Annotated in this window: 49 protein-coding genes and 1 pseudogene; 38 read left to right on the top strand and 12 right to left on the bottom strand. The window is 50.3% G+C overall.

Translation table 11 applies throughout. From position 1 onward, the window contains the following. The first annotated feature begins 4 nt into the window (after window positions 1-4). From PAT3040_RS10495 to PAT3040_RS10485, 3 genes are all read left to right on the top strand, one after another. Window positions 5-1972: a stalk domain-containing protein gene (locus PAT3040_RS10495; protein WP_108992587.1), complete on the top strand. Its 1968-nt coding sequence runs from the start codon at window positions 5-7 to the stop codon at window positions 1970-1972. 166 nt (window positions 1973-2138) lie between these two features. Beyond that, window positions 2139-4535: a polyprenyl synthetase family protein gene (locus tag PAT3040_RS10490; protein WP_108992586.1), complete on the top strand. Its 2397-nt coding sequence runs from the start codon at window positions 2139-2141 to the stop codon at window positions 4533-4535. 174 nt (window positions 4536-4709) lie between these two features. After that, window positions 4710-5234 (top strand): D-glycero-alpha-D-manno-heptose-1,7-bisphosphate 7-phosphatase, encoded by a 525-nt coding sequence (locus tag PAT3040_RS10485; protein WP_108992585.1) that lies wholly within the window; start codon window positions 4710-4712, stop codon window positions 5232-5234. Window positions 5235-5386: 152 nt separating this feature from the next. Here PAT3040_RS10485 and PAT3040_RS10480 read toward each other — a convergent pair whose 3' ends face one another. Beyond that, window positions 5387-5605, bottom strand: a complete 219-nt coding sequence (locus tag PAT3040_RS10480; RefSeq protein ID WP_087568652.1) for an alpha/beta-type small acid-soluble spore protein — start codon at window positions 5603-5605, stop codon at window positions 5387-5389. Window positions 5606-6088: 483 nt separating this feature from the next. Here PAT3040_RS10480 and PAT3040_RS10475 point away from each other — a divergent pair, with 483 nt between their 5' ends. The 5 genes from PAT3040_RS10475 (at window position 6089) to PAT3040_RS10455 (ending at window position 11602) form a co-directional block, all read left to right on the top strand. Further along, window positions 6089-7576, top strand: a complete 1488-nt coding sequence (locus PAT3040_RS10475) for an Lsa family ABC-F type ribosomal protection protein (RefSeq protein ID WP_108992584.1) — start codon at window positions 6089-6091, stop codon at window positions 7574-7576. 63 nt (window positions 7577-7639) lie between these two features. After that, a complete protein-coding gene (locus PAT3040_RS10470; RefSeq protein ID WP_108992583.1) occupies window positions 7640-9127 on the top strand; it encodes an aminoacyl-histidine dipeptidase in 1488 nt (495 codons plus the stop codon). Between the two features lie 48 nt (window positions 9128-9175). After that, window positions 9176-9484: a hypothetical protein gene (locus PAT3040_RS10465; protein ID WP_108992582.1), complete on the top strand. Its 309-nt coding sequence runs from the start codon at window positions 9176-9178 to the stop codon at window positions 9482-9484. A 75-nt stretch (window positions 9485-9559) separates the two neighbouring features. Then, window positions 9560-10546, top strand: a complete 987-nt coding sequence (locus PAT3040_RS10460; RefSeq protein WP_108992581.1) for an aldo/keto reductase — start codon at window positions 9560-9562, stop codon at window positions 10544-10546. 36 nt (window positions 10547-10582) lie between these two features. Then, window positions 10583-11602: an SDR family oxidoreductase gene (locus PAT3040_RS10455; RefSeq protein ID WP_108992580.1), complete on the top strand. Its 1020-nt coding sequence runs from the start codon at window positions 10583-10585 to the stop codon at window positions 11600-11602. Window positions 11603-11673: 71 nt separating this feature from the next. Here PAT3040_RS10455 and PAT3040_RS10450 read toward each other — a convergent pair whose 3' ends face one another. Then, window positions 11674-12510 (bottom strand): helix-turn-helix transcriptional regulator, encoded by an 837-nt coding sequence (locus PAT3040_RS10450; RefSeq protein ID WP_108992579.1) that lies wholly within the window; start codon window positions 12508-12510, stop codon window positions 11674-11676. A gap of 120 nt (window positions 12511-12630) precedes the next feature. On the opposite strand from PAT3040_RS10450, the gene fabF reads away from it, so the two are divergent. The 5 genes from fabF (at window position 12631) to PAT3040_RS10425 (ending at window position 16760) form a co-directional block, all read left to right on the top strand. Further along, a complete protein-coding gene (gene fabF, locus PAT3040_RS10445; RefSeq protein WP_108992578.1) occupies window positions 12631-13869 on the top strand; it encodes a beta-ketoacyl-ACP synthase II in 1239 nt (412 codons plus the stop codon). A 138-nt stretch (window positions 13870-14007) separates the two neighbouring features. Next, window positions 14008-14562 carry a sigma-70 family RNA polymerase sigma factor gene (locus PAT3040_RS10440; RefSeq protein WP_258234923.1) on the top strand — a complete coding sequence of 185 codons (555 nt, stop codon included), beginning with the start codon at window positions 14008-14010 and terminating at the stop codon, window positions 14560-14562. After that, window positions 14559-15260: a DUF4367 domain-containing protein gene (locus PAT3040_RS10435; RefSeq protein WP_108992577.1), complete on the top strand. Its 702-nt coding sequence runs from the start codon at window positions 14559-14561 to the stop codon at window positions 15258-15260. The genes PAT3040_RS10440 and PAT3040_RS10435 overlap by 4 nt, the downstream gene beginning before the upstream one ends. A 123-nt stretch (window positions 15261-15383) precedes the next feature. Beyond that, the gene (locus tag PAT3040_RS10430; protein WP_087568643.1) at window positions 15384-15800 is read left to right on the top strand and encodes an Rrf2 family transcriptional regulator; all 417 of its coding nucleotides are present in this window, start codon (window positions 15384-15386) and stop codon (window positions 15798-15800) included. 102 nt (window positions 15801-15902) lie between these two features. After that, a complete protein-coding gene (locus PAT3040_RS10425; protein WP_108992576.1) occupies window positions 15903-16760 on the top strand; it encodes an SDR family oxidoreductase in 858 nt (285 codons plus the stop codon). A gap of 89 nt (window positions 16761-16849) precedes the next feature. Here the strand turns inward: PAT3040_RS10425 and trxA are convergent, their stop codons facing one another. Beyond that, window positions 16850-17158 (bottom strand): thioredoxin, encoded by a 309-nt coding sequence (gene trxA / locus PAT3040_RS10420; protein WP_087568641.1) that lies wholly within the window; start codon window positions 17156-17158, stop codon window positions 16850-16852. Window positions 17159-17327: 169 nt separating this feature from the next. Between trxA and PAT3040_RS10415 the strand changes: the two genes are divergently transcribed. After that, window positions 17328-17765: a MerR family transcriptional regulator gene (locus PAT3040_RS10415; RefSeq protein ID WP_108992575.1), complete on the top strand. Its 438-nt coding sequence runs from the start codon at window positions 17328-17330 to the stop codon at window positions 17763-17765. Beyond that, entirely contained in the window at window positions 17762-18370 is a 609-nt protein-coding gene (locus PAT3040_RS10410; protein WP_108992574.1) for a TVP38/TMEM64 family protein, read from the top strand. The genes PAT3040_RS10415 and PAT3040_RS10410 overlap by 4 nt, the downstream gene beginning before the upstream one ends. Before the next feature lie 180 nt (window positions 18371-18550). On the opposite strand, the pseudogene PAT3040_RS38550 reads toward PAT3040_RS10410, so the two are convergent. Both PAT3040_RS38550 and PAT3040_RS10395 read right to left on the bottom strand, forming a co-directional pair. Beyond that, window positions 18551-19659, bottom strand: a pseudogene (locus PAT3040_RS38550) (AbrB family transcriptional regulator). 83 nt (window positions 19660-19742) lie between these two features. Then, on the bottom strand, window positions 19743-20600 hold the full coding sequence (locus tag PAT3040_RS10395; protein ID WP_108992571.1) for a helix-turn-helix transcriptional regulator: 858 nt from the start codon (window positions 20598-20600) through the stop codon (window positions 19743-19745). Window positions 20601-20841: 241 nt separating this feature from the next. On the opposite strand from PAT3040_RS10395, the gene PAT3040_RS10390 reads away from it, so the two are divergent. Genes PAT3040_RS10390 through PAT3040_RS10375 form a run of 4 tightly spaced genes read left to right on the top strand, consistent with a single transcriptional unit; the run spans window position 20842 to window position 25234 of the window. Next, complete coding sequence (locus PAT3040_RS10390; protein ID WP_108992570.1) at window positions 20842-21999, top strand: extracellular solute-binding protein; 1158 nt, start codon at window positions 20842-20844, stop codon at window positions 21997-21999. A gap of 7 nt (window positions 22000-22006) precedes the next feature. After that, window positions 22007-22774 (top strand): SDR family NAD(P)-dependent oxidoreductase, encoded by a 768-nt coding sequence (locus tag PAT3040_RS10385; protein WP_108992569.1) that lies wholly within the window; start codon window positions 22007-22009, stop codon window positions 22772-22774. Window positions 22775-22823: 49 nt separating this feature from the next. Continuing rightward, a complete protein-coding gene (locus tag PAT3040_RS10380; RefSeq protein ID WP_108992568.1) occupies window positions 22824-23921 on the top strand; it encodes a mandelate racemase/muconate lactonizing enzyme family protein in 1098 nt (365 codons plus the stop codon). Between the two features lie 5 nt (window positions 23922-23926). After that, window positions 23927-25234, top strand: coding sequence for an alpha-L-fucosidase (locus PAT3040_RS10375; RefSeq protein ID WP_258234922.1), 1308 nt, complete (start codon window positions 23927-23929; stop codon window positions 25232-25234). Between the two features lie 115 nt (window positions 25235-25349). On the opposite strand, the gene PAT3040_RS10370 is transcribed toward PAT3040_RS10375, so the two are convergent. Both PAT3040_RS10370 and PAT3040_RS10365 read right to left on the bottom strand, forming a co-directional pair. Beyond that, window positions 25350-25922: a TetR/AcrR family transcriptional regulator gene (locus PAT3040_RS10370; protein ID WP_108992566.1), complete on the bottom strand. Its 573-nt coding sequence runs from the start codon at window positions 25920-25922 to the stop codon at window positions 25350-25352. 60 nt (window positions 25923-25982) lie between these two features. After that, the gene (locus tag PAT3040_RS10365) at window positions 25983-27464 is read right to left on the bottom strand and encodes a cellulase family glycosylhydrolase (RefSeq protein WP_258234930.1); all 1482 of its coding nucleotides are present in this window, start codon (window positions 27462-27464) and stop codon (window positions 25983-25985) included. Between the two features lie 180 nt (window positions 27465-27644). Here PAT3040_RS10365 and PAT3040_RS10360 point away from each other — a divergent pair, with 180 nt between their 5' ends. Beyond that, entirely contained in the window at window positions 27645-27953 is a 309-nt protein-coding gene (locus tag PAT3040_RS10360; RefSeq protein WP_108992564.1) for a hypothetical protein, read from the top strand. Between the two features lie 74 nt (window positions 27954-28027). Here the strand turns inward: PAT3040_RS10360 and PAT3040_RS10355 are convergent, their stop codons facing one another. Then, window positions 28028-29962: a DUF5696 domain-containing protein gene (locus tag PAT3040_RS10355; RefSeq protein WP_108992563.1), complete on the bottom strand. Its 1935-nt coding sequence runs from the start codon at window positions 29960-29962 to the stop codon at window positions 28028-28030. Window positions 29963-30269: 307 nt separating this feature from the next. Here PAT3040_RS10355 and PAT3040_RS10350 point away from each other — a divergent pair, with 307 nt between their 5' ends. Genes PAT3040_RS10350 through PAT3040_RS10330 form a run of 5 tightly spaced genes read left to right on the top strand, consistent with a single transcriptional unit; the run spans window position 30270 to window position 36192 of the window. Then, window positions 30270-32405, top strand: a complete 2136-nt coding sequence (locus tag PAT3040_RS10350; RefSeq protein WP_108992562.1) for an alpha-amylase family protein — start codon at window positions 30270-30272, stop codon at window positions 32403-32405. A 17-nt stretch (window positions 32406-32422) separates the two neighbouring features. Further along, entirely contained in the window at window positions 32423-33277 is an 855-nt protein-coding gene (locus PAT3040_RS10345) for an EamA family transporter (protein WP_108992561.1), read from the top strand. Between the two features lie 23 nt (window positions 33278-33300). Further along, a complete protein-coding gene (locus tag PAT3040_RS10340; RefSeq protein WP_108992560.1) occupies window positions 33301-34131 on the top strand; it encodes an alkaline phosphatase family protein in 831 nt (276 codons plus the stop codon). Continuing rightward, window positions 34128-35114, top strand: a complete 987-nt coding sequence (locus tag PAT3040_RS10335; protein ID WP_108992559.1) for a metallophosphoesterase family protein — start codon at window positions 34128-34130, stop codon at window positions 35112-35114. The genes PAT3040_RS10340 and PAT3040_RS10335 overlap by 4 nt, the downstream gene beginning before the upstream one ends. A gap of 25 nt (window positions 35115-35139) precedes the next feature. Beyond that, window positions 35140-36192 carry a metallophosphoesterase family protein gene (locus tag PAT3040_RS10330; RefSeq protein ID WP_181376542.1) on the top strand — a complete coding sequence of 351 codons (1053 nt, stop codon included), beginning with the start codon at window positions 35140-35142 and terminating at the stop codon, window positions 36190-36192. Between the two features lie 66 nt (window positions 36193-36258). Here PAT3040_RS10330 and PAT3040_RS10325 read toward each other — a convergent pair whose 3' ends face one another. Continuing rightward, the gene (locus PAT3040_RS10325) at window positions 36259-38430 is read right to left on the bottom strand and encodes a helix-turn-helix transcriptional regulator (protein ID WP_181376541.1); all 2172 of its coding nucleotides are present in this window, start codon (window positions 38428-38430) and stop codon (window positions 36259-36261) included. Between the two features lie 462 nt (window positions 38431-38892). On the opposite strand from PAT3040_RS10325, the gene PAT3040_RS10320 reads away from it, so the two are divergent. The 10 genes from PAT3040_RS10320 to PAT3040_RS10275 all read left to right on the top strand — a co-directional run bounded on the left by PAT3040_RS10320 (window position 38893) and on the right by PAT3040_RS10275 (window position 52825). After that, window positions 38893-39747, top strand: a complete 855-nt coding sequence (locus PAT3040_RS10320) for an ABC transporter permease (RefSeq protein WP_108992654.1) — start codon at window positions 38893-38895, stop codon at window positions 39745-39747. A gap of 20 nt (window positions 39748-39767) precedes the next feature. Further along, a complete protein-coding gene (locus PAT3040_RS10315; RefSeq protein WP_258234928.1) occupies window positions 39768-40649 on the top strand; it encodes a carbohydrate ABC transporter permease in 882 nt (293 codons plus the stop codon). Window positions 40650-40708: 59 nt separating this feature from the next. Next, window positions 40709-42331: an extracellular solute-binding protein gene (locus tag PAT3040_RS10310; protein WP_108992556.1), complete on the top strand. Its 1623-nt coding sequence runs from the start codon at window positions 40709-40711 to the stop codon at window positions 42329-42331. Between the two features lie 72 nt (window positions 42332-42403). Continuing rightward, window positions 42404-43828: an endo-alpha-N-acetylgalactosaminidase family protein gene (locus PAT3040_RS10305; RefSeq protein WP_108992555.1), complete on the top strand. Its 1425-nt coding sequence runs from the start codon at window positions 42404-42406 to the stop codon at window positions 43826-43828. 112 nt (window positions 43829-43940) lie between these two features. Continuing rightward, window positions 43941-45758: a right-handed parallel beta-helix repeat-containing protein gene (locus tag PAT3040_RS10300; RefSeq protein ID WP_108992554.1), complete on the top strand. Its 1818-nt coding sequence runs from the start codon at window positions 43941-43943 to the stop codon at window positions 45756-45758. Next, window positions 45748-46944: a Gfo/Idh/MocA family protein gene (locus PAT3040_RS10295; RefSeq protein WP_108992553.1), complete on the top strand. Its 1197-nt coding sequence runs from the start codon at window positions 45748-45750 to the stop codon at window positions 46942-46944. The genes PAT3040_RS10300 and PAT3040_RS10295 overlap by 11 nt, the downstream gene beginning before the upstream one ends. Before the next feature lie 71 nt (window positions 46945-47015). After that, window positions 47016-47984, top strand: a complete 969-nt coding sequence (locus tag PAT3040_RS10290; RefSeq protein WP_108992552.1) for an aldo/keto reductase family protein — start codon at window positions 47016-47018, stop codon at window positions 47982-47984. A 17-nt stretch (window positions 47985-48001) separates the two neighbouring features. Then, on the top strand, window positions 48002-48925 hold the full coding sequence (locus PAT3040_RS10285) for a metallophosphoesterase family protein (protein WP_108992551.1): 924 nt from the start codon (window positions 48002-48004) through the stop codon (window positions 48923-48925). 51 nt (window positions 48926-48976) lie between these two features. Then, window positions 48977-50452 (top strand): alpha-L-fucosidase, encoded by a 1476-nt coding sequence (locus tag PAT3040_RS10280; RefSeq protein ID WP_108992550.1) that lies wholly within the window; start codon window positions 48977-48979, stop codon window positions 50450-50452. Between the two features lie 24 nt (window positions 50453-50476). Then, entirely contained in the window at window positions 50477-52825 is a 2349-nt protein-coding gene (locus PAT3040_RS10275) for a beta-galactosidase (protein ID WP_108992549.1), read from the top strand. 150 nt (window positions 52826-52975) lie between these two features. Here PAT3040_RS10275 and arsC read toward each other — a convergent pair whose 3' ends face one another. Genes arsC through PAT3040_RS10260 form a run of 3 tightly spaced genes read right to left on the bottom strand, consistent with a single transcriptional unit; the run spans window position 52976 to window position 55046 of the window. Then, window positions 52976-53401, bottom strand: coding sequence for an arsenate reductase (thioredoxin) (gene arsC, locus PAT3040_RS10270; RefSeq protein WP_108992548.1), 426 nt, complete (start codon window positions 53399-53401; stop codon window positions 52976-52978). Between the two features lie 19 nt (window positions 53402-53420). After that, window positions 53421-54719, bottom strand: coding sequence for an arsenic transporter (locus tag PAT3040_RS10265; protein ID WP_108992547.1), 1299 nt, complete (start codon window positions 54717-54719; stop codon window positions 53421-53423). A gap of 12 nt (window positions 54720-54731) precedes the next feature. Next, the gene (locus PAT3040_RS10260; RefSeq protein ID WP_087568612.1) at window positions 54732-55046 is read right to left on the bottom strand and encodes an ArsR/SmtB family transcription factor; all 315 of its coding nucleotides are present in this window, start codon (window positions 55044-55046) and stop codon (window positions 54732-54734) included. A gap of 169 nt (window positions 55047-55215) precedes the next feature. Between PAT3040_RS10260 and PAT3040_RS10255 the strand changes: the two genes are divergently transcribed. The 3 genes from PAT3040_RS10255 to PAT3040_RS10245 all read left to right on the top strand — a co-directional run bounded on the left by PAT3040_RS10255 (window position 55216) and on the right by PAT3040_RS10245 (window position 57649). Continuing rightward, a complete protein-coding gene (locus PAT3040_RS10255; protein WP_258234921.1) occupies window positions 55216-55743 on the top strand; it encodes a redoxin domain-containing protein in 528 nt (175 codons plus the stop codon). Beyond that, the gene (locus PAT3040_RS10250) at window positions 55733-56065 is read left to right on the top strand and encodes a hypothetical protein (protein ID WP_108992545.1); all 333 of its coding nucleotides are present in this window, start codon (window positions 55733-55735) and stop codon (window positions 56063-56065) included. The genes PAT3040_RS10255 and PAT3040_RS10250 overlap by 11 nt, the downstream gene beginning before the upstream one ends. Before the next feature lie 168 nt (window positions 56066-56233). Further along, window positions 56234-57649, top strand: coding sequence for a right-handed parallel beta-helix repeat-containing protein (locus PAT3040_RS10245; protein WP_258234920.1), 1416 nt, complete (start codon window positions 56234-56236; stop codon window positions 57647-57649). Window positions 57650-57671: the final 22 nt, after the last annotated feature.

The raw sequence follows: 57671 nt of genomic DNA, 5'->3' as shown, positions 1-57671 counted from the left end.
TTCATTGTTTCGTAAATTCGGCAAATTAAGCAAGCTCGCGATTGCATGCGCAATCGCCGCGGGAAGCTTCGCATGGAGTTTCTCGGACACAACCCACGCTTTGTCTAAATTAACGATGGACAAGGCTTTGCAGGACGATATTCGTTATGAGCTGGGATTGCCGGAGAAGGAGCCCGTTACGGAGGATGAGATTTCGATCATTCATTCGTTGTCTCTCGATGACACGGAGGAAATCCAGTCTCTCAAAGGATTGGAGCATGCTTTGTATCTGACGCAAATATTCATCATGAACACCCATGACAAGCTCGACATTACTGCGCTTTCGTCGATCGAATCGCTTCAATTTCTTTACATAGACAGCGGCTCTCTCAATGAGGAAGGCCAATACGTCGTGGAACAATTAAAAGAGAAGGGCGTCACCGTCGTCACGAAAATAGATCTGGACGATAACTCCGAAAGCAGCAGCTCGGCTCCCATCAAAATCTATATCGATGGAGAGCTTGCCGAATTCGGGATCGATCCTGTAATCGTCGAAGGATCCACCATGGTGCAATTCCGTCCGCTGTTCGAGCAATTCGGACTTGAAGTAGGCTGGGATGGTGCTACGCGCACGGTAACGGGAACCAAAGAGAAGCTGGAACTGAAGCTGGTCATCGACAGCAAAAACGCTTCCGTAAGCGGACAGCCCGTAGCGCTTCCTTCTGCACCCATCCTCATGTCCGGAAACACGATGGTTCCGCTGCGCTTTATCGGAGAAGCTACCGGGAGGAGCGTGGAGTGGGATGCTGAAACGAGAACGGTATCCATCAACAGCACCGTTACCTCCTACAACTTCGAATATTTGTATTCGAACGACACGAAATACTTCGGCGATCAGAAAGATGGGGTTCCTAACGGTAAGGGACGCTTGTTATACAAAGGGACGTTGTTCTACGAGGGCGACTTCAACAACGGGATCGTCGAGGGCAATGGCATTATGTACGATGTAGAGGATACCACCTCTTATTACGATGGACCGTTCCTAAATAATCGACCTCAAGGCGAAGGCAAAATGGTGTATAGCGGAGGCTCGTATTATGAGGGATCGTTTGTCGACGGCATGCGCGAAGGGATCGGCAAGTGGTTCAATGCGGATGGCTCGCTACGTTATAACGGACAGTTTAAAAGGGATGCGCTGCACGGCCACGGAACTTATTACGAAGCGCCAAGAAATTATTATATCGGCTCCTTCGAGAGAGGTTACTACAATGGCTCAGGCAAATTCTATACCGATGGCAAGCTGGATTATGACGGGGAGTGGCTGAATGACGGACGTTATATTGGCAAGCAATACTACGACGGAAAATTGGGATATGTAGGATATTTTTATCACAACGAGGCTCACGACAGTGGAACCGTTTATTCCGACGGCAGTACCAAATATTATCGGGGCGAATTGACGAACGGCAACATAACAGGGGTAGGCATTTTCTATTTGGAAGACGGCATACGCTATATCGGAGAAGTATATGAAGGCAATATGGACGGATACGGATTTATCCGACATGCCGACAATACCATATCCAATGCGGGTTACTGGGTAGCGGACGAGTATATTGGCGAAGAACCTCCGCCCGTTACCGAAGATACCACTATTAAGCAGCTGCTTCGGAACTCTTTTTACAGCTATATCGACGGTTATTACGTAAATGATTATAATCTGGACAGCACGGAAGCGATGATGTTTATCGAGCTTGAAACAGAAGAAGACGCAGAGTTGTTTAACGGGTTGTCCAAGGAAGCCAAAGCCAAGCTAATGAATCATGTTGCGCAGATGCGTTGGGGCGATGTAGTCGGAGTCGAACAATGTTATGTCTATGTCACTTACGATTATGAGGACATTTATGCACGCGCAGCCATTACCTACGAACAAGCGGATGCCGACGTCGTCGTCGAAGCATTTGCAAAAGGCAACGGGAAATACTATAAATAGCCATATCGCCGACCAAAGAAGAAATCCCCTTCCGAGGTCGGTTTTTTTATAGCGCAATAACTTATACAATATTTAATAGCAACCCGGCTGAGGGTGAGCGCGTATACTCAACTACTTGCCGAAGCGCGAGTATGATTAAGGGCAACAATTAAGGGGCGTTTCCGAGATGAATCAATTAAATACGAAGACAGAACTTGCCGATAGCTGGTATACGAATGCGGAACGCAAAGCCGCCCATTACCTGGCGCTGCTGCAAGAAGAGCTTGGACATAAATCTTACAGGGATACGCTTTTGACGGATTTCCGGTTATGGGAGAAGGAGCTTATCAAACCTTCTGCTTGGCAATCCGCTTTATCACTGGCGGGCCGCAAACCCGATTACAAGGATTACGGAAAATTTCTGCGATGGCAGCGGCTGACAGGCGGGCTTGACGACTATCTGGAACGCAGCGTTACTTATATGTACATGCGCGATCTTGGCAAAGACCTTGCATCGCCCAGCACGCAGAGGCGAATTGAAAAGTTGGTCGCCTTCCTGAAGCAGCATCTGATTCCTTCATCAGATTCATCGAACGACAGCAAAGGGATTCCAGAACATATGAGTCTAGCCGGGATCTACCGTTGGGCGCAGCGGGAGGGTGTCGAGTTGGCCGTCATTTGGGCGATCAACAAACTTAGACGAGTTTCCGATCGCATTCCGCCCGAGATGAATGCAGAGCACGCGGTACGCAAACTGATCAAAATCATGATCGGCGTCGTCCTTCACGTCATGGATGACATGGACGATCATATACCGCCCGCCGAACGTTCTCGCCGACTGGATCAAGGCATTCGATTAGGGTATTCCTATGGATTAACTTATCCGTTCATTGACGATTTAATGGATTCCGGTGTACTTGACGACGCGGAGAAATCGCAATATGCGCGCATGATTCGTCACACACTATTGCACGGCTCCGTGCCGGATGTCAAGAATTGGACGGGGAACAACGCCGGTCTGATCCAATATGTGCATGGCGAGCTCCGCGAAGCGTTTGAGACGATCAGGAAACATCAGAACCCGGAGTCTCTGCCCATTTTCTACGAGCAGTCTTATGTTTTCTTCCAATCCCAGGACATCGATCGGGATAAATCGCCGAAAGTATCGAATTACACGAACGAAGAATTGCTGCTGCCAATCATTATTAAATCAGCATCCTCACGGCTGATCGTCCGTTCGGTTATCGGCGCGCAAGAGGACGAGGCCTTCGATCAGCGAACATTCTATTTCGGCCTATATAACCAATTGGCTGACGATTTCGCGGATATGTACGATGATTTGGCGGCAGGCGCTGTAACGCCATACACCTACTATTGGAGCAACCATCGCGAACGTCCTGATCTGCTTAATCCTTTTGAATTATACTGGGCTGTAGTGGCTCACTTGATCCATCGGGTGTATCGGTCGCAACCCACTGCCCGCAAGGTCATTCTAGAGAGGGCGATCGGCGGGATTAAGCGGTTTAAGCAAAAAGTCGGAGTGGACACCTATCAGTCGTTCATGCGCGTATTCGCCGTAGGCGATGCCTCTTTCGACAATATGCTGGAACGTCTTATACAAAAGGCCGATCGCGTCGATTTTTTCGATAAACTGCTTCGGGAACAGATGGTGTCCACGCTGCGCTCCAATCGCGAACAGAAAGAACGATTTTCCGAAACCGTTAAAGGCTTACGCGAAGAGATCAATGCACTTCTGCCGTTACAAGCGCAGGGAGGATCCGAAATACTCGGCGAATCCTTAACCGATGCGGCCAACTATAGTCTCGAAGGCTCCGGAAAGCGAATACGGCCCATTGTCGCATGGGTGATGTGCGTAGAGGAATACGGCTTATCGCCGTCCTCGATCGCTCCGCTTATCCGTTCGCTCGAATATATGCATACGGCGTCGCTCATCTTCGACGACTTGCCGACGCAAGATAATTCCTCCTCCCGCAGAGGAAAACCGACGCTTCACCTCGTGCACAATAGCGCAACAGCCGAGCTGACCGGTCTGTTCCTGATCCAGAAGGCTATCGAGGAGCAATCTTCGTTGACCGGCTTCTCGCCGAAATCCGTCCTGCAATTGATCCAATATTCCTCTTCGAAGGCGGCCGATATGTGCCGAGGCCAAGAGATGGATCTGCGCACGCGCGGTCAGGCTCTTACGCTCGAAGAGCTTAACATCTTATGTTATTACAAAACAGGTATCGCATTCGAAGCATCGCTCCTTATGCCTGCCATTCTCGCCGGAGCGGATGAGAAGGAAATTCAAGCGTTAAAGAAATACGCTTATCATGCCGGCATCGCGTTCCAAATCAAGGACGACTTGCTTGACGCCGAGGGTAACGTCGCCATGCTTGGCAAGCCGGTTGGACAGGACGAGAGCAATAGCAGCTCGACGTTCGTGACGTTGTTTGGCAAAGACGGTGCAACGAAGACCATGTGGGAGCATTTTTGTCTTGCGTCGGAAGCTCTGAACGAACTTCCTCGTGATTCGGCCTTTTTGGCGCATCTGCTCCATTATTTGATTCAAAGACAATCATAAGTCATTTTGAGGAGCGTCCTGACCGGGCGTTCCTTTCTGAACGATAGGCCGGAAAGAATTGATGGCATCTTTATAGGAGAAACTTATAACAGACAAACGATAGCTGTTTATGAGCGGACTGGCAAACCATTTACTAATTAATCCCCTTAAATAAAAGGAGCGAACACCACAAGCATGAAGGCCTTTATTTTGGATCGCGACGGAGTCATCAATAAAGGTGGGAACATCAACCGAAAATCCGAATTCCAGTTGCTGCCTGGCGTAACGGAGGCGATAAAAGCGTTAAACGACATGGGCTTCGGCGTATTCGTGGCATCGAATCAGGGAGGCGTCGGGTTGGGCTTCATGACCAAATCGGCTCTCAGAAGCATAAATGGCTACATGGTTACTCTTATTCGTGAAGAAGGCGGCGATATTGTGGAAGCTCGTTATTGCACGCATAAGCCGCATGCGGGCTGCTCCTGCCGCAAGCCCAAACCGGGCATGCTGCTTGAGCTGATCAAAAAGTACGATATTGACCGTAAAGCAAGCTTCATGGTCGGTGATCGTGACACCGATATAATGGCGGGACGCAGCGCAGGCGTTCATACGGTATTTATTGGCGACAACCTTCCTTCCGGCATTGATCCGGATTATGTATTCTCCGGCTTGCTGGAAGCTGTTAACGGGCTGCGGGATCGCAGCATTATACACGCATAAGAAAGGCAGCCGGTAATCCGGCTGCCTTCTTGAATTATAGAAAGTATAGGTTTACGCCATACTGGACCTATAATTCCCAGGATGAAAGTTGCTGCGCCGCCAAAGGGCGGCGACAGCCGTTTCACCTTGATTATCCTGCTCGTCGCCGACTTCTAGAAACGTTGGCCGCCGCCGATTTGTTGCTCGGCGATTTGGACCAATTTTTTCGTGATGTAACCGCCGATGGAACCAGCTTCACGAGTTGTCAGGTTGCCGTTGTATCCATCTTGGGAGAGGGATACGCCAAGCGAGGATGCCGCTTCCATTTTCATTTGATTCAGTGCTGCTTTTGCTTGCGGTACTACCAGGTTGTTTGAACTTTGTCTGCTCATTGTTAATCACTCCTTAATGGGATGTGAGGTTATTGTGTGCATGATAGAACAAGATATACATGCCTATTCGAAAGAAATGTCATGTAAAAAATGGTAATTGACTTTTTCCGCATAATGACGCCATTTTCTGACCAAAAAATTTTTTTTGAATGATATCCGATCCAGCCTAATAAAAGAATAAAGGTTGTCATCGGCACATGATTGTGATAACCTACTGTTAATTTCATGAATGGAGCTGAATGCAGGATGTAGGATTTTCTTGATCGTTACGAGTAGACAAATGGGCGAACGCATGATGACATCATCCGTTTGTTTTGTCGCGTGACTTCAAGAAAGTTACTTCATCGGCTTCAGTCTCAACGGCATATCTCTAATGACCGCCCTTTATTCTGGTGCGGATATTAGAGTTATATGGTAATGAGCTGCGAGAGAGTAACTTTCTTGCGGCTTTTTTATTTTTTTTCATGCGGGAGGGAATCCTTAATGTCATTAATTCAAGTTTCGAAATTAACGTTTGCATACGAAGGCAGCTACGATCCCATCTTTGAGAACGTCAGCTTCCAGATCGATACGAATTGGAAGTTAGGCTTCACCGGGCGCAACGGGAGGGGGAAAACCACCTTTCTCAATCTGTTGCTCGGCAAACATGAGTATGAGGGTACGATATCCGCTTCCGTCGAATTTGATTACTTCCCCTTTCAGGTAAAGGACCGTGGTCGGATGGCGATCGAAGTTGTCGAAGACATCGCTCCGGATTATGAGCATTGGAAGCTGATGCGCGAGTTGAACCTGCTGCAGGTGGGCGAAGATGTCCTGTATCGATCCTTCGAGACGCTGTCGAACGGGGAGCAGACGAAGATGCTGCTTGCGGCGCTGTTCCTCAAGGACAATCATTTTTTGTTAATCGACGAGCCGACCAACCATCTCGATATGGAAGCGAGGGAGCTGGTCAGTCAATATTTGCGAGGCAAGGAAGGATATATTTTGGTGTCCCATGACCGTGCCTTCCTCGATAATTGCGTCGATCACATCCTGTCCATCAACCGGACGGATATAACGGTGCAGAGAGGCAACTTCTCTGATTGGTGGGAGAATAAGAAGCGGCAAGACAACTTCGAGCTCGCCGAAAACGATAAGCTGAAGAAGGATATTAAGCGGCTGTCGGAGGCGGCGAAACGTACAAGCAACTGGTCCGATGAAGTGGAGAAATCGAAAAACGGCACATTAAATTCCGGATCGAAGATCGACAAGGGATACGTCGGCCATAAAGCCGCGAAAATGATGCAACGCTCCAAATCGATTGAAAGCAGACAATCGGATGCCATCGAAGAGAAATCCAGGCTGCTCAAAAACGTAGAAAGTGCCGACAGCCTGAAGCTGACGCAGCTGCACTATCACAAAAACAGGCTTGTAGAGCTGGATCGCGTATCGATCTATTATGGAGAAACGCCCGCAACCGGCGAAATCAACTTCGACATCGAACGTGGCGAACGTATCGCATTGTCGGGACGCAACGGCTCGGGCAAGTCGAGTTTGCTTAAGCTGATCTGCGGGGAGGAGCTGAAATATACGGGAACGATGAGAAGAGGCAGCGGACTTGTCGTCTCTTATGTATCGCAGGATACTTCACATCTTAACGGCAGTCTGAGCCAATATGCACGCGATTACGGGATTGACGAAAGTTTGTTCAAGTCGATTTTGCGTAAGCTGGACTTCTCCAGAGTGCAGTTCGAAAAAGATATATCGGCATACAGCGGCGGACAGAAAAAGAAGGTGCTGATCGCCAGAAGCTTATGCGAACAAGCGCATCTGCACGTCTGGGATGAACCTCTAAACTTTATCGACGTCATCTCCCGCATGCAGATTGAGCAGCTTTTGCTGGACTATGCGCCAACCTTGTTGTTCGTCGAACACGATCGAGAATTCACCAATGCCATCGCGACAGAGCGGATCGAGCTGTCGAACGGATAAGCGACTGTGTTAAACTGATGGAATCCGAGGAATTCTAAGTGAAGCGCATAGGGGGATAACACGATGAAAAAATCCATAAACGCAAAGTATACCGGCGATCTGAAGGTACTACAGCTATTCGAACAGTTGTCCGCGATTCCGCGAGGATCGGGCAACGAGAAGGCGATCAGCGACTTCGTGGCGGATTTCGCCAGGCAAAGAGGCTGTGAGGTCCTGCAGGACGAACGCCATAACCTCATTATTCGCAAGCAGGCTTCAGCCGGGTATGAACACGCGGAGCCCGTCATCTTTCAGGGGCATCTCGACATGGTGTGCGAGAAGAATAAAGGCACCGTACATGACTTCGAAAATGACCCCATAACACTTCGCGTGGAAGACGATTTTATCTATGCGGATGGAACGACGCTCGGCGCTGACAACGGCATTGCGGTCGCAACCGCCCTTGCATTGATCGATTCCGCCGAGCTAGCCCATCCGGAGCTAGAAATTTTAATGACTACGGAAGAAGAAACGACGATGGGCGGCGCATTCGCATTGGATGTTTCCACGCTGAAGGGCCGTCGTATGATCAACTTCGATTCCGACCGCGAAGGCGTATTATTCGTCAGCAGTGCCGGCGGAGTGAATCTGTACCATACGGTGCCTATCGGCTGGCGCGAAGCCAAGCAGGAGGACGGCGATTCTTACGTCATCGTTGTACAAGGACTGCGGGGCGGTCATTCCGGCGACGATATTATCCATGAACGCGGGAATGCGAACAAGCTGCTCGGGAGAGCGCTGGGCGAGCTGCGCCGCCGTGTCTCGTTCGGTCTTGCGAGTGTAACTGGCGGCATGAAGGCGAATGCGATCCCGCGCGAAGCGGAAGCCGCGGTGTATATCCGCCAAAGTGATCTGGAGGCGACGCAAGAGGTGATCGCCGATCTCAACAACGTACTCAGCGATGAATACCGAGTTTCGGACGGAGATGTCCGCGTTGAGTTACATGCTTCAAAAGAGTGGGGAGGAGATTTGCCGCATAACGGAAAGCTGTTCGACGACGCAACGAAGTCGGCAGCGATCGGGCTGCTTGAACTCATTCCGAACGGCGTGCTTAGTATGGACAAGGCGATCCCGAATCTGGTTCGAACCTCCTCCAATCTCGGCATTGTTTCAACCGGCGATGAATCCATCGTTATGCAAAGTTTGGCGCGAAGCTCGCATCGATCGCAGTTGGACGATGTACTCCGAAGGATGGAGACGTTATCCGGCCTTGTCTGCTGCGGCTTCCGCTTCGACAGCTACTTCCCGGGCTGGCCGTACCTGGCAGACTCCAGACTTCGTCCCGTCTTTGAGGAAGTATACATGCGGCGGTTCGGCAACGCTCTTGAAGTCAAAGCTATTCATGCAGGATTGGAATGCGGCGTGCTGGTCGGCAAAATTCCGGAGCTCGACGCCGTGTCGTATGGCCCCAATCTCTACGATATCCATACGCCGCAAGAGCATCTGTCGATTACGTCCGTGGAGCGTTCATGGGCGTTCCTGGTCGATGTGCTGCGCGCGCTGAAGCAATAGGCGTGGTATGATAGAAAAGAATGGAATTACAGCAAGGAGGCATGCAAGTTGAGTAAACGATACCGGATAACAAGATCATTTCAGGAGCCTGCAGAGGCCCAGGAGATTACGCTGGAGGAATGCAAAAAATATTTTGCGGCGAAACCTGACTTTGTATATAAGTCCGTCTACACGGTTAAAGGGCCCGGCGCCACGATGTCCATCGACGGCGACTTCTTTATGTGGAGCCATGGAGGACTGGAAATTCCGTTCCGGCATTACATGGGAGATTTGTACGTAGCGGTCACCAACGAGGCTGTTGTTCCGAAGATGGTCGAGATCGCAAGCGAACTTCGCGCGGATTTGACGGAAGGATGAACGTGGGTGGCACACAGGGTTTCTGTGGATACATAGCAAATCATTTCAATTGCGAATAGAAAGCGGGGAGTTGGAATGGAATTCGTGAAATTAGGCCGTACGGGATTGGATGTATCGCGTATTTGTTTGGGCTGCATGAGCTTCGGCGACGCAAAGAGCTGGAATCATCCATGGGTGCTCGACGAGGAGCAGAGCCGTCCGTTTATCAAGAAGGCGCTGGACCTCGGCATTAATTTCTTTGATACGGCAAATGTATACGGCATCGGCTCCAGCGAAGAAATCGTTGGCCGCGCTCTAAAGGATTACGCCAGACGCGACGAGGTTGTTATAGCTACGAAGGTATTTTTCCGCATGCAGGAAGGTCCTAACGGCGCCGGTCTGTCCCGCAAAGCGATTATGAGCGAAATCGACAACAGCTTGAAACGTCTCGGTACGGATTACGTGGATCTGTATCAAATCCACCGCTGGGACTACAACACGCCGATCGAAGAGACGATGGAGGCGTTGCATGATGTCGTGAAGTCCGGCAAAGCCAGGTACATTGGCGCTTCCGCCATGTTCGCCTGGCAGTTCCAGAAGGCGCTGCATGTCGCCGAACGACACGGCTGGACCCGATTTACGGCCATGCAGAACCATCTTAACCTGATTTATCGAGAAGAAGAGCGCGAGATGATGCCTCTATGCAAGGAAGAGGGAATCGGCGTCATCCCGTACAGCCCTCTAGCCTCGGGCAGACTTGCCCGTGACCTGTCCGTCTCGACGCATCGATCCGAGACCGACCCTGCCCAAAAGATGAAATACGACGCTACTGCAGATGTCGATCGACCGATTGTGGATCGCGTTGCAGCCATAGCCGAGCAGCGCGGGGTCTCTCGCGCCGAGGTCGCTCTGGCTTGGTTGCTGCAGAAGGATAACGTTTCGTCTCCGATCATCGGCGCTACGAAGCTGTCGCATCTGGATGAAGCGGTTTCCTCTCTATCCGTCAAGCTGACACAGGACGAAATTGCCGAATTGGAAGCACCGTACGTTCCGCACCCGGTCGTTGGGGCGTTGAAAGAGTAACTAAATGATAGATTAGGTTGATAGGAGGAGAAAAGGATGAAAGCGTTATTTATTGGAGGAACCGGAACGATCAGCTCCGCGATTACGAAGCAATTGGCAGAGCAAGGACATGAGCTGTATTTGCTCAACCGAGGGAACAGGCAGTCCACGCTGCCGGATAACGTCATCAACATTCAAGCCGATATCAACGACGAAAGCAAGGTTGCCGGGCTGATCTCGGAGCTGTCTTTCGACGTCGTCGCCGATTTTATCGCGTTCGAGCCTTCGCAGCTGGAACGGGATTACCGCTTGTTTAAGGACAAGACCAAGCAGTTTATCTTTATCAGCTCGGCTTCTGCTTACCAAAAACCTCTATCCGACTATCGAATTACAGAAGGGACGCCTCTTGCCAATCCATATTGGCAATACTCCCGCAACAAGATCGCCTGCGAGGAATATTTGATGAAACAATACAGGGAGCAAGGTTTCCCGGTTACGATCGTCAGGCCGAGCCATACATACGACGAAAGATCTATCCCGCTTGGCGTGCACGGCCGAAACGGCTCATGGCAAGTGGCGAAGCGCATGCTGGAGAATAAACCCGTCATTATCCACGGTGATGGCACCTCGTTATGGACGATGACCCACAATTCGGACTTCGCGCAAGGTTTCATCGGGTTGATGGGCAACCTTCATGCCATCGGAGAAGCGGTGCAAATTACGTCGGACGAATCCTTAACATGGAATCAAATCTACGAATGTATTGCGTCCGCGCTCGGCGTAAAGCTGAATGCCGTTCACGTGTCTTCGTCCTTCCTCGCGACTTGCAGCGAAATGGACTATACGGGCGGTCTGATCGGGGACAAAGCGAATTCCGTCGTCTTTGACAATTCGAAGTTGAAGCGGCTCGTACCCGGATTTACGGCTACAACTCGCTTCGATCAGGGCATTAAGGCGACAATTCGATATATTTTGGACCACCCGGAGCTTCAAAGAGAGGATGCCGAATTCGACGCTTGGTGCGACAAAGTAGCACGGGCTATGGATGGCGCGATTGCGGCGGTCAAGGGATCATAAAGCTTGAATGTTCATGCAAAGGGCATCGTCGTCGACGATGCCTTTTGCCGTTGATATCGCCTTGATGCGAATTATTTCGCCATTAACGCCGACATTTTCGCATCCGTATTGGAGTTGTGGGCAGGCGTGTAGATGCTGCATCTCAGATCCGCGTCTCCGTGAACGTGAAGCGACGTTAATTGAAACAGCATTTTTCCGGCAGAAGCATGGCGGAATTCGAGCAACACTTCCGGCGCATAACTCACGTTGCCGGCAGCCCACAATCGCGAGAAGTCGGGGTAAGCATCCATCATCTCCTCCAGAAACATCTCGTACCATTCATCGTCCGCGTATTGACCGTAATAGGCGCGAAACATGGCTAAATACTCCCGCGCGAAGCTCTCCCAATTCACCGCCAGACGTCTGAATTCACGCCGGGCGAACAGCAGCCGAATCATATTTCGCTCATCGGGACGCAAATTTCCAAAATCCATAAACACCCGGCCGGCGGCTTCATTCCATGCGACGATATTGCATCTGCGGTCGGAAATGATGGCTGGACAGCCTCGCAGCTCCGTAATCATCCGATTTAAGGAAGGACTGATCGTGGCAGCTTCTTCCTCTGGAGCATGGACGGCAGCAACGGAATCTCGCGCAAGGGAGAACACGTATTTTCTTTCGTCCATCGTCAGTCGAAGCGCTGTCGCTATGGCATCAAGAACGGCAGGCGACACGGTGATGTCGCGGCCTTGCTCCAGCCACGTATACCAAGTAGCGCTGACGTTTGCGAGCGATGCGACTTCCTCCCGGCGCAAGCCCGGCGTTCGCCTGCGCGTTCCTTCGGGCAGACCGACAGACGAGGGAGTAAGTCGTGCTCGCGCGGCTTTCAGAAACTCTGATAAAACTTGAAGCTTCGTTTGACGATTCATGAGGAAACCTCCAATGACTCATACTGGTACTTATTATACTAGGATAAACGACAACTTGTAATAGGATAAATCATATGGCAAGATGAGTAACACAAATAGATGAGCATGGAGGTATCGCTTATGGAGCGAGTTGTTATTACAGGCATGGGAGCCATTACGCCGTTGGGTCTGGACGTAGAAGAAACGTGGAAGCAGCTTGTGCGGGGTACTTCGGGAATTACGCAAATTGATGCATTTGACGTGGATGGGTACAAGGTAACGATCGCGGCATCCGTCAAAGGGTTTGACGGCAAGGAGCTGTACGGCGCAAAGGAATATCGAAGAATGGACCGTTTCACGCAATTCGCCGTTGCCGCCGCCGACCAAGCCATCCTCGACGCAAAGCTCGATCTGGCTACGATCGATCGCGAGCGTGTTGGCGTTTATGTGGGATCCGGTATCGGCGGAATCGGGACGCTGGAGGAGCAGCACGCAACGCTGCTTGCCAGAGGTCCCGGCAAAGTAAGTCCCGTGCTTGTACCGATGCTGATATCCAATATGGCTGCGGCGAGCATCAGCATCCGGCATGGCCTGCACGGACCGACCTTGTCTCCCGTCACGGCTTGTTCCATCGGCAATACCGCTATCGGGGAAGCGTTCCATCGCATTCAAGCCGGAAGGTCGGATGTTATATTGGCCGGCGGGGCGGAGGCCGCCGTGACACGCATCTCGCTGGCCAGCTTTGCCAATGCGACCGCGCTGTCGACGCGCAATGATGATCCTGCCGGCGCCAGCCGGCCCTTCGATAAGGATCGGGACGGCTTCGTCATGGGCGAAGGTGCCGGGATCGTCATACTGGAGTCTCTCAGCCACGCGAAGCGGCGCGGTGCCCGCATTCTTGCCGAGGTCATCGGATACGGAGCCAGCTCGGACGCGTACCATATGGTGGCTACGCATCCTGAAGGCGACGGTGCTTACATGGCGATGCGAGAGGCGATGCGAGACGCCGGTATTACACCGGACGAAGTGGATGTCATCAGCGCGCACGCTACGAGTACGGAGCTCGGGGACCGGTCGGAGACGGCCGCAATCAAGCGGCTATTCGGAGACGATGCTTACCGCATCCCCGTCACCGCCAACAAATCCATGCTTGGACATCTGCTCGGAGCGGCCGGAGGCGTAGAAGCGATCGCATTGGTGAAAAGCCTGGGCGAAGGCATGATCCCGCCAACCATCAATCTGACGGAACCGGATGCCGAATGCGATCTGGACTACGTGCCCAATGCCGCTAGAAAAGCCGATTTACGGATCGGCATGTCGAATTCGTTCGGATTCGGCGGCCACAACGCGGTCATTATCGTCAGAACCTATGAGGGATAAGTTATGGTATAACATTCGGCAATAGAGGAGCATTCGGCTAAGTCAGCCGGATGCTTCTTGGCGTGGTGGAAAAAAATAAAAGAAGCATGCAGCGAAAACGGACCAATGACCGTCTAATAGGTTGGAGGTGATGATCCAGTGAGGCCGGCCGGCTCCAATAGCTACGAAAACGAAAACATTCCTCGCGATCCCGATGCGGCGCTCGAGCTGCTCATGAACCGCTTCGGCTCGACTGTCATGCGAACCGCCTATTTTTATACGGGCGATCGGCATCTCGCGGAGGATATTAGCCAGGAGACATTTCTAAGGGCATATCGCAAGTGGACGTCCTTCCGGGGGGACAGCAGCGTCCAAACCTGGTTAACGACAATAACCGTCAATGTATGCCGGGACAAAATGGGGGTCCGCATGTTCGCGGAACAGCCCACTGATCCAGTCCGCATGGACCGGGGCAGAACGATTAGCGTGGAAGAGGAAGCGCTGGAGAAATTCGAGAAGAGCGAAGTGCTGCGATATGTGCTTCAATTATCTATGCCTTATCAGGAAGCGTTGTATCTTTATTATTACTTGGATCTGGGAACGAAGGAAATCGCCGAGGCGATCGGAGTGCCCGAAGGAACCGTACGGAACCGTCTGCATCGGGCTCGTGAAGCGCTTGCCAAGGAGATGAAGAAGGAGGAATACGGAAGATGAACGATATCGACCGTCGATTGCGAGAACAATTTCGAGAGGAGTCGGATAATATGATATTTAACAATATGGAACTTAGCGAGGCAGCCAAGGACAAAATTCGCCGTCAAACGTCGGCGGCAGGGCAGAAGCGGAGAGGTTTCTCCCTCCCCAAAGCCTGGATCGCGGGCACGGCGGCAGTGGTTACTGCTGTCGTCGTATTCGCGGGATACCCGCTGTTAAACGGGCCGTCGTCAGTCCCCGCTCCGCAAACGGGAAATACGGGTGTCAGCCAACCGCCAGCGGATGGTGGCGCATCGTCGGGCACTGGGACGGGACTATCCCAGCTCAATACGGCGAAGTTGGCAACGGTAGAAGAAGCCAAAGCCGCTTTCGGCGAAGGTCTGTTCGTACCTTCAATGCTTCCGGAAGGATTCCTGCTTCAAGATATTACGACAGCGGGCATGGAAGGAGAGCCGCTTCGGGATGCCGTGCTTACGTATGCCGCGGGTGATCGATCGTTCACGTATACGGTAAGCCGCATGGAAGCTGCCTTCCCGCAAGATATGTTCTCTCCCGTGCAGGTAAAGGGAGCCGAAGGATTTGTATTCGAGCAGCCGGAGCTTGTGGAGCTGTATTGGATCGAAAACGGCATCCAATACGGAATCGTGGGCAATTTGACCGCAGACGAAGCTGTGCAGGCAGCCGAATCGATCAACTGAACGGTACGACGATTGGACTTCATCCCCGCTGTCGACATGGACGGCGGGGATTTTTTTCGAGTAGAACGCTTGACATGACGATGCGTAGTAACTACAATGGTTACAACGGTGGTGATTCAAAACATGAAGCAGATTAGTACGAGATTCTCGATAGCGGTTCATACGTTGTCCCTGATCGCAAGCTTTCCGAACGAATGTACGGGCGATTATATAGCCGGTAGCGTAGGCACGAATCCCGTTGTCATTCGTAGAATTATGGGCATGCTTAAGAAGGCAGGTTTTATTGACGTGCGTCCCGGCGTGGGCGGCGCTTCTCTGCTGAAATCTCCGGCAGACATTACGCTCCTGGATATTTATAGGGCTGTCGATGTCGTCGAGGATCAACGGCTGTTCCGGTTCCACGAAGATCCCAACGAACGATGCCTGGTCGGCAGAAATATCGAAGCGGCGCTGCAATCGGAGATGGATGAAGCGCAACTCGCGTTAGAGAATCGACTGGCTGAGACGACTTTAAGCGGAATTACCGCGAAGTTTATTTAAAGTGGAAGCTCTAATCCATGAGCTTTTATTTTTAAAAACGTTGTAACTATATATGTTATAACAAATATGGTGACAACGTATAAAAAAGAGGAGGAACATCAGATGAAAGTATTGGTAACGGGAGCAACGGGGAAATTGGGTTCGAAAATCGTGGAAGTTTTGCTGCGCAAACTGCCTGCTAACGATATTGCCGTCAGCGTACGCAATCCGGAGAAAGCGCAACACCTCAAAGAGCAGGGAGTAGACGTGCGACTCGGCGACTTCGATCGTCCTGAAACGCTGGATTCCGCCTTCCAAGGCATTGATCGCTTGCTGATCATATCGGCGGACGGAGATAACGAGACTCGCATCAGACAGCACAACCATGCGGTAGATGCGGCCAAACGCGCCGGTGTTGGTTTCATCGCTTACACAAGTCTTGCTAACGCGAGCGAGAGCGGAATCTTCCTTGCCGAAGTTCATCGCGTCACGGAAGCGGCCATAGCCGCAACCGGCATTCCGTATTCGTTCCTGCGCAATAACTGGTACCTGGAGAATGAGCTGGGTGCGATCAAAGCCTCTGCTGCCGGCGCGCCATGGGTTACTTCCGCGGAATCGGGCAAAGTGGGCTGGGCATTGCAGCAAGATTACGCGGAAGCAGCAGCTGCCGTTCTCGCCGGCGAAGGACATGAAAATTCGATCTACGAACTGTCGGGCAACCTGCTTACGCAAGACGAATTGGCGTCTACGCTTGCGGATACGATCGGCAAGGACGTGCAGGTACGGCATATCGACGATGCGGCATATTCCGATATCATGAAAGGCGCGGGCATACCTGAATTCGTCCTGCCGATTCTCGTCGGCATTCAACAAGGCATTCGGGAAGGGCATCTCGAGATCGTCAGCAACGATTTCGAAAAACTTCTGGGCAGGCCCGCTACGCCGGTGCGAGAAGCATTAGCCGATCTCGTGAAAGAATAAAGCTTGACAGGAAGGACTGTGCCTTTGGTCATTAGACCAGGGCACAGTCCTTCTTTGTGCTTGCGTTCATCCTTCCGATACCTTAACATCTAACGGGCAATTAGCTCCGTCAGTGCTTCCTTGTGGCGGAAACCGACGGCTTTCTTGACAGGCTGGCCGTCCTGGAAGACGATCAACGTCGGCATGCTCATCACGCCGAAGCGGCTAGCGAGCTCCGGGTGTTCGTCAACATTCACCTTGGCGACATTAAAATCTTCAAGCTCCTCGTCGAGCTCCTTCAAGATAGGAGAAAGCCGCTTGCAAGGCGGACACCATACCGCCCAAAAGTCCACAAGCACCGTCTTCTCCGATTGGATCACTTCATCAAAATCGCTTTCCGTTGCATCTAGAATGGCCAATCCTATTCGCTCCTTTCATTCTTGCAGAGTACGTACGATGGCTCTTGCCAATCGTGCCGCGAATTCAGTATAAACCCTGCCATTAATGACAAGGTCAACCCCTTGACCCTGACACTTGCGTAAAGGTTTATAATAGAAGGATAATGATCGAAGGAAGGGAGGACTCCCGATGAAGATCGGACAATTAGCGGAATTGACCGGAAGCAGCCTTCGTTCGCTCAGATATTATGAGCAGAAGGGACTTTTGTCGCCGCTGCGCCAAGACAACGGTTATCGCGAATATTCGCCGCTTGCCGTTCAACAAGTTCAAACGATACGATTTTATTTGAATCTGGGACTCACTACGGATCAAATCGCGAGCTTCCTCCATTGCGTCATCCGGAATAAAGAATCGTTCTGCGAGGAAGTGCTGCCCATCTACCAGCAGAAGTTGGAAGAAATCGACGAGCAGATTCGCAGTTTGAACGGCATCCGGAACAATTTGATCGATCGAATCCAATCCATCAACAACGAAAGAGTAGCTGGTGGAAGCGCGCTTTCTGTCAGCGAAAGCCTAAGTACCATTAACGATCAGGCCAAACCGCATACAAAGGGAAGGGAGACATGATCAAAAAAGGACTGGTCATTGCTGCTTATGCGGCTTCCGTCGCTTTATTGCTGCTATATCGGGAGCCGATCATGCATTGGCTGCAAGAGGATAGCGCGTCCCATCACGTCCTTCTCATTGGGGCGGCGATTTTATTCGGTCTTGTTCCAATCGTTCCGTACGGCATCGTAGCCGGCATCATCGGAGCAAAGTACGGTCCCTATTGGGGAGGACTCGCGAACGTTCTCTCATCGACCGCGGCTGCCGCCATCATGTTCTATCTCGTGCGGTTTGCCTTCCATGAGCAAGGCAGCCGGCTCCTGTCCAAGAACCCAACGATCGGCAAGTTCACGGTCCAAGTGGAACGCAATGCGTTTATCGCCGTCTTGTTCGCCAGGCTGCTTCCGTTCGTTCCCGCAATCCTCGTCAACGTCTATGTGGCTCTCAGCCGGATGCCGTTCCGAATTTTCGCGGTCGCAACGCTGATTGGGAAGCTGCCTACCATGTTCGTTTTTGCCCTGGTTGGAGATCAATGGATGTCCAGCACCGGAGGAGCGATTCGGGTTATTGTCTTTTATATGCTTTTTTTGCTCGTCATCCTGGCAGCATATCGACGATTTCGCTAAGCAACGGATAACTTCCTTGCGAATAACCGGAGTGAGGGGAACGAGGCTTTGGAGCAACCGAGGCAAGTCAAATAAAGCCTTCTTCCTCGAGTGCGAGGTTCAAGACACGGTCATCATAACGTTTAATAGACCAAAAACTCGTCTCCGCGTTGGAGACGAGTTTTTGGGGCTTTTGACGGATCATGAGCCGGTACGAGACTGACGGTTTTTGTTCTGCAGTCTGTCCACAACGAGCTTGAGCAGCGGGATCACGACAAAAAACATGAACAGCAGCCGGAATAATTGATAAACGACGACGATGGAGACGTCCGCCTCGGTCTCGTGAGCAATGATGCTCATCTGGTCCATGCCGCCCGGAGCCAGACTTAACAAAGCTGTCAAAAGCGACATGGATTCATCCGCCGACAAGATTAAGCTTTGCAAGTAAGTCCCCAATATAAGCAGCAGACTGGAAGCAAGCGCCAGAGCCAGCGTCTTGAACCGGTTCGTAAACTCCGCTGGCTTAAAGAGCAACCCCAGAAAGGCGCCGATGCAGATTTGAGCCGCAATCAGTACGATAGGCGGCAGTTCGGGACCTGACAAGCCGACAATTTGAAGCAATGCTGTGCCGAATAAGGGTCCTAGCAGCGGAGCCGTAGGCAGCTTCAGCTTTCCCACCCCCAAGCGAACAGAACGCAAACAAGGGTAAATAGGGCCGCATTTATAAGAATGCTCTGACCAGCGGCTGTCGTTGCTCCCATTTCGCCTGCAAGCGGCGCAAGCGTGTTGCTATGTTTTGCGCCGACAATGGGACTGAACAATAATAACGGAACCATGACGATGATCGTCATCAGTCGCATGACCTGCATGACTGTAACGATCGTCACATTGACGCCTTTTGTCTCCTGAGCCAATAAAACGACCTGGCTTAAGCCCCCGGGTACCGTGCCCATGAGCATGGTCAGGAAGTCGCCGCCCGTTAGACGGGTTAGAATCGCTGCCAGCGCTACGCTAAACAACACAAGAATGACCGTCATCAGCAGCATTTTGGGCAAATGGCGAGAAATTTCGTGCAGGACCGTTGCCGTAAAGGAAAGCCCCATCGTATAAGCAATGATCATCATGCCCGCGTTCTGCAGGGATTTGTTCCATGCGAACCGATTTTTAAAGCGGGTCGATCCCAGTAACACGAACGTCATGGGACCCAATATCCACGGCAGGGGAATATGCAGGAAATAGAAGACGCATCCTCCCGCAATAGAAGTTATTAATGTGATAAACAAACGATGTCGTGCTCGAAGCCATCTCATGTCGCCAATCATCCTCTAAGTAGTCGAATCGTTTAGTACTGAACTATTATCATACATGATAATAGCAGGACGATAAACCCGTTTTACCGATTTAACCGAAATTGTCGGGGACTAGCTCCGTATGCGGCGGTGAAATGCCTCGTAAAGGGGTGAATGGAGGTATACCCCAATCGATCCGCGATGGCGGTAACCGTCAACTCGCTCTCTTGCAACAGGTTGGCTGCACGCCTCATCAGCAGCTTGTGCTGATAAGCCTTCGGCGCCATGCCTGTTTCACGCTGAAACAGTGCATGGAAGTAGGAACGTTTCATCCCGCAGGAAGCCGCCCATTCGTCGATCGAAGCGCGTTCTTCGGGATTCTCGTTCAAGTAAGCAAGGAGTCGTACGATTCGGTAGTCGGTAGGCTGACGCGAGTGGACCGCATTGTACCAACCCAGCAGCCAGCTCTGCATCAAGCCGCTCACCAACTCATCTCTATAATAAAAAGTATCATGGAACAATCGGGTTAGTTGAACGATAGATTCATATAACCAGGGGTGAGACTGCAGGGAAAACACACTGGGCAAGGAGTCCAAATCGGCGCAAGTCGGCATGGCAGCCTGCCGATTTGTTTCGAAGGAGAAAGGGGCAGGCGCATAAACGAATGCCCGGTTTCCCGAGAGCGGATTCTCTTTGTCCCATAAATCGCAATAGATATTGTAAGAAGAAAGGGGATGCTTCGCGTCGATATGAAACGCGTGCGGTTGGTTCGGCCTTAAGAACACCAACGTTTTTGGACCGATGGGATGCTTCATGCCGTCGATCTCCATTTCTCCCGGACCATCGTTAAACAAATGAAACGCAAACACATTGCATACCCGCAGCTTCTCCTCGTAGCCCCCATCGTATAAATAGGGCAAAGCATCACCAACGTAAGGTTCGACCTCGTGCAGCCGTTTCATTCATGCTCATCCCTTTGCAACTGTTATTTCAATCTCGTAGTGAAAGCTTACCTTATTCCATTTCATTTTTAAAGTTCTTTTAGTTAGAGATACCGGACTATTTGTCAAATGATTGGAAGAGCTGATAAATACAGTTGTCCATTGAAATGTTACGATATATATAGATTTTGCACTCTGACAGCCAGGAAATAAAAACGGATTAATGTGCAAATAGACGAAAGTAGAAGGGAGGCGAACCAGTATGTCTAATCGCGAATTAAACGTAGCGCTTATCGATGGTCCGGCGTACCGGCCGTTGTATCAATCGTTGGAGTCTTTCGCAAGCAACACCGGCATTAGGGTTAACATTGCGTTTACGGGCAGCCATCCTGAACTCAACCGACACTTAAAGGATGTCGTTCGAACACGCGAATGTCCGTATGATCTGATCTCGACCCATACGAAGTATGCTCCATCGCAAAGCGACTATCTCCTCTGCTTGGACGGACAATTTCAAGCCGAAGAATTGGAGGACTTCCCGCAGGCTCTGCTGGAGCTGGCCCGGGTAGACGGCGAATTAAAGAGCATCCCCCGCAACTTCGATGCCCGCTTGCTGCTGTATCGGACGGATTGGCTGGAGCAGCTTGGCGTTCAAGTTCCCGAAACTTGGGAGTCGTTATACGAAGCCGCAGCTGCCGCGAAACGACGAGGGTGGACCGGCTTTGCTTATCCCGGCACCTTCTTCGAGCTGCTGACGAGTTATGGAGGCACGTTATTTGACGAGAAGCTTCGGCCTGCTTTTGAAAGCGCTGCCGGTACCAAAGCATTGCGGTTTCTTAAGCGGCTCTATCAAGAGGGACTGACTCCAAGCGAGCTGCCGGATATGCACTATGATGAAGTTTCCCGCTCCTTCCGGGTCGGCAGCACCATGATGATTACGGACTGGCCCGGATACGACAGCTTTTTGCGAGAAGGTGGCTGCGTTGTTAACGAAAGGTATGGCTACGCTTTGACGCCGGGGAACGAGGATGGCAAGCGAGCGGTCTATTGCGGGAGTCATTCGTTCGCCGTTACGACGTTTAGTCGTCAGCCGGAGCTTGCAATCCGACTGCTTAAGTTTCTCATCTCTGCCGAATCGCAGCGAATCGACGCGGAGCATGGCCATGTTCCCGTTCGCCGATCGCTGCTGGAAGAACAGAAGAAAAGCTCGATGGCCGGGACGCTTGCCGCCAAGCGTTTGGAGCTGCTGCATGAGACGATGCGGACGAGCGTCATCATTCCGCCTAAATTCGCGAAATATCCGGAGACCGAGGATTTGCTTTGGAAGGCTCTGCAAGCCTGCATCGTAGGATCGCTAACAGAAGAAGAAGCGCTCCGTGAAGCCGCGGGAAACATTGTCGCCGCAATGGAAAGGGGGTAGTTCGTCCATGCTCGCTAACAATAAGGTTTGTCTCATCACGGGCGGCGGATCCGGTATCGGAGAAGTAACGGCGATCAGACTCGCGGAGGAAGGCGCGACGGTCATCGTCGCGGATGTGGACGAGAAGAGGGGCGAGCGGGTCGCGCAAGCTATTGCAGGAAAAACGGGCCTTTCACCCGCTGTCTCGATTCGAACCGATGTGGCGAACGAAGGGGAGATTCGGCAATTAGCAGCCACGATTCGTGACCGATACGGCAGGCTGGACGTTCTGATCAACAACGCGGCCACGATTTTGCCAAAGCCGCTGGAGGACGTAAAGGAGACGGAGTGGCAGCGGGTTATCGATATTAACATGAAAAGCGTTTATTTGCTGATCAAACATACCATCCCGTTGCTGCGAGAGTCCAAGGGAAGCATCGTCAATATGGCTTCTTTAAACGGATTGGTCGGGCAGAAGCAAAATGCGGTATATGCCTCTACCAAAGGCGCGATCGTCGCCATGACCAAGTCGCTCGCGCTGGACTACGCCTCCGATGGAGTGCGCGTCAATTGCATCTGTCCCGCCGGCGTGTCAACGCCGCTGCTAGAGAAATGGATCGAGGAACAGGATGATCCCGCCAAAACGCGGATCATTTTAAACGACATGCATCCGCTGGGCCGGCCGGCGACGCCGGAAGAAGTCGCGGACGCCGCGATCTTTTTCGCCAGCGATTTGTCCCGATTCGTGACCGGCGTTGCTTTGCCGGTAGACGGAGGAGCATCGTTAGGCTATTAAAGGGTTGTTTACGCATATTCGATTACGACACTTCAAGGAGGAATGAATTATGAAAATCACGAAAGCGGAAAGCTTTATTTTGCATGTTCCGATTCTGCCGCCCATTACGGACGCTATTAACGTGGCTACCCATTGGGGCGTGACGGGAGTACGCATCGAGACCGATGAAGGCGTGACGGGGTATGGCTACACGGGGACATGCGCAAAAGGCGACGAAATGATTGCCGATACGATCGATCGTTATTACGCTCCTGCGCTCATCGGAAAAGATCCTTTTATGGTGAAGCAGCTTTGGGACGAAATGCGATTTGGCCCCATGCATTGGATCGGCCGTTCCGGCGTGACTCATATGGCGCTGGCGGCAGTGGACATTGCGTTGTGGGACATCATGTCCAAGGCGTCGGAAAAACCCCTATGGAAATATTTAGGCGGTCATAAGCCGGAAGGAATCAAAGCTTATAACACCAACGGCGGTTGGTTAAATTGGAGCAAGGAACGGTTGGTGGAGGATATGACCTCTATCCTCGAGCAAGGTTTCTCTGCTGTTAAGATGAAGGTCGGCAAACCGGATCCACGGGAAGATTACGAGCGGGTAGAGGCGGTTCGCAAAGCTATTGGCGATAAAGCCGGCCTTATGATCGACGTGAACCAGCAATGGAACATCACGACAGCCATGACCTGGGGCAAAAAACTTGAACAATTCGATCTCATTTGGCTGGAGGAGCCGCTAAATCCCGATGATATTTCCGGTCACAAGAAGCTGGCGGATGAATTAAACGTGCCAATCGCTCTCGGCGAGCATGTTTATAACAAATACGCGTTCCGCGACTACATCGCGTCGGGCGCTGTAGAGTACGTTCAAGTCGACGTTACCCGCGTCGCAGGCGTCTCCGAGTGGCTGCAGGTGGCTGGTCTTGCCGCGGCTTACGACATTCCGGTCTGCCCGCATGTCGGCGACATGGGGCAGATCCATCAGCATCTTGTGGCTGCAACGCCGGGAGCCGTCATGCTGGAGTATATTCCGTGGATCCGGCATATTTTCGAGGAGCCCGCTACCGTCAAGGACGGCTTTTATGTGCTGCCCCAGTTGCCAGGAGCTTCGACGACGATCCTTCCTCGTTATTTTGACGAGTATCGAGTGAAGTAACAAGATTGAGGCACGACGATAACATTCCAAAGGAGAACGAATCGATGAAAGCCATACATCCGGAAGCGCAATGGTTCGACGAAGCGAGATTTGGTATCTTTCTTCATTGGGGACCTTATTCGGTTCGGGGCATCGAGGCTTCCTGGCCGTTAATGTCCCATAGCAGCCAACATATGAAGGTGGAGGACTATGAAAATTTGGCGGATGAATTTAATCCGCAGTCCTACGATCCCAAAGAATGGACTCGAATGGCCAAGGAAGCAGGGGCGAGCTATATCGTCCTGACGGCCAAACACCATGACGGCTTCTGTCTGTTCGATACCGAAACAACCGACTATAACGCCGTGAAGCGAGGACCGGGCCGGGATCTGATTGCCCCGTTCGTAGAGGCCGCCCGAGAAGAGGGTCTTAAAGTGGGACTCTACTTTACGACGATCGACTGGCATGATCCGGATTTTGCCACGATTCCGATCTCGGCGAGCATACAATCTCCAAAACCGAATACGTATGATCCGGATCGGTGGTGGAAGTTCCATGGGCGGTTCGTCGAACAGCTTCGGGAGCTGCTCACGGGTTACGGACGGATCGATCTGATCTGGTTCGACGTTCCCGGCTTCGGCGCGGATCGCTGGCGGAGCAGCGAGGTAAAGACGATGATGCTAAATCTTCAGCCTCACCTGATCATTAACGATCGTCTCCCCGGTGCGGGAGACTACGAGACGCCGGAGCAATTTGTACCGCATCATCCGCCGGACGAATGGTGGGAAACCTGCATGACGATGAACCATCAATGGGCGTATCATCCCGATGCATCCACTTATAAAAGCGAGATTACGTTGCTGGGCACTTTACTGGAGATTGCGACGAAAGGCGGAAATCTGCTCTTGAATGTCGGGCCTCGTCCAGATGGAACATGGCCGGAGGAAGCGAAGGCGCGCCTGATTGCAATCGGAAGATGGTTGTCTCGCTGGGGCGAAGGCATCTACGGCACGAAACGAGTGCCTAAACATTATCCTCCCGTGTTTTACGGTCCGATGACGACGAAGGACAACATCATCTATTTGCATATCCTCGACTTGCCTCGATCCCCAATCGAGCTTCGCGAAATCGGCGGGGAAGTCCGGAGCGTTCATCTGGTTGGTTCCGGTCAGCCGCTGCCGTATCGCACGGAGCGAACGCACGGATTCTCCGGCGGCGTGGACGGCGACTACTACGTCAGCAGATTGTGGATCGAGCTTGATCCAGCTGACTGCGATGATTGGAATACGGTCGTCGCGGTCGAATACGATGGCAAACCGGTATGGCCGGGGTGAAAGAAGGGGATTAACAGATTAAAGCGGCAAAGGCCTTCCATAACCTAGGAAGGCCTTTGCAGTAATATAGGAATGAAAATCACGGTTCGATCAATATGCTGCAAGCATGATGCCTTTAAGTTTTCTTAAGCAGAGCTGGAAGCACGAAGGCGTTAATCGTTTCGTGCAACTCATCGACCGATCCCTTACCGTGATGATGGATAACGTACAAGCTTGCGCTTTGGATCATCCCGATCAGCCCTGCCGCCGCCAATTCGCAATGCATTTCGTTTAGCGAGCCGTCCGCTTGTCCGTAGCGCAAAACGTCTGCCACAAAAGCGATGTACTTGTTTTTAAGCGCGACGATTCGCTCCAAAATATCCGGCTCGATTCCGTTTGTGATTTCATTGGAAATAATGTGAACAAGTTCTCCGTAATGCAGGAACAACTCGATGTGTTTGCTTACGATTGTTCGAATTTGCCAATCCGGGTCCTCGTTTTGCCGCAGCACTTCCTCGATTTTGTCCATCAGCATTTGAATGCCGTCCGTCACGATCCTCTCGAAGAGCTCGCCCTTGCCCGAGAAATGGTAATAAAGCGTGCCTTTGGCCACATTGGCTTCTTTGGCAATGTCGTCCATATTTGTCCTGTAATAGCCTTGCTCGGAAAAAAGCTTGATCGCGGCATCGATAATTTTATTTTTGCTCAACGTACTATCGGTCCTTTCCTACAACTCGATCTTCCGTCAAGTATACCACATCCTCAGGAATTAACCGATCTGCAGAGATCTTCTGCCTCCTCCGGAAGACGAAATACTCAGATATCCTGCTTTCGTTCCTTCCAGGCCAGACCACGCATATCCGCTTTCGGAAGAAGTTAGCGACTTCATGCCTGACCGCATGACTTCGATATCGGGAAAATAGATTCTTGTCGGAGCGTCGATACTGCCATCCTCGATCCATTCCATCTCAAAGAAGCTTCCGCTTCTATCGTAATGATAGCTTAAAATAGTTCCGGCCACCACTGACGGAATTCCCCTGCACACTCCGTTAAAGGAGCTGAACTGATCCATATCAGGATACAAATAACACCAATAAACGTCGCCGCATAACATCCGTTCGAAGTTTTTTTGTACGTCGAGGCACGCTTGCTCCGCTAGCCGGGATTCCCCGTAGGCTCCCCATTCTCCGATCAGCATCGGCATATCCAGTCTGTCGCGGGTTTGCACATGATTGTCAAAAATAAAGTCGATGCGGCGGCTATCCGCGGCATGCACGAATTCGGAATCGGTTACCAGGTCGTAGCCGTGAGGCGCGTATGCCTGCTGCGCATCGCGTTGGCCTTGTGCGTCCTTGATTGGCTGGATCGAGCTGGCAACGCCAAGGTTGGAAAAGTAATTCGTTTCGAGAAACAGAATCCGATCCGGATCAACTTCGCGGATGGCCTGGCCGATTTTCTGGAAGAAAGGGGAGAGCACGTTTTTTTCGAAAACGTCCTGCGCTGGCGCAGTCGCTTGCATGATAAAACGATACGCGTCGACGGAATTCAGCATTTCGAGCGCTTGCAGCTTTTTCTCGTGATCGGTCCAAATGTCGAGCAGCTCCTTCATGTCGGGAGGCTGACCCCTTCGTTCCGCCACCAATTCTCCGTAAGCCGTAAACATGCCTCCAACCATTTCCTCGACTTTGGAGCCGATAAAAGGCTCGTTCATCATGTCGTACCCGATCAGATTAGGTTCATCGCGCAGTCGTTCGGCAACAAAACGCCAAGCCGCGACGTAGTGATCCTGCAGGCCGATGCCGTCGGACGCGGGAGTGTTGCTCCAGAAATGGTCGAACGCGGTTTGCACCGCCCGGTCGAACAAGTAAGCGTCGCTCCAAAGCTCGGTTTTTACGTATACATGATCGTCGATCAGAGTAGCCCAAGCGGGCGCGCCGTCTGCGTACAACGAGCTGTACAAATCCTGGTGCATATCCAGAAAGACGTACAAACCGTAACGATGGGCCATTTGGATCATCCCCCGAACGTTTTCAATGTATTGACCATCGAACTGTCCCGGTTGAGGTTCGATTCCGTCCCATATGATGCCTAGTCGGATAACGTTAAATCCCCATTGCTTTAATTTCAGAAAATCTTTGTCTGTCCAATGATCGAGATAACCTTTTTCTTTATCCTTGCAAACCATGCTGATGCCGTGAAGAATGACTTGGCGTCCTTGAGCGTCTATAAACCGGGAACCATTGGTTGTCATGTTTTTCAAAGGGCAGTCTCCTTTTAGTGAATTTGAACTGACTAGTCAGTCTAAATATATGACGGATAGAGGAGGACTGTCAATTCTTAATATTTTTGTTTACCCTATTGACACGAAATGCAATCCCCCTCTATGATTGAACTGACTAGTCAGTACAAATAAAAAAGCGAGGGTGATAAAATGAGTATTGCTAATGAAGCCAAAGTGACGTTCGATCCGAAGATCGGGCGACGCGGAGAGAGGGTTAAGCTGCAGATCGAGTATGGCGATGCCGGCAACAGCGGCGAGGCGTTGGAGAGATCGATCATGCGAATATCGGATTATGGTATATACGACGCGATGAAGCGGGAAGGAGACCGCTTGTTCTCATGGTCGTATGTCATCCCTTGGGAAGCGCCTCCGGGAGTGTACGACATCGAAATGTATGCAATTGACACGCAAGGCAATAAAGGACCGATTACAACCGCTCATTATCAGATAAAAGCTTAAAAAAACGAAGAAAGCTGTCCCTGGTGTAGAATTCTCTACTATGGGGACAGCTTTCCGCGTTATCCGCATCCTTATTACAAATGAACGGCTGCCTCCGAAATGAGTTCACCGTCCGCCATTTGAATCGTATAACGGTCACCGTCCAAATCGACCTCGACGATCGTACCGTCTGCAAACGTAGTGCGTTGCTTGCGCCAGCTTCCGTCCATAAATTCGTGGTTCGTCATTTCAAGCGATCCTATAAGCTGATGGAGCCGGGCCATTGTTTTGACGATCGGAATTTCGTTGTCCGAAGGCTGGATGGGCAAATAAGGAACGCCGGCATTCAACAGCCCATGAAGCAGACCGAGATCCGTCTCCGGAATTCCCCAGGCTCCTCTATCCAAGGACCACGGCACGACGATCGCGTCATGATAAACAAGGGAGAACAACGGTGTAGGAATGCCGATAGCCGGGCCTTCTCCGGGGCCGGGATAAAGGGCATATGGAGCATGATGGACCAGATCCAGATAAGGCACGGCCCAATCGGTTGGTTCCTCCGAACTGATGATCATCCCTCTGGAACGGATCTCTTCGAAGCAGGAGGCACGGTAAGTCATACACTCCGTTCTTGTCATCCGATGTCTCGGATCATAACATTCATCGCCAGGTACTACGGCGAACACATCGATATAAACCCCATCCGGATATATGCCGTTTTCATTAAGTTTATCGTGATTGCGTTCTAAATAACCTTTGGACAATGTTGTGCAAAGCCAGCTGTGAGCTCCTCCCGCCCAATAATCGCAAAATTCCTGTTCGCCGTTCCGATGTTTAATTGTCAGCTCGGGGCTGTAAGAATCGGCATCGTAATAGAAGTCCCGATAATTGTCGTGCAAGGCTAATAAAATATGTTGATCTCTGCACACCTCCTGGAGTTTCCGCATGCCTTCCCAGCCTCCGCCTTTCGGGCTTGGCGGAAGCACGTCGGGATGGAGATTATCGTAGCCGTTGCGTCCCCAACCATCTATGTGGACATAGAGCTTGCCGGCGTATTTTTCCTGGAGCGCCGCGAGCTGCAAGGCTCTCTCTTCGAAAGGAACGGCAAAATCGTTTTTCTCGGGATGCTCCTTATCGAAGTAATAAGATTCCGGCGCTATGCGAGTATGTACGCTTGTGTGTACGACGGCCGAGCCCATTAATTCCGACAGTTTTGGATTTCGAAGCTGCTTTTCCGCCAACGTACGTAACTTGCCTAAACTTCGTACATATTGACGATACATTTTGGCCATGCCGACATAGTTCATATCCTTAGCGAATCGGACACGCAGCTTACGGGTATAGTCAAAGCGTTCAAGCGAATGAATCCATACGACTTCCGCATGGGTGTGAACACAAGGGACGTGCTCCACGGTGAGACGCGCATCATTAGGCGTGTCGATGATGGCCAAATATCCGTTGCCCTCCTTGACCTGTCCCCACCATGGCATATAGGCATCCCGATCGAACATCAATCCTTTATGGTATCGCCGAATCGGCTTCTGCCAATTTGCCGGAATCAGGTAGCCTTGCATAGCGGGTACGACCGTATAGTCGATCTCCCGATCGCCGGAAAAGGCAAATGATCCCGGCCAAATGACTTCGGAGACCTCATTTTCCGTTCCGCCGCTGATCCCATGGACTTCAAAAACGAGTTCGCCGCTGTGGGTGTTTAGCAGGACGGCAACATCTGCTTGAACTCCGATTATTTTGCCGTTGCTGGAAAATGGGCCAAGCTGAATGCGGACGCCTTGAAGGAAACCCGAGTCGATAGGAGAAAACTGTTTGTTCTCAGCTTGATTAAGTGAAATCAAAAACCGATCGGCATGTTCGTATCCGACGGCGAAACTCGCCGCCCCGGAAACGGTTTCCCATGAGACATTTTCCGTCTCGACGCGTACGCTTAAACTTTTCTTGTCCAGAAAAATTTTTGTGCCGCCGTTTTCTAATAAGATAACGTTATCATTTTCATGCATGGTCTTCGTGATCATCCTCTCTGACCTCATCGTTAAGCATTGTATGTCGGAATTGTCCCTCCTTACAATCCTCCTGTTTTTTAAACTAGCATGAGACCGGAGCTTCAACAATTTGTCGTTTTTAAGATCGTTACGAAAACGTGGGTTAATCGTCGTCCGGATAAAGATTTGACTGCCATATGAAAAACTGAAAATACCGTCTCTGCTTTTTTGTTTATCAGATTAAATTATGACTGTTGCCTCCCGAAACGATCATGCTTAGCATAGCAGTGTAGAGATATTTATCAGTGCGCAACTAATAGTTGTATATGGAGGTCGCTTGATGAAATCGACATTTGAAAAGGAACCGCCCGTCGCTCATGCGTCGCACAGATGGGAAGAAAACGAGCATTGTCTGCACTATGACTATAATGGTAAACCTTTGCTCTCGATTTTTATTCCGGAGGGGGCAAAACCGTACTATCGTGAAGCTTCTAACGGCAATATACAGAGCAGCCCGTTTGTGCAGCAAATATATGTTGCTTTGGATAAGCCTGCTTTGGTCAAAGTCAACATTCATTTAAGTAAGGAGGCGCTCAACATGCGGCCGCAAAGAGCGGTTAAAGGCCAGGCGATACTGGGTCAGATCGGCAAACCTTTGCTTAAAGGGGTTAACGGGATTTACGATGTTTTTCAGGATTTGCTGATCGATTGGCATGGCGCAGGTTGGTCGTGGACAAAATCGCGCCTGGAACAGAACGAAACTGGAGATTGGCAGGCGGAATTGGAAGTTCAGGGAGGTTTGCAGCCTTGGATTGTCAATTTACGGATGCAGTATTATCGCCGCCATCTTCAATTTGAACATCATCGTCCATGGCAATGGCGTCCGAATGTGCAGCCGATTACCGGCTGGAGCTCATGGGAAGCGTTCGCGCAGCGTGTTACCGGCAAGGATATCGAAAAAACTGCGGCGTTTTTGGATACCCACTTCAAGCCTTATGGGTTGAATGTGATGCAGATTGATGACGGCTTTCAGTCAGAACACATTCCTCCAACAAAGGGAGGGAGCGTTGCCGATGCTTGGATTCAAACGAATCATCGCTTTCCGGATGGCCATGACGGATTAATATCCAGCATAAAGGGACGTGGTTTTCGGGCTGGAATTTGGTCAAGCGCGATGGTTACGAATCGGGAGTTCGTGGAAGCGAACCGCGAATATTTTGAATGCGACTCCAGCGGGGATCCTTTATATGGTCAGTGGATTTTTAACGTCTTAAAAACGGATCCGAAAACGTTGGCTGAGCAGGTGGCGCCGCTGTACAGGGGATTAAAGGACAAAGGGTACAGTTATTTCAAAACCGATCAAATTCGTCATTTTTTGTATGACGGTTTGCATAAGGCGGTCAATGACGGCCTCCTTTCAAATGAGGAGGCATCCGCGAGTTTGCGCAACTATCTCCAGTGCGCAAGGGAGCAGATTGGAGAAGATTCCTTTTTCCTCGCTTGCTGGGGCGTGTTGACGGAGGCGGCGGGAATCGTTGACGCGTGCAGAATCGCCGGAGATTCGAATCCGAGCTGGTCGGCGATTTGCAAGCAGATGGTTGAAACAGCCCGCTGGTATCATACTCAGCGAATCCTTTATTTAAACGACCCGGATTACATATGCGTGCGTACGGAGGAAGCGTGGGGCCAATCGCTGCTGTCGCTCGTTTCGTTAACAGGCGGACTGTTGATGATCAGCGACAATACGGAGCTCTATGATAAGGACAGAATTCATTCCATTCAGCGTTGCATCCCGTCTCTGGCAACGACGACTGGAGAAACGGGGCAGCTCGACATGACCTTCCCGTTGGATTTGTCCTTGCCGCAGCTCGGCGATCGTCAAATGGATGATGCTTTCGCCTATGCTCTGCTTGGCCTGAACGCGGAACCGCGTGAAACGAATGCGACTGGGTCGTTGTGGGCGATACACTTTGATCTTCCATTTCGCCGGTGGTGCGTTGCGGGCCGATTTGCGGTTGTGCCTCTAATGGAGACCGTGCTTGAGCTGGAAGCGTTGGCGCTTGCGCCAGATGACGCGTACCATGCGTTCGATTTTTGGAAACAGCGTTATTTGGGTAAAAAGACCGGATCGATCGCGCTGGATGCACTGGAGCTCGGGCATTGTCAGATCGTCGGTTTGTGCAAAGCCGAGAACCGGCCGCAATTGATCGGTTCCTCCAGACATGTCAGCATGGATGCGGTCAGCGTTGCAGACGAACGCTGGGAGGACGGACGATTGCTTCTCGATTTGCGGGGAGTGCCGGGAACGACGGAGCATTATTGGATTTCGGTTCCTTCCTCGTACGGCTACGAGAATTGCAGCGGTATTGGGATCGTAATCGCAGTCGAAGACAGCGATAGCGAGGATAGCCGCCTGCTAAAGTTGAGTATTCGGTGGGAAGAAGAACAAGGTAAGGCTGATCTCGGATTTAGTTGATGAAAGAAGGTTAACGAATGTTTTGGATTGCGATGTCGTTGGTCATCATTTCAGGCACAATGAATGCAATATGGAATTTTTTCGCCAAGCGAAGTGAAAGTAAGCAAGCGTATCTCGCACTGATCGTCATGACGGCAAATGTCATTCTGATTCCCATTTTATTGATGGAATTGTTGAGCGAAAGGTATCGGCTGCAAGTCTATTTATTGCTCCTGTTGTCCATGGCGGCACAAGCGGCTTACGCATTTATGTTATCCCAGGTCTATAAGCTGGGCGATTTGTCCCAAGTCTATCCGATTCAGCGTGGAACGGGAGTACTGCTTATTCCTTTAATTAGCGTCATTTTTATGGGTGAGCGATTGTCCATAGGGGGATGGGCGGGAGTTGCCATCATCCTGCTCGGCATATTGGGTTTAAGCGAATGGAATAAACGCTCAAATCCCGGTCAAGCGGTACAGTTAATGCCCGTATTGATAGCGCTAGGGGTAGGGTTATGCACGACATCGTATGTGTTGATCGATAAAATGACACTGCAATACGTAACTCCGCTTACTCTGATAGCGGCTTCCAACATCGGATTTATGCTGGGGAATGTGCGAACGATGGTAAACGGAAAAACGTTATTGTCCGAGTGGAGAAAAAATAAAGGAATGATTTTGCTCGGATCGGTGCTGATGCCCGGCTCGTATTTCTTATTCCTGTTGGCGATGAACCTGGCTCCGGTATCCCATATCGCTCCGGTCAGGGAAATCGGAACGGTTGTCGCTACTTTGTTGGGAATATGGATTCTGAAAGAGAAAAATGGAATCAGAAGATTGATGACTGCAACGGCGATTACGGCAGGCATTATCGTAGTCGGCATAAGCGGATAATGAACAAAAGGGGATGAAAGAAAATGAAGCAAGCAACGAAAAGAGTAGTAATCATCGGTCTTGACGGGGCCGGCAATATGATCGATCAAGCAAACACTCCGAATATCGACAAAGCTTTAAAGGGCGGATTTATTACGTACGAGGCACAAACAGTACTTCCCACGATTAGCGGAGAATGTTGGGGATCGATGTTCCATGGGGTAAAGCCGAGTCTGCACGGTCTTACCAACGAAAGAGCGGAGCATCGCCAATATCCGATCGATTCGCCATATCCGTCGTTTATGCGACTTGTAAAGGAAGCGGATCCGTCCGCTGTTATCGCCTCGTTTAGCGCGTGGAAGCCGATCAATGACGGCATTATCGAAGCGGGCGTCGCAGACTATGTCTCCAACGTCCATGCGGATAAACATTTGGTTCATGAAGTAGCCGCTTTTTCTGAACAATATCCGGATTTCAAGCTCATGTTTATTCAATTCGACGGGATCGACGGGGCTGGACATTCTTTCGGTTATGGCACGACACTATTTCATGAGGTTATAGAAGAAACAGATGAGTTGATTGGTCAAATTCTTGCTATTCTTCGGGCAAAAAATAAGCTGGAAGACACTTTGATCATATTTCTGTCCGATCACGGCGGGGGCGGGGCGGACCCGAAAAACCATGGAAGCGATCATCCGAAGGATGTGACGATTTTCTGGGGATGCGCAGGTCCAAACGTCGTGTCGAATGCCGAAGCGGAGCCTGTTGCGATTGAAGATACAGCGGCTGTCGTCGCCTATGCGCTGGGAATCGACTCGCCCGTTACATGGTCTGCAAAAGTGCCTTCTGGTTTATTTAAGGAGGAGTCCCGTTGAGCACAAATCAGTTCAACAACGATATACCGGAATATTACGAGTATTGGGTTTCGCAAGCCATTAGGCGAACGATGAAGGATCAAAATGAACAGACGGTTCGAGTTGTTTTTTACACGGATCCGCATCACATGCCCGGGGGCAATCAGCTTCGCACGGCGGCGGTCATCCGGCAGCTGGCGCAAAACATTTCTGTAGATGCGATCGTATGCGGAGGAGATTTCAGCGAAAACGGCCCGAAAGAGGAGGTCGAACGGTCGCAAATGGAAATCCTTGATGCGCTTCGGGTGCGGGAATGTCCCGTATTTCCGGTGAAAGGCAATCATGACGACAATTCCATTCAGGACTTTCACCTAAAAACGGGCGGCGTGGATCATGTCATTTTTCCGCAACAATCCTACGAGGACTGGCTTAAACCATTGGAGGGCAAAGTAGTCTTCGATAAAGGAAACGAATGCGGCTTATATTACTACTATGACATTCCCGGCAAAAAGACGAGAATCGCCATTTTAAACAGTATCGATATTCCGTACCAGACTGCTGACAGCGGGGAGCTTAAGCATAACGGACAATGGGAATACGCTTTTTCCGAAAGACAGCTGGATTGGGTCGAACGCAAAGTTTTCGATTTTGGCCGGCAGCCGAGCAGCGATGAATGGAAAGTTTTGATTTTTTCACATGTCGCGATTATCCAGGACGGCTTGGAAGGCGTTGATCATGATGTAGCTAATGGGGAAGCCATGTGGGATATCATTAGAAGAAATCAAAAGCACGTCGCGGCTTGTTTTTTCGGCCATGTCCATTGCGATCAAGTATTGGTGAGAGACGGCATTCCGATGATTTCTACTCTTAATGCGGCCACTTACGGGAGATTAATAGATATGGCATCCGAAACGGCATTCGATATTGTCAGCTTAAATGAGGCAAAAAATGAACTTTCGATCATCCGCTTCGGAGCAGGAGAGGACAGAAGCATCCGCATCTAAAACAAGAAAGGAGATGAATGAACGGATGGGAGTGGAAACGTCTGAGCATGGACGGGGCCAAGCGGATCTGGCTGAACAATATCCTGATTTACCGGACTATTATCATATACCTTTAAGCGAAACGATCGATCGGGCTAAGCAAGCGCAGACAACAGGAAGTGTCGTTATCGTGTTTTACACCGATCCCCATCATAAACTGGGAGGCAATCAGCTGCGGGCAGCCGCTGCGGTCAAACACGCCGCTAAAGCGCTATCATCGGACTGTATGGTTATCGGGGGGGACATCATGGAGAATGGGCCCAAAATAGAGGTCCTGTTGGCCCAATCGGAGTTGATGGATGCGATACGAATGCAAGGTTGTCCCGCCTTCCCAATGAGAGGAAACCATGATGACAACTCGATTGAGGATTTTCGCCTGAAAATAAAAGGCGCGAACAATGTCATTTTCCCGGTCGAAGCCTACATGGATATTTACCGCAGTTTGGACGGAACCGTTTCATTTGACAAAGGCAACGAAAGCGGACTTTATTACTACTACGATATTCCGGTAAAAAAGACGAGAATCGTTATGCTAAACAGCGTCGATGTTCTCTACAAAGTAAAAGCGGACGGAATGCTGCAGCAAAACGGACAATGGGAGTACGCCTTCTCGGACAGACAGGTGGATTGGTTCGAGCATAAGGTGTTCGATTTTAGCGACATACCGGACGGCGATAAGTGGAAGGTCGTCATTTTCTCGCATCTGCCAATTATTCAGCGAGGGGTTAAAGGATATGTTGACGGCGAAGTCGAAAACGGCGAGAAGATTTGGAAAGTCATCAAAACAAATCGCAATCAAGTTGTCGCCTGTCTGTTCGGACACGTCCATATCGACCAGGTGCTGTACCAAGACGGCATTCCGCTGATTTCGACTCTTAACGCGGTTAGCTACCGAAATTATGCCGAAAGCCCCGACAGGACGGTTGGTACGGCGAGCGAGACGGCGTTCGATCTCATCAGTATAGATTGTTCGAAAGGCGAATTGCGAATGACCCGGTTCGGAGCGGGAGAAGACAGGATTGTAATCTTTGAAGTATGATCGGTCCGGCAGCACCGGATCAGAACATAAGGGAGGCCGCTTACCGCGGCCTCCCTTTTTTTACATCTATTCCTGCTGCATCCTGACATGCTGGGTGGGCGTCGTACCTGCAATTTTTTTGAAATGGCGGATAAACGTCCCGGCATTGGTATAACCGACGCGTTCGGCGACATCTTTCATAGCTAAATGCGAATGCAATTGGATAAGTTGAATTGCGGATTGTATCCGTATCAGGTGCACGTAATAGTTCAAGTTATAGCCGGTATTTTTCTTGAAGTAGGTAGACAAATAAACATGAGTGATCGAGAAATGATCTGCAATGACAGTTAACGACAAGTCCGGGTTGGCATAGTTTTTTTCGATATAAAGTTTAATTTGCTCGATAAGCGGCGTATTCGGCAATGCAGATCGCTTTGCAACTACGGCGTATCCGTTGCGAATTTGATTAAATAAATATTGAAGATGGTAGCTCTCCATAGGTGTTGGCGGAGTTAACCCAACCTCCTCGGAGGGAATTTTTTTGCTGTTCAAAATGACAAGCAGCAGGTCGTGGAAATAACGAAGCATATTTTGGAACTGCTCGAATGTCAAACTTTTAAACGTTTTTTCCATTGTTTTATCAAAAAATTGATAAACGGCTTCCGAGTTTCCTTTGAGCACATAGTTGACAAGCTCTTGCTCCTTATCGATGGATAAGTGGATGACCGAAGATTGGCCGCTGTTCTGGGCTTGATATGGATTGACGCGCTTTAAATGGGTTAAGTCCGGCACATGTTTGTCTATCGCGTCTTTCGATTCGTAAATGGCTTTGCCGATTTCTTTCAGTTGCGTTTTAACGGAACTGATGCCGCAGAGAAAAAGCCCATTGATTACCGGAGCGGGATCGCTCTCCAAAACACGATAGATTAGCGCTTCCAGCGTTTCGGTTTCGGAGCAATTTACGATAAGTATACATTTATCGCTATGGTGGTGCAGGCGAATGTACGGTCCAATTTGGTTTAATGCGGCTTCTAGCAATGGTGCGTAATAAGCTGAGTGCTCCCCAAGGTTGTTCTCTTCGATTACATAAATAACAGCATAAGAATCAAACTTGGCTGACAGCATCTGGTGGATGTTGGGCTTCAAAATATAGTTTTCGTCGTTTGATAGCCGCAAAAGCGCGTTATGCTCCAGGATGTCGGCTTGCTCCGTCATTTCCAGTTTCATGGAGACTGTCACAGAATTGAGCTCCTTGAACGTATCCGAGAGTATCGCGAATTCATTTTTTGTAGCGGGCGCTGTCGTCCATTGATTTAACGTCTTCGCCATGATCCTGAGCGGTCTGAACATGGACCAATTGACGAACAAAAATCCCAGATTAACGACGAAGAAAAGGGCAAACAAGATGAAGGTATATCCGTTGGCCTTTTGAAGCTTTTCCTGCATTTGACTTTCCGAGAACAAAACGGTATATGAAAACAATGGGTCTGAATGGGTGATAGGCGTATACTTAAGTCCTTCAATAATGATCGGGTGCGACAATTGCTGAAGCCGTTGCCCGGCAAGACCCGGATCAAGCGCGGCTGTACTAATAATAGGCTGATGTTCCTTGTCGCTTATGACGATGACGTTATCAAGCAGCCTCGTCTGATTATTTAAATAAGCCAGCAGTTCGTCTTTGTCGATCTGTACGAAGATGTAGCCTGCCGGGAATAGCCGGTACGAGAATACGATCGTATTACGGAAGTTATGAATGCGCTCCAATTCGTTTTGAAGCAGGCAACGGCAGACTTCCCCGTCGTTTTTAACGTCAAGATTCTCATAGAACACGTTTAAGCTGCGGGTTCCATCGCTGCTGACAACCCTATCTTGATTCGGGAAATACGCAGAGAGCTGCGCCCGGAACGGAAGCTGCAGATTGGCTTGCGTTATTTTGTTTTTGTAAGCCAATAACTCGGTATAATAGTAACGCGAATCTTTTGAAATGTTGAAAAGAATTTTTGTATCCGGGCTAACGCTGTATTTGTAAATCATGTTGCGAATCGAGAGCCATTCGCCGGACAATTCACCGGACACTTGCTTCAGGAAACCTTCATTCGTCCGCAACACTTCATCTTTCACATTAGCTTTGAGATAGGAGTAGTTAAACCCCAGCAGACCGGAGAGCAGAATGATAAAAATCATGTTGATGATGAGCAGCTTAAACAACACGCTGCTTCTGTGATAGCGAGTGGAAACAGAACGGAGTAATTTGTTCAAGTTGGAGCCCCCTTTTTTTTTGCGGTTTGATATTTTTATGTGTAACCGCTTGCAAGATTCTGGCTGCTTCATTAAGTGATTGTATGATTATAGCTGAATATGACTTGACTGTCATGCGTTGCTGAAATACTGAACAGCACATTAATAAATGAAAGCTCGCCATTTTATGTGCCACTGCCGGTTTCGTTCGTTCACATGAATTCGATTTTCGATCGAAAGCGAAATTATTGAAAGGATATGAATACTTGAGCATTGTCGTTATATCGCCGACCTTGTATTCTGAGGTCACCAAGAGCGATGCGGGCTTGGCAAGATCACAGAAAGGGCTTACAAATGGTTGTCATCATGAAAACCGAACTGGAGGGGTGAAAATTGCAGAATCAATATGTGGAACAGAAAAAGCATTTCAAAAAAAAAAATAGTTTTCTGCGAAAATGCTTAAAGCAGCGCTACTTGATCCTTATGGTACTGCCTGGTTTTCTGGTTTTGTTGATTTTTAAGTATTTTCCTATGTACGGAATTACAATCGCTTTCAAAAGTTATGACGCATCATTGGGTTTCCTAAGAAGTCCCTGGCTAGGGTTCGATCATTTCAAGGCTTTTTTTGACAGTCCGATGAGTTGGAGGATTACCAAAAACTCGTTGCTGCTTGCTTTCTATTCCTTGTTGTTCGGATTTCCAGCACCCGTCATTTTTGCATTATTATTGAATGAGCTTCGTCACAAAATGTTTAAAAGGACAGTGCAAACGATTACTTATTTCCCGCATTTTCTGTCCGCGGTAATCGTCGTTGGCTTTATACATGAATTTACTTCGGTTGAAGGTATTATCAACAAAATCCTATCGTGGTTTGGGTCTGAACCGAGGACGCTGCTGTATGTATCGGGAGCTTTCCGGCCGCTGTATGTCGGATCGAGTATATGGCAGGAATTGGGTTATGGAGCGATCATCTATTTGGCAGCGTTGACCGGCGTTGATCCGGCGCAGCACGAAGCAGCGGTCATTGACGGTGCGAACCGCTGGCAGAGGTTGAGATATGTTACTTGGCCGGCGATCATCCCGGCTACCTCAGTGATGCTAATCCTGAAGCTAGGGTCTGTTCTAAGCACGGATTTTCAAAAGGTGCTGTTGATGTATAATCCGAAAATTTACGAAACGGCGGATGTAATCGAAACTTATGTCTATCGGGTAGGTGTGCAAGGGGGACAATTTGAATATGGCGCTGCGGTCGGATTGATGCTTTCCATAATCAGTTTCTTCTTGATCCTCTTTGCGAATTACTTCTCCAAGAAAGTATCCGAAAACAGCTTATGGTAAGGAGTTGGTAAGCTTTGAAAGTGTATAATGAGGGGCTTGGGTCCAAGGCTTTCGATATTTTTAATTACATGATTATGATCCTTCTATGCATGATTATGCTTTACCCGCTACTAAATACGTTTGCGGTTTCGATTAGCGATCCGACCTTGGTCGGTCAAGGCAAAATTACATGGTTTCCGCAAGGGTTCGACTTTCACAGCTACCAATACATTTTCCAGGATAAAAACATTCTGAATGCCTATAAAAACACGATTGTTTTTTTGGTCATCGGCACTTCGTTGCAGCTGTTGCTGACATCGTTGTTCGCATATCCGTTATCGGTAAGCGATTTTGTATTCCGCAAACCATTGGCCGTCTATGTCATCATCACGATGGTATTCAGCGGAGGACTCATTCCGCAATTCCTGTTGATCAGGGATTTGCAATTGTTCAATTCCATCTGGGCGGTTGTGCTACCCGTCGCGATGAGCGCATTCAACATCATCATTTTCCGTACGTTCTTTCAGGAGATACCTAAGGAATTGCGCGAATCCGCCTACCTGGATGGAGCGAATGATTTCGGTATACTGTTTCGCATATACGTTCCGTTGTCCAAGCCGCTCCTGGCGACATTCGCTCTATTTGGCGCAGTCATGTTCTGGAACATGTGGTTTGAACCGATGATTTATCTGAATAAAGAGAGCAGCCATCCGATTCAGCTGCTCTTGCGCAGGATGACAATCGAACTGAAGGATTATACCGATGTTGGCGGGCTGCAGCGATTTATCGACACCTACAATTTAAATCCCAAAAACATCAGGATGGCTTCGATCATTGTCACGATTTTACCGATTCTGTTCATCTACCCGTTGTTGCAGAAGCACTTTGTTTCGGGGATGATGATCGGTTCGGTGAAGGGTTAACAGCGGTTAATCTATATTTATTATAGATCAACAAATTTAATTAATGGAGGGGTTCAGCTTTGAAGAAAAAAAAGGCTTTTATGCTAAGTTTACTGCTCGTTGTAACACTTGTATTTGTGGGCTGCAGCCAGGTCAACAACAATCTGTCAGAGCCAAACAACACCAATTCCGGCGAGGAGTCAACGTCCAAGCCGGCCGAAGAAACGATCAAGATTACAGCTTACATGTCCAGCTTCGGGGACGATCCGAAGGAAACCGAGCTCTATAAGCTTTGGAAAGAAAAGATGGAAGCGTATATCGGCAAAAAGCTCGATATCGAATGGATCTACGTCAATAGCGACGACTATCCGGAGAAAGTGAAGCTGACGCTGGCCAGCGGCGATACGCCGGACATTATGTCGGGCGTGAAGGACGCTGAGGTGATGTTCCAGTTCGGCAACCAAGGGTCTCTCCTGGACATTGCGCCTTATCTGGACGAATACGCTCCAAACTATAAAGCTTATTTGGAGTCTACAAAGTTCTCGGACAAGAGTATGTATACACCAGAAGGCAAAATGTTTTTCTTCGGGGATGGATTCCGGAACGATACGGGGTTAGCGGGTTCTGCATACCCTGCGTTATACCGGTTCGATGTTTTCCAGAAGCATAATATCAAAGTTCCGGAAAATTGGGATGAATTCTACGATGCGGCCGTTAAGCTGAAAGAGCTGTATCCGGATTCCTATCCGGTCAATTCGCAGGAATGGCCAAAATTCATAGACGCGTTAGCTCTCTCGAACCATACGAAAAGCGATATTTACTGGAACGGCGAGAAATACGTATACGGTCCGACTGAGGAGTCTTTCAAAGAAGGTTTAATGTATATTCGCAAATTGTACGACGAGAAGCTGCTCGATCCCGAGTTCCTGAGCCAGTCTCAAGATCAATTGAAGGCGAAAGTAACGACCGGCAAGTCCTTCATGCTTCCGTTGGCGTGGGCAGGTTGGTGGGAGCAATATTCCGTTCCGGACCAAGGCGTATCATGGGGAGCAGCGGTCAATCCGAAAAACGAAAAGTACGGCGATCAGTGGGTGTTGGGGCCGGCCCTCTTGGGTCATACCATCTATGCCAATTACGGCGTCATGGTCTCCAAAAACACGAAATATCCGGAACTTATCGTCAAGATGCTCGATTATCAGTATTCGGATGAAATGATTGATTTGATGCATTGGGGCGTAGAAGGGAAAACCTACCAAGTGGTCGACGGTAAAAAGGAATTCATCAACAAAAACGGAGATTGGCAAGAGAAGAAAGACTTAAATGGCGATGGTACAACCCGTCAAGGTTTCGTCTTCGCCCCGCAAAACTATTCTACCGACTATATCGCTTACAAAAAAGTGCAATTTTTCGCCAAGGGCCAGTTCGAGGAGATGCGTCCTCAAGAGGGAATGGGAAAATTCACAAATTCGGAAACGGCGATTGCTCCGTATGAACAAGCACCGGTCATTCGTCTGAGCAAAGAGGACGAGGCGAAGAAATCGCAAATCATGACCGCGGTTCAAACGTATATGGATGAAAATATTTATAAATTCCTGCTCGGTGAAAGAGATCTTTCCGAATGGGATGCCTTCAAGAAGGAGCTTTCGGAAATCGGCGACTATCAATCGATCGTGGATATGATGAACGCTCAAGTATCCAAGTAAACAAGTCTGAAGCCTGACAGCGTCGATGTGCGGCGCTGCCAGGTTTCTTCATTCAGGAAGGAAGAGGTTAGAATGACGAATTCGATAGATTCTAATGAAGCTTGGAGATCCATTTCAGGGGATTATTACGATTGGCAAGTAACGATGCAGCCGGAGAGCCCTTACAATTTCGATTACAGTCAGACGCTGACGATGAAGCTAGGCATGGCAATTCCGGACGGTAAAGGCGGGGCGAAGGTGTTCTGTACGTTCGAACAGGCGCTTCGTTATATTGTGGACATCGATCGGCTTACCAGAGGCATTCCGAAAATCATTTACTTGGTAGGATGGCAGTACAACGGTCACGATGACAGATATCCCGCATGGGACGAAGTGAATGTCCATCTGAAAAGGTCACAGGATCCGACCGCGAGGGACAGCTATTTGTGGTTGGCAGAAGAAGCCAAACGTTATAACACGACAGTCAGCGTTCATGTCAATATGACGGACGCATACGATAATAGCCCGCATTGGGACATATACATGGAGCATGATCTGATTTCGCGCAACGAAGACGGTTCATTGCTACAAATCGGTAACTATAACGATATGGCTGCCTATCAGATTTTCTACAAGAACGAGTGGGAGAGCGGCGTTATCGTGAAGCGGATCGAGATGCTGATTTCTCTGCTCGAGCTCGACCGTGCGGGAACGGTGCATCTGGACGCCTATTTCCCTAGAGCGAATGTTTTCCGGGGTGTCTCTCAGGAGGAGGAGTCTTCCTACATGCGCCGTACGATTCGTTATTTCCGAGAGCGCGGCATCGACGTGACGAGCGAAAATTTCGCCCATCTGCGCAACGATCCGTTCATCGGTCTGCAGCCCTGGTGCTGGTGGTTCGACCAATGCGACGAACGGCATTTTCTGGAGAGACCCGCCAAGTTGCTGAGTGGAGCCGCTATTCGAGATTACTCCATACCGGGCATTCCGCGCAGACACGATCTGGAGTTCTTGTTCGGCGCGGGCGTGCATGGGGAGGATGTATTTTGGGATCCCGAAAACGGAGTTTCGCGCGAGGATTGGCACGACATCTTCATGGAGCAGATCTGCACGAGAATGCTTCAATACCAGTATTTGAACTCGCATGATCGCATTCGGATGGAGGGCGAGGGCGATAAAAGAATCGTTCATTATTCGGGGGGACATTCCGTTCATCTAGCGGATCGCTCCGTCCGTCGCGACGGCAAGCCGATGAGAGAGGGGGACGATGTACTGTTTCCGGCGCTCTGGCAAGAACGGCCCGAGTTGATCGCGTTCAGCAAGACGGGATACTCGCGGAGGCTCTGGTCTCTACCGCCGGATTGGAATGAAGTGAGTGCCGTCGATATTTACCGGATCACTTCTGATGGATTAACGGAAGTCAAGCTCGGCCACCCGGCAGTTGGCGGACAACTGGAGCTTTCGCTGCCTGCCGGCACAGCTGTTTCCATATTCCCGTCAGCTCATCGGCTGCTCTGATTGATCACTCGCATGATGTTGTGATACAAAACAATCGTTTCGACAGGGATAATACACAGATTTTAGTAGGAGCAGGTTGCTTGGAAAAGACGATCATATTGAGGGATGAAACATGCAAGATCAAAAAGACTCCATAGGGATCGAGCCGCCGATCCAAATCTTTCGAGTAACCGATTACGGAGCGTTACCGGATACCGGCGAGGATTCGACCAGCGCGATACAAGCTGCGATCGATGCCGCTTCCGCCGCGAATGGGCCGACGGTAGTTGAATTTCCGCCTGGCCAATACGATCTGTATCCGACAAATGCCGTAAAGTCGGCTTATTACATCTCCAATACGGCCAGTGAAAAAGAGCATCCCGATCCGACCAAGACGATCGGCCTGCGGCTCAAAGGAGCACACCGGATTCACATAGAAGGGAACGGCTCGCGGCTGCTGTTTCACGGAAAGATGACGCCGATCGTCATGGACGGCTGCAATGAAGTGGAAATACGGAATTTAACGATCGATTTCGCCCGTCCGACGATTTCTGAAATGCGTATTACAGCGACAGGCGCAAGTCATTGGGACGTAGAGGTTCATTCGGATTCCGCTTACAGGCTGCAAGACGGGAAGCTGTATTGGGTCGGAGAAGGATGGTCTCATCGCGGCGGCCCTGCACAGGAATATGATCCGGTGAGCAATCGGACCTGGAGAGTTCCGAACCCGATCATGTTGGCTAATCAGGTCGAACAGCTGGGACCGGGCAAGCTTCGATTGCGGTTCAACTCCGCGCCGCACACGTCGGTTGGTCATGTGTTTCAAATGCGCGACGGCATCCGGGATCAGGTCGGCGCGCTGATCGTCGGCTGCCGGAATATCATCTGGCGCAACGTCTGGATGCAGTATATGCATGGACTTGGGATCGTCGGACAATTCAGCGAAAATTTGAACTTCGAGCGTCTGCGATTGGCGCCGGACCCTTCCAGCGGACGAACGGCGGCGGCGTTTGCCGATTTTGTTCATCTGTCCGGGATAAAAGGGAAAATATCCATTGTCGACAGCGTATTCGAGGGAGCGCATGATGATGCAATCAACGTCCATGGAACCCATCTCCGTATCGAGGGGGTGGAGGAGGGCAGCCGGATACGGGTTAGATTCATGCATCCTCAAAGCTATGGATTTAACGCATTCCATCCGGGTGACGAGATCGATTTTATTTCCGCAAGATCGTTGACTTCTTACGCAACCTGCAGCGTTGTTGGCATTAAACCACTTTCTCTACGCGAAGTTGAGCTGACGCTTGATTCACCCGTACCGGATACGATCGAAGACGGGGATGTTATCGAAAACGTCACCTGGACGCCTGAGCTTTCCGTTAGCGGAAATGTCTTTAAGAGAATTCCGACTCGCGGCATTCTGGCAACAACCAGGCGCAAGGTGACGATTGAGAACAATGTATTCGACAACCTGCATATGAGCGCCATTTTGATCGCCGACGACGCCGAAAGCTGGTTCGAATCGGGAATGGTTCGAGATGTTCTGATCCGCGGCAATCGGTTTATCGATTGCGGCAATCGCCAAGCGCCAGTCCTATTGATTCGCCCAGAAAACACGCACGTATCCGCCGACCTGCCTGTACATCGCAACGTCATCATAAGCGGGAATCGCTTTGAACTGAACGGTGCACCTTTATTGGAGGCCAAAAGTACGAGCGGCTTGATCGTGGCCGATAATGATATTTTGAGGAACGGCTGTAGAGACGGAGTGTCCGACGACTCGCACGAAATCATTCGACTGCGGGCTTGCAGCGGGGTTGAAATTGTCGGAAATACGATTGAAGATCATGCAGCCGTAATCGTTAAGACGAATTTAATGAAAGACGAACATCTTGTTATCGATAAAGGGCAGGCTGCTTTTATTAGGAGGGTTGATGAAAATGACATCTAAAGTGAAAATCGGCTTGATCGGACTTGGCGGCAGAGGGATGGGGCTGCTCGAAATCATCATTATGAAAATGAAGGACGTGGAGGTCGTCGCCGTATGCGACTTGCACGAGGATCGTCGCGAGCGGGCGGCCGACATCATCGAGTTCGGAGGAAATGGTCGTCCTGTCACAACTTCTAAGTATATGGAAATTCTGAAAATGGAATCGGTTGATGCCATCGTTTTATGCACATCCTGGTCCTCTCATATCCAGATCGTCATTGATGCCATGGAGAAAGGGAAATATGTTGCCTGCGAAGTGGGCGGATCTTATTCTGTTCAGGAATGCTGGAAGCTGGTGGAGGCTTATGAACGAACGGGCGTTCCATGTATGATGCTGGAAAATTGCTGTTATGGCCGAGATGAGCTCATGGTGTTGAACATGGTGAAGCTGGGTGTTTTCGGCGAAATCGTACATTGTTCGGGAGGTTATCATCACGATCTGCGTTCTGAAATTGCTTACGGCAAAGAAAACCGTCATTATCGGCTAAACGAATATATTCATCGAAACTGCGAAAATTATCCGACCCACGAGTTAGGCCCGATTGCCAAGGTGCTCGATATTAATAAAGGAAACCGTATGTTATCCCTCGTGTCGGTTGCGTCCAAGGCGGTTGGCATGCAGGCATACGTTACAAACAAAAGAGGCGATAGCGAGCTCGCCGATACCCGCTTTCAACAAGGAGATATCGTGACTACCGTCATCAAGTGCGCGCGCGGAGAGACGATTACGCTCACGCTGGATACGACGCTGCCTCGTTTCTATGCGCGAGGGTTTACGGTAAGAGGAACAAAAGGATTGTTTATGGAGGACAATCACTCTTTGTTCCTGGAGGAAGAGCATGCCCAATATGAAACGAAATGGAAGTCGCAATGGGGCAATGTGGAGCAATATCGCGAAAAGTATGAGCATCCGATATGGCAGCGCTACATGCAAGAAGGAGTGCGGGAAGGTCATGACGGCATGGATTGGCTCGTTTTTCAGCAATTTTTTGATAGCGTGAGGAACGGAACGCAAACGCCGATCGACGTGTACGACATGGCTTCCTGGATGTGCATCTCTTCCTTAAGCGAGGATTCTATTGCTTTGGGCGGACATCCGGTTGCGATTCCCGATTTTACGAACGGGAAATGGATCAGCAAGCAATAGATTAACAAAATCAATAGTCAGATAAAAAAATCGTGGCGCAGCTTGCCCATCGGGAGGAGAAACGAGAGACAATGAAATACCGCAGATTAGGAAGAAGCGGACTTCAGGTGAGCGAGATCGCGCTTGGAAGCTGGCTCACCTATGACGACCCGGGGCAGGCCGCTTCTGTAGAGGCCGTTATTCATAAGGCATACGAACTGGGGATCAATTATTTCGACACGGCCAATATGTACGCCCGCGGCGAAGCGGAGCGAGTTATGGGACGGGCGCTTGCGCGATACGAGAGAGACTCTTATGTGCTCGGAACGAAGGTTTATTTTGATATGGGCGAAGGAGCAAATCGTAAAGGTTTGTCGCGCAAACATATTATGGAGCAATGCGAAGCGAGCTTAAAGAGGCTGGGTGTCGATTATATCGATTTGTATTATTGTCATCGCTTCGACGAGAATACGCCGCTGGATGAAACGTTGAGGGCGATGGATGATCTGGTCACGCAAGGCAAAATATTGTACGTCGGCATAAGCGAGTGGCGGGAATGGCAAATCGCCGAAGCAGCGGGGCTTGCAGAGCGTCTGCACCTGGACCCGGTCGTGGTGAACCAGCCGGAGTACAATATGTTCACCCGTCGCATCGAATCGGATATCGTGCCGATGTGCGAGAAGCACGGAATCGGGCAAGTCGTGTTTTCCCCGTTGGCCCACGGCGTGCTTAGCGGGAAATATCGCACGGGAGAGGCGTTTCCTCCCGGGTCGCGCGCAACGAATCCGGATCATAACCATTGGATTAAAAGCCAAGGGCTGCTTTCCGAGCATCGGTTAAACCAGATCGAGAGCTTAATTCAGGTGGCCGATGGACTCGGCATTAGTTTGGTGCAGTTGGCGTTAGCATGGAATCTTAGACTTCCGAACATTTCCAGTTGCATTATCGGCGCTACGCGACCTGAGCAAGTAGAAAAAAATGTCGCTGCTTCTGGCATCTCGCTTTCGGAGGATACCTTGTCCGAAATTGAAAACATATTGAGTGTTGGGGACAGAAATTAGAACGGGGGACGCAATCGTTGAATCAACGGATGACATATCGGGAAGACGGTACTTTTACCATTATTCAGTTCACTGATGTCCATTGGCAAGACGGGCTCGAGATCGATCGGCAAACGGAAAAAGTCATACGAGCGGTTCTTGATTCCGAAAGTCCGGATCTGGTCGTATTTACGGGCGATTTGATTTATCCGTCGGATACAACGGATCCCGTGGAGATGATGCGGCAAGCTGTCGAGCCGGTCGTAGAAAGAGGCATCCCATGGGCATATGTTTTTGGCAACCATGATACGGAGAAAAATATTAGCCGGACAGAATTGATCGAGGCGATCGTCGGACAGCCTCATTCGATTACGCAGCGCGGACCGGAACACTTGTCCGGCGAAGGCAACTACGTCGTCGAGATCGGGGAAGCGGAAGGCGAATGCGAGGTCGCGCTCTACTTTCTAGATTCGGGCGATGTCTCTTCCGTGCCCTCTGTTAAGGGATACGACTGGATTAGGCGGGATCAAATCAACTGGTACGCGGAGCAGTCCCGGGAGTTTGCTTCGAAAAACGGAGGCGCCCCAGTACCCGCGTTAGCCTTCTTCCACATTCCGCTGCCCGAATACGAAGAAATGTGGATGGAAAAAGGAGGTTACGGCAGCAAGCTGGAGAAGGTCTGCTGTCCCAAAATCAATTCGGGTATGTTCACTGCGATGGTGGAGCAGGGAGACGTGATGGGCACGTTCTGCGGGCATGACCACTTAAACGATTTTTGGGGTGAGTGGTACGGCATCCGGTTATGCTATGGCCGTGCCACCGGCTTGAATACGTATGGCCGGGAGGACTTCCCGCACGGAGCGCGGATTATTCGCTTGGAGCAAGGCGTCAGCGGATTTTCGACTTGGCTGCGGCTGGTAACGGGAGAGAAGATCGGGCAACAGGAACAGAATCCACGTTGAAATGGATTGGAACATGTTCAAATAAGACGAATTCCAGTGGAGGGAAGCTATATGAGTGTAGATCGGTTGCTCGCCGAACAGTTGCGAAAAATTGACGATGTCAATCGGGAGGGAACGTTCGCGGCGAACTGGAATTCGCTTCGTCAATACTCCATTCCGTCTTGGTACGAGGACGCAAAATTCGGCATTTTCATTCATTGGGGTCCGTATAGCGTTCCAGCGTTCGAGAGCGAATGGTATGCGCGTCAAATGTATCAGGAAGGTTCCAGAGCATTCCAGCATCATGTGGCGACATATGGTACGCAAAATAAATTTGGATACAAGGACTTTATCCCGATGTTCAAGGCGGAAAAGTTCGACGCGGACGAGTGGGTATCCCTGTTCAAGCAATCCGGAGCCAAGTTCTTCGTTCCGGTTGCCGAGCATCACGACGGGTTTCCGATGTACGATTGTCCGTTTACGGACTGGAACGCAGCTCGAATGGGACCGAAACGCGACGTCATTCGCGAACTGGCAGACGCCGCGCGACGCCAACATCTCGTCTTCGGAGTTTCCAGCCATCGTGCGGAGAATTGGTGGTTTTACAACGGAGGCGCTGCGTTCGATTCCGATGTGTTGGATCCCCGCAACGCCGGGCTTTACGGTCCCGCACAGCCTTGCCATCCAAATAATTGGGTTCCTGCCACGCAGCCGAACGAGCCGTTTCTTGAGGATTGGCTCGCACGGACAAGCGATTTGATAGAACGTTACGAACCGCAACTGCTCTGGTTCGACTGGTGGATCAGCCAGCCTGCTTTCAAGCCGTATCTACAGCGTCTTGCGGCATATTATTACAATATCGGACGGGAAAGGAGCCGCGGAGTCGCGATCAACTATAAGGATGATGCGTTCGCCGAAGGAACAGCGGTATTCGATATCGAGCGGGGGCAGCCCTTGGACATACGGCCGCTGTTCTGGCAGACGGACACGTCTGTATCGCAAAATTCCTGGAGCTATATCTCCGATCATAAATACAAGACGGCGGATTCGATTATCGGTGATTTAATCGATATAGTCAGCAAAAACGGCGCAATGCTCCTGAACATCGGACCGCGTGCCGACGGAACGATTCCGGAGGAGGAGCAAGCAATATTGCGGCAGATCGGGCAATGGCTCGCCATAAACGGGGAAGCCATCTATAGCACTCGCCCTTGGAAAGTGTTCGGAGAAGGCCCGACGCGAATTGGAAGCGGTTCTTTCAGTGATACGAAGCGCTCGGCGTTTACGTCTCGCGATATTCGGTTCACCGTCAAGAACGATCGATTGTACGCTATCGTTTTGGCCATGCCTGAGGATGGGAAGGTTGTCATCCGATCGCTTTCCAATTGTTTGTACCTGCATCCGGAACAGATCGAGTCTGTCGAACTGCTTGGACATCCAAGAGGGCTGGATTGGTCGCGCGGCGAAGACGGCTTAACGATTCAATTACCGCCTGAATTCTCAGCTCAAGGAGCGTTTACATTCCGAATGATCCGTTTCGGCAGTTAATAGGGATAGAACAGGAGTGAAGTCATGAAGTACGTACTCGATGCCAGCCGCCATGGAAAAGCGGAGTTGATCGAAGGGCATTTGAAAATGGGGGGAGAGAATCCGTCCGGGGTAAAAATAGATGCGAACAGCAGGTACCTCACCCGCGGTGGGAAGCCTTGGCTGCCGGTTATGGGGGAGTTTCATTTCTCTAGATGCCCTCATGGACAATGGGAGGAAGAACTGCTGAAGATGAAAGCAGGCGGCATCCAAATTGTCGCCACATACGTATTCTGGATTCATCACGAAGAAATAGAGGGACGTTTCGACTGGACTGGCGACAAGGATCTGCGAACTTTCGTCAGGCTTTGCCAAAAACATGGCTTGGATGCCCTTGTCCGCATCGGGCCATGGGCTCACGGCGAATGCCGCAACGGAGGCTTCCCGGATTGGTTGTACGGGAGAGGCGCTTTGCGGACGAACGACGAGGACTATTTGTTATACGCCAGAAGATTGTACGAGGAAATATCCAGGCAGGTCGAGGGGCTCGCTTATCAAGACGGCGGTCCGATAATCGGCATACAGCTTGATAACGAGCTGACGGACAATGCAGAGCATTTGCGGACATTAAAGAGCATGGCGCTGGAATCGGGTATCCAAGCTCCTTTGTATACGGTTACAGGCTGGGGTGGTCCTGGCGGGGCGCGCATTCCGAGAGATGAAGTGCTGCCGTTATTCGGAGGTTATCCCGATCATCCGTGGGAAAAACATACGAACCCGCTTCCGCCTGGACCGCATTATTTTTTCCATCCGATGCGCAACGATCCGAGCATCGGCAGCGATCTGTTTGGCGAAAAAGAGTCGGAGATTAGAGATTTGGATGATATCGATCGTTATCCCGACGGCTGCTGCGAACTTGGAGGCGGAGTGCAAATCACCTATCATAGGCGTCCCGTCATTGATTCCGACGATGTTGCCGCAATGGCGATGGTCAAAATCGCCAACGGCTGCAATCTGCTGGGTTATTACATGTATCACGGAGGCACTCAGCCCCTCGGGGAACTCTCGACGATGCAGGAGTCGGACGCCCGCGGTAATCAGCTGCCGGTGCGCAGCTACGATTTTCAAGCGCCGATCGGGGAGTTTGGCCGAATCAGGGACTCCTACAAAAGCTTGAAGCGCCTTCATCTGTTTATTCATGATTTCGGAGAGAAGCTTGCGCTTATGACTGCGGTTTATCCCGATATTCGACCTTACTCCGTCGAAGATACCAAGACGGTGCGCGTTGCGGCGCGAATGGATGGAGACAGTGCCTTCCTGTTCTTTAACAATTATCAAAGATTGACGGAAATGCCGGACAAAGAACGCGTGCAGGTTGAATTGCGGCTGGCGAGTGAAACCTTGAACGTTCCTGCGGCTCCGTTTGCGCTCAAGCATGACGCTTATTTCTTCTGGCCGATCCAAATGGACATGGGCGGCGCCCGATTGAAGTATGCGACCGCTCAGCCGTTATGTACGCTTCGCGAAGATGAGGTAACGCTGTACGTTTTCTTCGAGGTTGCAGGAGTGCGGCCGGAATTTTCATTCGATCCGGTGAGCATTGCGGATGTTGAACTCAAGGAGGGTGGAGTAGAACGCGAAGAAGGCGTGATTGCCGTTCGCGACCTGAGGCCGGGTCTTGGTTGCTTATTTACCGTCAGGACTGTTGAAGGCGAAGTGATAAAGGTGTTGACGGTCAACGAGCGGCAGTCGCTGCACATGTGGAAAGGCCAAGCGTTCGGACGCGATCGATTGATCGCATGCGAAGGAAACGTGACGTTTGAGGATGATGCTCTGCATATTAGCGGAACTGAAGCCGAACGGATGGCGTTTGCGGTTTATCCTCCCGTCGAGCGCGCCTTGGATCAAGGGGGTCTTTCGTTATTGGCCGAACAAGAGGGAATATTCCAAGCGTATAAGCCGGTCTTGCAATCCCGGGAAGTCGAAGTTACGTGGAAACCGACCCGGGATCCGTCATTACATGCAAGCTTCTTCGAGTATTTGTTCGAAGACGAAGGTCAAAAAGGAACTGCTCCGGAATGGGAGATTACGTTAGATCCCTCCGCCTTCGTCGAAGCGAATGAGATTACGCTCGTAATCGATTTTGTGGGAGACGTGGCGCAGGCCTATATTGCCGGACCATGCGTTGCGGATCAGTTCTACAGCGGCGTTCCTTGGATGATAGGCTTAAAGCGGTTCCGCGAGATTTTGGCCAACGAACCCATCGTTCTGAAAATTTCCCCGCTATTAAAGAAAAGCAATATTTATATGCCTTCCAGACCGGAGGAGGATCACCAGGCGGAAATTAGGGATGTTCGCGCGGAAGCGGAATATACGATCGTTGTGAACGCCTAGAAGAGTGATATTCCGCTCCCGATGATTTGTAACCGCAAACGTGATCGTTGGCGACCAATATACGGAAATGCGAAATGAAGATAAACAGCCGCTTCCCCTGAGACTTCAATATTTCTCAAGGTAGCCGCTGTTTATTTTCTTTGTTCTGAACTATTGCAACGACTCAACAAATTCGCGAATTCGGTTTTTAATGGAATCCCGCACTTCGCGAAATTTCGCTGTAATTTCCTCTTCCGTTCCGGCAGCTTTGGCTGGATCGTCGAAGCCCCAGTGCTGCTTTACGACATGGACATTAGAGACAACGGGGCAATGTTCGTCGGCATGTCCGCACAAAGTAATTACGTAATCGGCGCGGTTCAGAATGTCCGGATTAATGACATCCGAGGTATGAGCGGTAATATCTATACCGTCTTCTTGCATTGCGGCAACTGCTCGGGGATTAAGTCCGTGTGCTTTCAGGCCGGCGCTTTTGACTTCAAAACGATCTCCTCCGATAGCCTTCAAATAACCATCAGCGATTTGGCTGCGGCAGGAATTGCCTGTACATAGGAAGTAAACTAACGGTTTGGACGTCATAAGTAAAATCTCCTTTGGATTATATAAAATAAAGGAAGGACAACCATAGAAATAAACCAACCAGCGTGATGAACAGGGTGGGGAGCGTGAGGATCAGTCCTATCTTAAAATATTGTCCCCAGCCAATTCTAACGCCTTTCTGAGCTAACACATGCAGCCATAATAAGGTGGCGAGCGAGCCAATCGGCGTAATTTTGGGTCCCAAGTCCGAGCCGATTACATTGGCATAAATCAAAGCTTCACGGATAATGCCTTCGGTTGTCGTTCCCTTAATAGCAAGCGCGTCGATCATGACGGTTGGCAAATTGTTCATCACGGAGGAAAGAATAGCCGCGATCAAGCCGGTTCCCAAGACGGCAACAAATAGTCCTTGTTCGGCAACCCACTGGAATAATCGGCCCAACTCATCGATCAAGCCGACATTACGCAAGCCATAAACAACGACATACATGCCAATCGAAAAAACGACAACGGACCACGGCGAGCCTTTGACCAGCTTCCAAGTATGCAAGGCATGGCTGCGTCTCGCCAATACCAGGAAGATGATGGCCACCATTCCCGCGATGAAAGAGACTGGCAAACCTATGGATTCGCTCACTAAATACCCCACCAGAAGTACGCCTAGCACCCACCAGGATATTCGAAACAAAGTACGATCCTTAATAGCTTCCTCAGGCTCCTTCACTTTCTCGAGATCATAGCGGGAAGGGATATTTTTGCGAAAATAAACGAACAACACAAGCAAGCTGGCAGCGATAGAAAACAAACCCGGCACGATCATAACACTGGCGTACTCCATAAAGGAGATCGAAAAGAAATCAGCGGATACAATATTAACCAGATTGCTGACGATTAGCGGCAGGGAGGCCGTATCCGCAATAAATCCGCTAGCGATAATAAAAGGCAAAATGAGCCGATCCTCGAATTTCAATGCTCTTACCAATGCCAGAACGATTGGCGTCAATATTAACGCCGCACCATCGTTTGCAAAAAACGCCGAAACTGCAGCGCCGAGCAAGATGACGTAGACGTACATGAATACTCCATTCCCGCGTGCCAATCGCGCCATATGAAGAGCGGACCATTCGAAAAACCCGATTTCATCCAGGACTAATGAAATCAGTATGATAGCGACAAAAGCGAGAGTGGCGTTCCAAACCATTCCGGTAACATCCCAAACATCCTGCCAATCGACGACTCCGCAAAGCAAAGCTGTAAGAGCGCCAGCGGATGCCGACCAGCCGATGTTCAGTCCTTTAGGCTGCCAGATAACCAAAATTAAAGTGACGATAAAAATCAAACACGCAAGTACCAGCATAGTGCCTCCCCATCAATCGCAAGTCGAGTTCGCACGGCCGACAAGCTTTTCTTTCATAGAGGGAAGCTGATCGATGACGGTCTGCAGATACGGTCTGGACTCCAGATTCAAGGAATAATAGATCCATTGGCTGCGCCTGGTTTCATGAACCAAACCGCCCAGCTTGAGCTTCCGCAGATGTTGACTGATATTAGGTTGACTTGTTTCCAACAGCTCCACGATATCGCAGACGCATAATTCCCGCTCCTTCAAGAGCGCGAGTATCGTTAATCTAGTTTTATCCGACAAAAGCTTAAGTACTTCTGACATTTCATCAATCGGGTCCATAACTGTGCCTCCTCCGTGTGAACTACACCAATTATATACGCAACTGATTATATAAGTAAATAACTATATACTTATTAACATCATGAATAGCCCAAACGAGTCATATCTGCAAGCCTTCACCATTGTTACAATAGATAGATACTATTGTTTAGTTAGAGAGGTGTATACTTTGATTTCAGTCATACGCAAAGGCTGGTTTCAAGCCGTGCTGCTGACAGGCGTAGTCGCGCTCGCCGTCTACGTAGTGGTACAAACTAATGCCGCGCCGCAGAGCAAGGCTGCCGTTGGCGATGCGGCTCCGTCCTTCCAATTGAATCAACTCGCCGGCGGTCAGCTTGCATTATCCGATTTTGAAGGTAAAGGCGTCGTGATTAACTTCTGGGCGTCCTGGTGCAATCCATGCGTCAATGAACTGCCGCTTCTAAATGAAGCTTACAAGCTAGCCGGCATCGACATGATCGCGATTAATGTCGGGGAAGACGAGGAGACGGTGAAGAAGTTCGTCGACCGGTACGAGCTTGCGTTTCCGATCGCGATGGATCGCGAGCAGGATGTAAAGCGGCAATATCGCGTCGCGGGTCTTCCACTGACCGTAGTCATCGATGAGCAAGGGAAACTCATTAAACGTCACGAAGGCGAATTGATGGATATGTCGGATATCTTCGCGCTGACGAGGGAGATTAGCGATGAAAAATAAATCAACCTTCAGAAAAGGTTGGGTCGGCATCAGTCTGACCCTCGTCCTGATAACACTGCTTGTAGTTCCTCTACCTTTTGCTCCGCCAAACGATACCCGAATGATTCTCGACCATACCCACGAAGTGTACATAGCTCCGCCATGCTTCGATGAAGCGGAAGCTACTAATTATTTGACGGAGACAACCTGGGACAAAGTCCAGGAAAAAGATTATGTTTCAAACTCCGACTGTACCGCCAAACTCATGGAGCCGGTGAAGTACTCCCTGTTGAAACGGATAGGAGAGAAGCTGGGTTTAATGGCATCCGATTGGTCGTGGTAATTCCACGCGTTCGCAAGGATTCGCGGTCTTGTCACAAGACTGTCGATCTTAAGGGAGACATTGACTACAAAGGGCTATGTATGGAGATGGCCGTCATTGTTACAATTTGATTGGCTGTAAAAAAGTGATTGAATAGCCGCACAACTGGAGGGAAGCGAGGGAGGAGATTTGACCTCAACATGTAGGCTTGCGCTTCGATCCACCATCATGGGTTGGTTGGTAGTCGCCGTACTCAGCGGAGGGCAAGCATCTGCAGCAGCCGCGGAAAGCGCCAGCGGCCATCCGTCAACCACGGCAAATCATACCGGATCGGTGGATGTCTCGGATGTCTCATCTGCGTCCATGACAACCGATTTACAACCGATTCTGGATGAAGCCGAGCCTGGATCGACCATTGTTCTAAAGCCGGGTATCTACCTGGGACCGGCGGTGATCCGGAAACCGCTGGAGCTTCGTTCCGAGATTGCTGGAGAATCCATTCTGCTGAACGAAAGTGAAGAAAGCGCCTTAATTGTCGAAGCCGATGACGTCACCTTGGCTGGAATACGAATCCGCGACGAGGCGTTTAAGCCGCAAGCAACGATCGTCGTATCGGGAGACCGGGCTCGAATCGAGCAATTATGGATTGCTACGGGCGCAGACGGGATTTCCGTGAAGGATGCAGATAATGGTACGATCACAAGCACCGTGATTGATTGGACGCCGCGAGAGGTATCCATGGCTGCCAAGGGCAACGGCATCGACCTCTTTAATTCCCATCGTTGGCGGATTGACGGGAACACGGTCAGCGATGCTCATGACGGTATCTACATGGAGAAAAGCGATGATACGATCGTAACCGGCAACGTCGTCGAGCGTTCGCGTTACGGCATTCATTGCATGTATACCGCCAGAACGGTCATTCGCGGCAACGTCGGCAAAGCCAATGTGACCGGCGCCATGGTGATGACGGCTACAGAAGTTGAGGTAAACGGCAATACATTCACGAAACAGAACGAAAATGTCCATTCGCAAGGGATACTGTTATTCGACGCTCATGATTCTGTATTCGAAGACAACAAAGTCGAAGGCAATCGGACAGGCTTCTACGTGGAGCAGTCTACGGGCAATGTCATCGTCGGCAATGAAGCGATCTACAATTTTGTCGGGATCCAGCTTCTCGATGCGGAAAGCAATGTCGTCGAAGGGAACCTCTTCCAAGGGAATGTCGCGGATGCGCAGGCCCGCGGAAGCAGCAACAACGAGATTGCCGGGAACTATTGGGACGGCTTCAGCGGCATCGACACGGATGGGGACGGATATAGCGATACCGCTTACGCGATCAATCCCTTTTTTCAAGGCGTGACGCAGAAACGAGCGGCGTTCCAGCTTTTCTTCCAATCGCCGGGCATGGAGTTTCTCGAGGAGCTCTTCCAAAACAATCGGGATGATTGGTCAAGGGATGTCAAGCCGCTTATGGCACCTCCGGGTTTTGACGGCGCTAATCCAAGTCATGGCAGTTCCAAGGCGACAGGCTATTTGAGCCTGCTGTTAATCATCGCGGTAATCGGTATGTTGTATATGAACAGGAGGAGAACGATATGAACAAAAAAATAAGTCTGCTTGC

Origin of the sequence: Paenibacillus agaridevorans (assembly GCF_003112455.1) — a bacterium.
GTDB lineage: Bacteria > Bacillota > Bacilli > Paenibacillales > Paenibacillaceae > Pristimantibacillus > Pristimantibacillus agaridevorans.
This window is presented reverse-complemented; position numbering and strand designations above follow the sequence as displayed.

Bases quoted from the DNA above. Each gene is read 5' to 3' on its own strand.
- PAT3040_RS10490 (WP_108992586.1), top strand. From the start codon at position 2,139: ATGAATCAATTAAATACGAAGACAGAACTTGCCGATAGCTGGTATACG.
- PAT3040_RS10485 (WP_108992585.1), top strand. From the start codon at position 4,710: ATGAAGGCCTTTATTTTGGATCGCGACGGAGTCATCAATAAAGGTGGG.
- PAT3040_RS10480 (WP_087568652.1), bottom strand. From the start codon at position 5,605: ATGAGCAGACAAAGTTCAAACAACCTGGTAGTACCGCAAGCAAAAGCA.
- PAT3040_RS10475 (WP_108992584.1), top strand. From the start codon at position 6,089: ATGTCATTAATTCAAGTTTCGAAATTAACGTTTGCATACGAAGGCAGC.
- PAT3040_RS10470 (WP_108992583.1), top strand. From the start codon at position 7,640: ATGAAAAAATCCATAAACGCAAAGTATACCGGCGATCTGAAGGTACTA.
- PAT3040_RS10460 (WP_108992581.1), top strand. From the start codon at position 9,560: ATGGAATTCGTGAAATTAGGCCGTACGGGATTGGATGTATCGCGTATT.
- PAT3040_RS10455 (WP_108992580.1), top strand. From the start codon at position 10,583: ATGAAAGCGTTATTTATTGGAGGAACCGGAACGATCAGCTCCGCGATT.
- PAT3040_RS10450 (WP_108992579.1), bottom strand. From the start codon at position 12,510: ATGAATCGTCAAACGAAGCTTCAAGTTTTATCAGAGTTTCTGAAAGCC.
- fabF (WP_108992578.1), top strand. From the start codon at position 12,631: ATGGAGCGAGTTGTTATTACAGGCATGGGAGCCATTACGCCGTTGGGT.
- PAT3040_RS10435 (WP_108992577.1), top strand. From the start codon at position 14,559: ATGAACGATATCGACCGTCGATTGCGAGAACAATTTCGAGAGGAGTCG.
- PAT3040_RS10430 (WP_087568643.1), top strand. From the start codon at position 15,384: ATGAAGCAGATTAGTACGAGATTCTCGATAGCGGTTCATACGTTGTCC.
- PAT3040_RS10425 (WP_108992576.1), top strand. From the start codon at position 15,903: ATGAAAGTATTGGTAACGGGAGCAACGGGGAAATTGGGTTCGAAAATC.
- PAT3040_RS10415 (WP_108992575.1), top strand. From the start codon at position 17,328: ATGAAGATCGGACAATTAGCGGAATTGACCGGAAGCAGCCTTCGTTCG.
- PAT3040_RS10410 (WP_108992574.1), top strand. From the start codon at position 17,762: ATGATCAAAAAAGGACTGGTCATTGCTGCTTATGCGGCTTCCGTCGCT.
- PAT3040_RS10395 (WP_108992571.1), bottom strand. From the start codon at position 20,600: ATGAAACGGCTGCACGAGGTCGAACCTTACGTTGGTGATGCTTTGCCC.
- PAT3040_RS10390 (WP_108992570.1), top strand. From the start codon at position 20,842: ATGTCTAATCGCGAATTAAACGTAGCGCTTATCGATGGTCCGGCGTAC.
- PAT3040_RS10385 (WP_108992569.1), top strand. From the start codon at position 22,007: ATGCTCGCTAACAATAAGGTTTGTCTCATCACGGGCGGCGGATCCGGT.
- PAT3040_RS10380 (WP_108992568.1), top strand. From the start codon at position 22,824: ATGAAAATCACGAAAGCGGAAAGCTTTATTTTGCATGTTCCGATTCTG.
- PAT3040_RS10365 (WP_258234930.1), bottom strand. From the start codon at position 27,464: ATGACAACCAATGGTTCCCGGTTTATAGACGCTCAAGGACGCCAAGTC.
- PAT3040_RS10360 (WP_108992564.1), top strand. From the start codon at position 27,645: ATGAGTATTGCTAATGAAGCCAAAGTGACGTTCGATCCGAAGATCGGG.
- PAT3040_RS10355 (WP_108992563.1), bottom strand. From the start codon at position 29,962: ATGATCACGAAGACCATGCATGAAAATGATAACGTTATCTTATTAGAA.
- PAT3040_RS10350 (WP_108992562.1), top strand. From the start codon at position 30,270: ATGAAATCGACATTTGAAAAGGAACCGCCCGTCGCTCATGCGTCGCAC.
- PAT3040_RS10345 (WP_108992561.1), top strand. From the start codon at position 32,423: ATGTTTTGGATTGCGATGTCGTTGGTCATCATTTCAGGCACAATGAAT.
- PAT3040_RS10340 (WP_108992560.1), top strand. From the start codon at position 33,301: ATGAAGCAAGCAACGAAAAGAGTAGTAATCATCGGTCTTGACGGGGCC.
- PAT3040_RS10330 (WP_181376542.1), top strand. From the start codon at position 35,140: ATGGGAGTGGAAACGTCTGAGCATGGACGGGGCCAAGCGGATCTGGCT.
- PAT3040_RS10320 (WP_108992654.1), top strand. From the start codon at position 38,893: ATGGTACTGCCTGGTTTTCTGGTTTTGTTGATTTTTAAGTATTTTCCT.
- PAT3040_RS10305 (WP_108992555.1), top strand. From the start codon at position 42,404: ATGACGAATTCGATAGATTCTAATGAAGCTTGGAGATCCATTTCAGGG.
- PAT3040_RS10300 (WP_108992554.1), top strand. From the start codon at position 43,941: ATGCAAGATCAAAAAGACTCCATAGGGATCGAGCCGCCGATCCAAATC.
- PAT3040_RS10295 (WP_108992553.1), top strand. From the start codon at position 45,748: ATGACATCTAAAGTGAAAATCGGCTTGATCGGACTTGGCGGCAGAGGG.
- PAT3040_RS10290 (WP_108992552.1), top strand. From the start codon at position 47,016: ATGAAATACCGCAGATTAGGAAGAAGCGGACTTCAGGTGAGCGAGATC.
- PAT3040_RS10280 (WP_108992550.1), top strand. From the start codon at position 48,977: ATGAGTGTAGATCGGTTGCTCGCCGAACAGTTGCGAAAAATTGACGAT.
- PAT3040_RS10275 (WP_108992549.1), top strand. From the start codon at position 50,477: ATGAAGTACGTACTCGATGCCAGCCGCCATGGAAAAGCGGAGTTGATC.
- arsC (WP_108992548.1), bottom strand. From the start codon at position 53,401: ATGACGTCCAAACCGTTAGTTTACTTCCTATGTACAGGCAATTCCTGC.
- PAT3040_RS10265 (WP_108992547.1), bottom strand. From the start codon at position 54,719: ATGCTGGTACTTGCGTGTTTGATTTTTATCGTCACTTTAATTTTGGTT.
- PAT3040_RS10260 (WP_087568612.1), bottom strand. From the start codon at position 55,046: ATGGACCCGATTGATGAAATGTCAGAAGTACTTAAGCTTTTGTCGGAT.
- PAT3040_RS10250 (WP_108992545.1), top strand. From the start codon at position 55,733: ATGAAAAATAAATCAACCTTCAGAAAAGGTTGGGTCGGCATCAGTCTG.